The sequence below is a fragment of the Sediminihaliea albiluteola genome, from assembly GCF_014077625.1.
Lineage (GTDB): Bacteria > Pseudomonadota > Gammaproteobacteria > Pseudomonadales > Halieaceae > Sediminihaliea > Sediminihaliea albiluteola.
Window position 1 is genome coordinate 346,029 of sequence record NZ_JACFXU010000013.1, and the last position, 57,671, is coordinate 403,699.

At 53.9% G+C, this 57,671-nt stretch carries 49 protein-coding genes (2 of these 49 cut by a window edge); 36 read left to right on the forward strand and 13 right to left on the reverse strand.

Annotated features, from left to right (window positions below; translation table 11 throughout):
- Nucleotides 1-471: the 3' portion of a TIGR04283 family arsenosugar biosynthesis glycosyltransferase gene (locus H2508_RS02610; protein ID WP_220463559.1), read on the forward strand. Its footprint begins 282 nt before the window's first position; the window shows 471 of its 753 coding nt (coding positions 283-753); the start codon falls outside the window, past its left edge; its stop codon occupies nucleotides 469-471.
- 8 nt (nucleotides 472-479) lie between these two features.
- Entirely contained in the window at nucleotides 480-1,118 is a 639-nt protein-coding gene (locus tag H2508_RS02615; RefSeq protein WP_182168834.1) for a TIGR04282 family arsenosugar biosynthesis glycosyltransferase, read from the forward strand.
- Between the two features lie 32 nt (nucleotides 1,119-1,150).
- Here H2508_RS02615 and H2508_RS02620 read toward each other — a convergent pair whose 3' ends face one another.
- Entirely contained in the window at nucleotides 1,151-1,558 is a 408-nt protein-coding gene (locus H2508_RS02620; RefSeq protein ID WP_182168835.1) for a hypothetical protein, read from the reverse strand.
- Between the two features lie 303 nt (nucleotides 1,559-1,861).
- Entirely contained in the window at nucleotides 1,862-2,227 is a 366-nt protein-coding gene (locus H2508_RS02625; protein ID WP_182168836.1) for a translation initiation factor Sui1, read from the reverse strand.
- 73 nt (nucleotides 2,228-2,300) lie between these two features.
- Between H2508_RS02625 and H2508_RS02630 the strand changes: the two genes are divergently transcribed.
- From H2508_RS02630 to H2508_RS02640, 3 genes are all read left to right on the forward strand, one after another.
- The gene (locus H2508_RS02630; protein WP_182168837.1) at nucleotides 2,301-2,531 is read left to right on the forward strand and encodes a SlyX family protein; all 231 of its coding nucleotides are present in this window, start codon (nucleotides 2,301-2,303) and stop codon (nucleotides 2,529-2,531) included.
- Nucleotides 2,532-2,651: 120 nt separating this feature from the next.
- Entirely contained in the window at nucleotides 2,652-3,887 is a 1,236-nt protein-coding gene (locus tag H2508_RS02635; RefSeq protein ID WP_182168838.1) for an acyl-CoA dehydrogenase family protein, read from the forward strand.
- 24 nt (nucleotides 3,888-3,911) lie between these two features.
- On the forward strand, nucleotides 3,912-5,030 hold the full coding sequence (locus H2508_RS02640) for an acyl-CoA dehydrogenase family protein (RefSeq protein ID WP_182168839.1): 1,119 nt from the start codon (nucleotides 3,912-3,914) through the stop codon (nucleotides 5,028-5,030).
- 47 nt (nucleotides 5,031-5,077) lie between these two features.
- On the opposite strand, the gene H2508_RS02645 is transcribed toward H2508_RS02640, so the two are convergent.
- The 3 genes from H2508_RS02645 to H2508_RS02655 all read right to left on the reverse strand — a co-directional run bounded on the left by H2508_RS02645 (nucleotide 5,078) and on the right by H2508_RS02655 (nucleotide 7,446).
- Entirely contained in the window at nucleotides 5,078-5,755 is a 678-nt protein-coding gene (locus H2508_RS02645; protein ID WP_182168840.1) for a PaaI family thioesterase, read from the reverse strand.
- 30 nt (nucleotides 5,756-5,785) lie between these two features.
- A complete protein-coding gene (locus H2508_RS02650) occupies nucleotides 5,786-6,937 on the reverse strand; it encodes an epoxide hydrolase family protein (RefSeq protein ID WP_328799294.1) in 1,152 nt (383 codons plus the stop codon).
- 170 nt (nucleotides 6,938-7,107) lie between these two features.
- Nucleotides 7,108-7,446, reverse strand: a complete 339-nt coding sequence (locus H2508_RS02655; RefSeq protein ID WP_328799295.1) for a hypothetical protein — start codon at nucleotides 7,444-7,446, stop codon at nucleotides 7,108-7,110.
- 165 nt (nucleotides 7,447-7,611) lie between these two features.
- On the opposite strand from H2508_RS02655, the gene H2508_RS02660 reads away from it, so the two are divergent.
- The 4 genes from H2508_RS02660 to H2508_RS02675 all read left to right on the forward strand — a co-directional run bounded on the left by H2508_RS02660 (nucleotide 7,612) and on the right by H2508_RS02675 (nucleotide 12,987).
- Nucleotides 7,612-8,685, forward strand: a complete 1,074-nt coding sequence (locus H2508_RS02660; protein ID WP_182168842.1) for an alpha/beta hydrolase — start codon at nucleotides 7,612-7,614, stop codon at nucleotides 8,683-8,685.
- Nucleotides 8,682-9,434 carry a lysophospholipid acyltransferase family protein gene (locus tag H2508_RS02665; RefSeq protein WP_182168843.1) on the forward strand — a complete coding sequence of 251 codons (753 nt, stop codon included), beginning with the start codon at nucleotides 8,682-8,684 and terminating at the stop codon, nucleotides 9,432-9,434. The genes H2508_RS02660 and H2508_RS02665 overlap by 4 nt, the downstream gene beginning before the upstream one ends.
- A gap of 84 nt (nucleotides 9,435-9,518) precedes the next feature.
- Nucleotides 9,519-11,423, forward strand: coding sequence for an aminotransferase class I/II-fold pyridoxal phosphate-dependent enzyme (locus H2508_RS02670; protein WP_235964749.1), 1,905 nt, complete (start codon nucleotides 9,519-9,521; stop codon nucleotides 11,421-11,423).
- Between the two features lie 40 nt (nucleotides 11,424-11,463).
- Complete coding sequence (locus tag H2508_RS02675; RefSeq protein WP_182168844.1) at nucleotides 11,464-12,987, forward strand: acetyl-CoA acetyltransferase; 1,524 nt, start codon at nucleotides 11,464-11,466, stop codon at nucleotides 12,985-12,987.
- Between the two features lie 15 nt (nucleotides 12,988-13,002).
- Here the strand turns inward: H2508_RS02675 and putA are convergent, their stop codons facing one another.
- Complete coding sequence (gene putA / locus H2508_RS02680) at nucleotides 13,003-16,764, reverse strand: bifunctional proline dehydrogenase/L-glutamate gamma-semialdehyde dehydrogenase PutA (RefSeq protein WP_182168845.1); 3,762 nt, start codon at nucleotides 16,762-16,764, stop codon at nucleotides 13,003-13,005.
- A gap of 243 nt (nucleotides 16,765-17,007) precedes the next feature.
- Between putA and H2508_RS02685 the strand changes: the two genes are divergently transcribed.
- Nucleotides 17,008-18,282, forward strand: coding sequence for a DUF819 family protein (locus H2508_RS02685; RefSeq protein ID WP_182168846.1), 1,275 nt, complete (start codon nucleotides 17,008-17,010; stop codon nucleotides 18,280-18,282).
- Between the two features lie 11 nt (nucleotides 18,283-18,293).
- Here H2508_RS02685 and H2508_RS02690 read toward each other — a convergent pair whose 3' ends face one another.
- Complete coding sequence (locus tag H2508_RS02690) at nucleotides 18,294-18,779, reverse strand: asparaginase domain-containing protein (protein WP_182168847.1); 486 nt, start codon at nucleotides 18,777-18,779, stop codon at nucleotides 18,294-18,296.
- A 220-nt stretch (nucleotides 18,780-18,999) separates the two neighbouring features.
- Between H2508_RS02690 and H2508_RS02695 the strand changes: the two genes are divergently transcribed.
- Genes H2508_RS02695 through H2508_RS02705 form a run of 3 tightly spaced genes read left to right on the forward strand, consistent with a single transcriptional unit; the run spans nucleotide 19,000 to nucleotide 25,079 of the window.
- The gene (locus tag H2508_RS02695) at nucleotides 19,000-19,629 is read left to right on the forward strand and encodes a class I SAM-dependent methyltransferase (RefSeq protein WP_182168848.1); all 630 of its coding nucleotides are present in this window, start codon (nucleotides 19,000-19,002) and stop codon (nucleotides 19,627-19,629) included.
- Nucleotides 19,630-19,632: 3 nt separating this feature from the next.
- Complete coding sequence (locus H2508_RS02700; RefSeq protein ID WP_182168849.1) at nucleotides 19,633-21,393, forward strand: autotransporter assembly complex protein TamA; 1,761 nt, start codon at nucleotides 19,633-19,635, stop codon at nucleotides 21,391-21,393.
- The gene (locus tag H2508_RS02705; protein ID WP_182168850.1) at nucleotides 21,390-25,079 is read left to right on the forward strand and encodes a translocation/assembly module TamB domain-containing protein; all 3,690 of its coding nucleotides are present in this window, start codon (nucleotides 21,390-21,392) and stop codon (nucleotides 25,077-25,079) included. Before H2508_RS02700 ends, H2508_RS02705 begins: the two co-directional genes overlap by 4 nt.
- A gap of 12 nt (nucleotides 25,080-25,091) precedes the next feature.
- Here the strand turns inward: H2508_RS02705 and H2508_RS02710 are convergent, their stop codons facing one another.
- Complete coding sequence (locus tag H2508_RS02710) at nucleotides 25,092-25,739, reverse strand: OmpA family protein (protein WP_182168851.1); 648 nt, start codon at nucleotides 25,737-25,739, stop codon at nucleotides 25,092-25,094.
- A 284-nt stretch (nucleotides 25,740-26,023) separates the two neighbouring features.
- Here H2508_RS02710 and H2508_RS02715 point away from each other — a divergent pair, with 284 nt between their 5' ends.
- A complete protein-coding gene (locus tag H2508_RS02715; RefSeq protein ID WP_182168852.1) occupies nucleotides 26,024-27,130 on the forward strand; it encodes a metal-dependent hydrolase in 1,107 nt (368 codons plus the stop codon).
- Nucleotides 27,131-27,257: 127 nt separating this feature from the next.
- Here the strand turns inward: H2508_RS02715 and H2508_RS02720 are convergent, their stop codons facing one another.
- The 3 genes from H2508_RS02720 to H2508_RS02730 all read right to left on the reverse strand — a co-directional run bounded on the left by H2508_RS02720 (nucleotide 27,258) and on the right by H2508_RS02730 (nucleotide 32,164).
- The gene (locus H2508_RS02720) at nucleotides 27,258-28,442 is read right to left on the reverse strand and encodes a pyridoxal-phosphate-dependent aminotransferase family protein (protein ID WP_182168853.1); all 1,185 of its coding nucleotides are present in this window, start codon (nucleotides 28,440-28,442) and stop codon (nucleotides 27,258-27,260) included.
- A 37-nt stretch (nucleotides 28,443-28,479) separates the two neighbouring features.
- Nucleotides 28,480-31,086, reverse strand: a complete 2,607-nt coding sequence (gene ppdK / locus H2508_RS02725; protein ID WP_182168854.1) for a pyruvate, phosphate dikinase — start codon at nucleotides 31,084-31,086, stop codon at nucleotides 28,480-28,482.
- 193 nt (nucleotides 31,087-31,279) lie between these two features.
- Nucleotides 31,280-32,164, reverse strand: a complete 885-nt coding sequence (locus tag H2508_RS02730) for an LLM class flavin-dependent oxidoreductase (RefSeq protein ID WP_235964759.1) — start codon at nucleotides 32,162-32,164, stop codon at nucleotides 31,280-31,282.
- 253 nt (nucleotides 32,165-32,417) lie between these two features.
- Between H2508_RS02730 and H2508_RS02735 the strand changes: the two genes are divergently transcribed.
- The 4 genes from H2508_RS02735 to rlmKL are packed head-to-tail and all read left to right on the forward strand — an operon-like array spanning nucleotide 32,418 to nucleotide 37,312.
- Complete coding sequence (locus H2508_RS02735; RefSeq protein WP_182168855.1) at nucleotides 32,418-33,119, forward strand: hypothetical protein; 702 nt, start codon at nucleotides 32,418-32,420, stop codon at nucleotides 33,117-33,119.
- Nucleotides 33,116-34,255: a hypothetical protein gene (locus tag H2508_RS02740; RefSeq protein ID WP_182168856.1), complete on the forward strand. Its 1,140-nt coding sequence runs from the start codon at nucleotides 33,116-33,118 to the stop codon at nucleotides 34,253-34,255. Before H2508_RS02735 ends, H2508_RS02740 begins: the two co-directional genes overlap by 4 nt.
- Nucleotides 34,256-34,309: 54 nt before the next feature.
- On the forward strand, nucleotides 34,310-35,080 hold the full coding sequence (locus tag H2508_RS02745) for a helix-turn-helix domain-containing protein (RefSeq protein WP_182168857.1): 771 nt from the start codon (nucleotides 34,310-34,312) through the stop codon (nucleotides 35,078-35,080).
- Between the two features lie 30 nt (nucleotides 35,081-35,110).
- Nucleotides 35,111-37,312 carry a bifunctional 23S rRNA (guanine(2069)-N(7))-methyltransferase RlmK/23S rRNA (guanine(2445)-N(2))-methyltransferase RlmL gene (gene rlmKL, locus H2508_RS02750; RefSeq protein ID WP_182168858.1) on the forward strand — a complete coding sequence of 734 codons (2,202 nt, stop codon included), beginning with the start codon at nucleotides 35,111-35,113 and terminating at the stop codon, nucleotides 37,310-37,312.
- A 332-nt stretch (nucleotides 37,313-37,644) separates the two neighbouring features.
- Here rlmKL and H2508_RS02755 read toward each other — a convergent pair whose 3' ends face one another.
- On the reverse strand, nucleotides 37,645-38,664 hold the full coding sequence (locus H2508_RS02755; RefSeq protein ID WP_182168859.1) for an NADP-dependent oxidoreductase: 1,020 nt from the start codon (nucleotides 38,662-38,664) through the stop codon (nucleotides 37,645-37,647).
- A gap of 180 nt (nucleotides 38,665-38,844) precedes the next feature.
- On the opposite strand from H2508_RS02755, the gene H2508_RS02760 reads away from it, so the two are divergent.
- Together H2508_RS02760 and H2508_RS02765 are read left to right on the forward strand one after the other, a co-directional pair.
- Nucleotides 38,845-39,300: a flavodoxin gene (locus H2508_RS02760; protein WP_328799297.1), complete on the forward strand. Its 456-nt coding sequence runs from the start codon at nucleotides 38,845-38,847 to the stop codon at nucleotides 39,298-39,300.
- A 16-nt stretch (nucleotides 39,301-39,316) separates the two neighbouring features.
- Complete coding sequence (locus H2508_RS02765) at nucleotides 39,317-39,781, forward strand: PaaI family thioesterase (protein ID WP_182168860.1); 465 nt, start codon at nucleotides 39,317-39,319, stop codon at nucleotides 39,779-39,781.
- Here the strand turns inward: H2508_RS02765 and H2508_RS02770 are convergent, their stop codons facing one another.
- A complete protein-coding gene (locus H2508_RS02770; protein ID WP_182168861.1) occupies nucleotides 39,782-40,669 on the reverse strand; it encodes a LysR family transcriptional regulator in 888 nt (295 codons plus the stop codon).
- Nucleotides 40,670-40,781: 112 nt separating this feature from the next.
- Between H2508_RS02770 and leuC the strand changes: the two genes are divergently transcribed.
- The 16 genes from leuC to H2508_RS02850 all read left to right on the forward strand — a co-directional run.
- Entirely contained in the window at nucleotides 40,782-42,212 is a 1,431-nt protein-coding gene (gene leuC / locus H2508_RS02775) for a 3-isopropylmalate dehydratase large subunit (RefSeq protein WP_182168862.1), read from the forward strand.
- Entirely contained in the window at nucleotides 42,212-42,859 is a 648-nt protein-coding gene (leuD, locus tag H2508_RS02780; RefSeq protein WP_182168863.1) for a 3-isopropylmalate dehydratase small subunit, read from the forward strand. Before leuC ends, leuD begins: the two co-directional genes overlap by 1 nt.
- Nucleotides 42,860-42,873: 14 nt before the next feature.
- Nucleotides 42,874-43,953 carry a 3-isopropylmalate dehydrogenase gene (gene leuB, locus H2508_RS02785; protein ID WP_182168864.1) on the forward strand — a complete coding sequence of 360 codons (1,080 nt, stop codon included), beginning with the start codon at nucleotides 42,874-42,876 and terminating at the stop codon, nucleotides 43,951-43,953.
- A 56-nt stretch (nucleotides 43,954-44,009) separates the two neighbouring features.
- The gene (locus H2508_RS02790; RefSeq protein ID WP_182168865.1) at nucleotides 44,010-45,038 is read left to right on the forward strand and encodes an aspartate-semialdehyde dehydrogenase; all 1,029 of its coding nucleotides are present in this window, start codon (nucleotides 44,010-44,012) and stop codon (nucleotides 45,036-45,038) included.
- A 216-nt stretch (nucleotides 45,039-45,254) separates the two neighbouring features.
- Nucleotides 45,255-47,648: a FimV/HubP family polar landmark protein gene (locus H2508_RS02795; protein WP_182168866.1), complete on the forward strand. Its 2,394-nt coding sequence runs from the start codon at nucleotides 45,255-45,257 to the stop codon at nucleotides 47,646-47,648.
- A gap of 5 nt (nucleotides 47,649-47,653) precedes the next feature.
- Nucleotides 47,654-48,475, forward strand: a complete 822-nt coding sequence (gene truA / locus H2508_RS02800; RefSeq protein ID WP_182168867.1) for a tRNA pseudouridine(38-40) synthase TruA — start codon at nucleotides 47,654-47,656, stop codon at nucleotides 48,473-48,475.
- Between the two features lie 75 nt (nucleotides 48,476-48,550).
- Nucleotides 48,551-49,189 carry a phosphoribosylanthranilate isomerase gene (locus H2508_RS02805; RefSeq protein ID WP_182168868.1) on the forward strand — a complete coding sequence of 213 codons (639 nt, stop codon included), beginning with the start codon at nucleotides 48,551-48,553 and terminating at the stop codon, nucleotides 49,187-49,189.
- 4 nt (nucleotides 49,190-49,193) lie between these two features.
- Nucleotides 49,194-50,414, forward strand: a complete 1,221-nt coding sequence (gene trpB, locus H2508_RS02810; RefSeq protein WP_182168869.1) for a tryptophan synthase subunit beta — start codon at nucleotides 49,194-49,196, stop codon at nucleotides 50,412-50,414.
- A 10-nt stretch (nucleotides 50,415-50,424) separates the two neighbouring features.
- On the forward strand, nucleotides 50,425-51,246 hold the full coding sequence (gene trpA / locus H2508_RS02815; RefSeq protein ID WP_182168870.1) for a tryptophan synthase subunit alpha: 822 nt from the start codon (nucleotides 50,425-50,427) through the stop codon (nucleotides 51,244-51,246).
- Nucleotides 51,247-51,293: 47 nt separating this feature from the next.
- Nucleotides 51,294-52,247, forward strand: coding sequence for an acetyl-CoA carboxylase, carboxyltransferase subunit beta (gene accD, locus H2508_RS02820; protein WP_182168871.1), 954 nt, complete (start codon nucleotides 51,294-51,296; stop codon nucleotides 52,245-52,247).
- Entirely contained in the window at nucleotides 52,240-53,520 is a 1,281-nt protein-coding gene (gene folC / locus H2508_RS02825; protein WP_182168872.1) for a bifunctional tetrahydrofolate synthase/dihydrofolate synthase, read from the forward strand. The genes accD and folC overlap by 8 nt, the downstream gene beginning before the upstream one ends.
- Before the next feature lie 3 nt (nucleotides 53,521-53,523).
- Complete coding sequence (locus tag H2508_RS15215) at nucleotides 53,524-54,195, forward strand: SPOR domain-containing protein (RefSeq protein WP_182168873.1); 672 nt, start codon at nucleotides 53,524-53,526, stop codon at nucleotides 54,193-54,195.
- Nucleotides 54,196-54,286: 91 nt separating this feature from the next.
- Entirely contained in the window at nucleotides 54,287-54,814 is a 528-nt protein-coding gene (locus tag H2508_RS02835) for a CvpA family protein (protein ID WP_328799298.1), read from the forward strand.
- 40 nt (nucleotides 54,815-54,854) lie between these two features.
- Nucleotides 54,855-56,378 (forward strand): amidophosphoribosyltransferase, encoded by a 1,524-nt coding sequence (purF, locus tag H2508_RS02840; RefSeq protein ID WP_182168874.1) that lies wholly within the window; start codon nucleotides 54,855-54,857, stop codon nucleotides 56,376-56,378.
- On the forward strand, nucleotides 56,365-57,594 hold the full coding sequence (locus H2508_RS02845; protein WP_182168875.1) for an O-succinylhomoserine sulfhydrylase: 1,230 nt from the start codon (nucleotides 56,365-56,367) through the stop codon (nucleotides 57,592-57,594). The genes purF and H2508_RS02845 overlap by 14 nt, the downstream gene beginning before the upstream one ends.
- Before the next feature lie 33 nt (nucleotides 57,595-57,627).
- Nucleotides 57,628-57,671: the 5' end (the start) of an AAA family ATPase gene (locus tag H2508_RS02850; protein ID WP_182168876.1), read on the forward strand. It continues 886 nt past the right edge of the window; 44 of the gene's 930 nt are visible here — the first part of the coding sequence; its start codon is at nucleotides 57,628-57,630; its stop codon lies off the right edge, out of view.

A 57,671-nucleotide genomic window follows, 5' to 3' on the forward strand; every position in this document is an offset into this window, starting at 1 on the left:
GGTGCCCGGGCGGCTAAAGGCGGCTATCTCTTGTTTCTACATGCCGATAGCCAGTTGCTATTTGATGAGACCCTAGTGCTTAAATGGATAAAGCAGCAGCCTCTGTGGGGCTTTTGTCGAGTGCGTTTGAGCGGTGATCACTTGGCATTTCGTGTCATTGAGCGGGCCATGAACATTCGCTCCACCTGTACTCAGGTGGCCACGGGTGATCAGTTACTAGCGGTAGAGCGCGAGCGTTTTTTGACTGAGGGTGGCTTTGCAGATTTGCCCTTAATGGAAGATGTAGAGTTTTGTAAGCGTTGGCGAAAAATAAGTATTGCCAACTGCCTGCCCGCAACGGTGAAAACCTCCTCCCGGCGCTGGGAAGAGCGAGGCATCGCTCGCACGGTATTACAGATGTGGGGGCTGCGCTTAGCCTATGTCTGCGGCGTGTCACCGCAGCGTCTGTGGCAGTTTTATTATGGTCGATAGGATCGTCAGTGACTGCCAATAGTGCCCTAAAAGAAGTGTTGATACTGCAGTTTGCTCGCAGTCCACAGCCTGGCCAGGTAAAAACTCGTATGCAGCCCTATTTAAGTCCCCAGCAAGCCTGTGACTTACATGAGGCACTACTTGAATGGACCTGCCGGCGCGTCGTCGGAGCAGGTCTGGCAGAGCTGGAGCTATGGGTTAGCGGCAAGCTTGATGCGCCAGTGTTTGAGCGCTGCCTGGCTCTTGGCGCTAGCGCTCTGCGCACACAGCAAGGCAGTGATCTAGGGCAGCGGATGCAGCATGCGCTTGCTGATGCTCTAGGGCGTGCGCAAAAAGTGATTCTTATTGGCAGTGATTGCCCCGCCATTGACCGAGCGTATCTTGAGCAAGCAATTGAGCTACTCAATAGTAAGGATTGCGTGCTGGGGCCAGCATATGATGGTGGCTATGTCTTGATTGGCCTGACAGGCTTTGTGCCAAATTGTTTTACTGCGGTGCAGTGGGGCAGTGAGCAAGTGTATCGACAGACAGTCGCGCATTTGCAGGCGGGAGCGGTTAATTGGGGAGCCCTTGGCAGCTTAGCTGATATCGATCGACCAGAAGATTTGCCTTTGTGGCAAGCACTTCACTCCACCGCAGGCGGCTGAACTAAAGACCGCAATCTTATGAGCCTAAGTCATTAACGGCTGACACTGGCCTTAACTGGCTTATCGACAAACTCTGTATCAGCAATATAACTGCCACTGGCGCGCTGGTAGAGCAAGCAGGCAATAGCAGTGCAGTAGCTTAGATTAGTCGCTAACTCGCGATCGGGATCGCTCAAAAAAGCGCGCTGGCTGGCCAAGCCACGAACACGACTGGCCATGTCTGGCTGGAAGGCTAAAAAGCGATCCCAGATATCTCGATGCTGGGCCGGTGTAATATGGAATAAGCCTAAGCCGTCTTTTTTAACTGAGAACAGACCGAGTTCGGGGGCAGCGATAGCTGCATTGAATAAGAAAGATTCAGTGCTGGGGCTCCAGGCTCCCAAGTACTCAAGGGTAGGTCGGATGACCTGCTCCCTTAGTAGTTCTGCGGTAACGAACATAGCCTACTTCCTCGCAGGGATGACAAATCCGCCAGATACTGCAGTGTTAACTCTTATTAGTCGGCCAGTTGGCTAAATAATAGCGCTTGTGCAGATTAAAAAAACCTTGCACAAAACTGAGCCCTTCATAGGACCCTTTTACCATAGAGGATAAATAAGTCCAATAAAAATAAGGGCTTGGAAAGCTTATTTCACAAATATTATGGGAATATTGCCTAACTTAGTGTTAAAGCCTGGGCTTATAGCGTGCAGCGCAGTTTTGCACAGGAAAAAGAGCTAAAAATCCTTTCACCCCGGCACTCTTTATCCGCCAGCGAGCTTTACTGTGAAGCCTTGCTTCTCCAGCTCAGTTTTTAGTGCTTGCCGCTGGTCACCCTGAATTTCAATCTTGCCTTCTTTCACAGCGCCGCCAACGCCGCATTTTTGCTTTAAGGTTTTAGCCAGCGCTTTGAGCTCTTTGTTGGCCAAGGGGATGCCACTGACGATAGTCACAGCTTTGCCGCCACGCCCTTTAGTTTCGCGTTGGATTCGCACAATACCGTCACCGAGAGCAGCGGGACGGTCTTTAGCGCAGACACACTCCAATACGGGACGGGCACACTGGGGGCAGCGCCGCCCACTGTCGGTGGAATACACAAGTCTGCTATTAGATTTTGCTTCGCGGGCCATGGTTCCTCCGGGGCATTGTGGTGAGCGCGGCAGTATATTAGCCTGCGAGCTAATTTTGAATGGAGTGTGCACGATGGATGATGTCGATATCCTGAACCAACTTAGCGAACTGCAGAGCCAGCTTGCTTTTCAGGACGATACAATAGCTGCCCTTAATGATGCCCTAGCGCAGCAGCAGCGTGAGTTGCTGACTTTGCGGCGTCAACTGGAGTTGCTCAAGCAGCGCCAAGATGAACAGGCAGCAGCACTGGATCAAGGTTCTGATGAGGCTGCTCCAGCCCTTGAAAGGCCGCCACATTATTAGTTTTGCAGTGCTGTAGTTGCAGCGCTGTGGTCAATCGTACAAACTCCATAGCTTCCCGCAACATTGACTTTGCAGACCGACAGCTTGGGCTGTTAAACATTAATCTAATAAGGAGTCACAATGTCAGAGTCTTCGCGAAATGATACAGCTGAACAGGCTGAGTTTCGGCAATATTGTCGAGAGTGGTTGGCTGAGAATAAACCGAGTGATCCTCCCGTTCGCTTGCCCCAATCAGCTCTAGAAATTATGACTGAGCCGCAGCTTGAGTATCTTCAAGCTTGGCAAAAGTCAGCTTACGAGGCCGGTTTGGTTGGCTGTGATTATCCCAAAGAAGTCGGCGGAGGTGGTCGCAAGGACTGTCAGCGTGTGGCGAATGCGGAGATGATAGCTGCGCGTACCCCATTTTTACCCAACGTCATTGGTCTGGGTATGGCCGCGCCCACGGTGTTTTATCACGCCCGAGATGAATTAAAGCAGCGCTTATTGCCACGCTTGTTTTCTGGAGAGGATATCTGGTGTCAGGGCTTTAGTGAGCCCGGTGCCGGCTCGGACTTGGCCAGCGTGCAAACCTTCGCTGAGCGCAAGGGAGATAAATGGCTTATTAATGGCCATAAAGTATGGACCTCATTAGCGCACTTTGCCGAGTGGATGATTATTTTACTGCGTACGGATAAGTCCCATAAGTATGATGGCTTATCGTACTTTGTGGTGCCGATACGCTCGGCCCTAGGCAAAGGCGTCACGGTGCGCCCACTGATTAAAATCACCGGTGAAACAGGCTTTAACGAAGTAATTTTTGAAGACTTAGAGGTGGATGACAGCTACCGCTTAGATGAGTTGGGCAAAGGCTGGCAGGTGGCCATGACGACCCTGTTGCACGAGCGTGGGGCAGGGGAATTGCAGTCGCCGCGTTCAGGTGGCATGCGCAGTAAGTCGAGTCATCAGATCAGCACTTCTACTTTGATTGATTTAGCGCGCAATACCCGCCGCGGTGAGGGCGTGGCGGCAGACGATCCGTTACTGCGCGATAAAATTATGGAGCAAATGATCTACGAGAAAGGTTTTGAACAAAACCAACGACGCAACCGAGTCCAAGCCCTGACTGATCATCCGATGCGCCTTGCCCTGCAAAACAAGCTATTGGCCAGTGAGAATGCCCAGCAGATTTCAGAGTTGGCAATGGAAATTGCGGGGGCGGGTTCCTCGCTGTACTTATCCGACGAAAATGCCCCTGCAGGTGGTCAATGGCCGCTGTCGTACATGAATAGTTTCGGTATGACTATTGCTGCGGGAACCAGCGAGGTACAGCGTAATATTCTCGGTGAGCGCGTGCTAGGCATGCCGAAATCGAAATAAGCGGAAGCCATAGGAGAATAAGAAATGAAACAACCCAATGATTTCAGCTTCGGTGAAGAAGCGTCATTGCTTAAAGATTCCGCTCGAAAGTTTTTTGCAGAGCACCTGCCCGTTGAGAGTTTGCACCGTTTGGTAGCAGCAGATCACAATCCAGATCGAGCCCCAGAGGTGCTGTGGCGCGCTGATCTGTGGCAACAAATGGTTGAGCTTGGCTGGACCATGTTGGCGGTGCCTGAGCGCTCTGGCGGTTTGGGTATGCCCCTTGTGGCAGTTGCTGGATTAGTTGAAGAGCTGGGTCGCGCGGCTTTTCCCTGCCCACTGCTGGGGACGCTCAATGTGAGCTATATTTTAGCTGCTGCCGGTGAGGGTGCTGATGCTGCTCTGCAAGAGATTATTGCGGGCAAAGCGGCAGCGCTGGCTATGACTAATCGCCACGGCGACTGGGAGCTGGAACACACAGAGCTGCGCTACAAGGCCGGCAAATTAAATGGCAGCGCTTGGTTTGTACAGGATGCCGCTAAAGTCGATTACTTGCTCGCCGTAGCACAGACTGATTCCGGATACGGTCTCTACTGGGTAGCTGCTGATAGCGAAGGGGTGACCCTAACGCAGGACGCTATCGTCGACCTGACGCGCGACCAAGCCCATATTAGCTTTGACAATGTGGCGGCGCAGGAGATCAGTGGCAAAGCGCTGTCCGCACTGACTCAAGCGTTTCCGGCTATTTGGACGCTGCTTGCGGCAGATATTGTCGGGGCAGCAGAGTGGCAGCTACAGACCACTGTAGAGTATGTTAGCACCCGGCAGCAGTTCGACCGTCCGCTAGGCTTTTTCCAGGCAGTTAAACACCCCTTGGTCAATGTGATGCTTAAAACCGACCAAGCTAAATCGCTGGTTTACAACGCGGCCTGCGCCTATGACTGTGAGCCCGCTGCAGCGGCCAAGTACGCCCATATGGCACTGGCATCAGCCAGTGACTTGGCGGGCTTTGCTTCCAGTCGCTCAGTGCAGTATCACGGCGGTATTGGCTTTACTTGGGAGTGCTTTGTTCACTTGTATTTTAAGCGCCAGAAACACAGTCAGGCTCTGTGGGGTGATGCCAGCTGGCATCGGGCCCGTATGGCCGAGATTGTATTTGCTTAAGTGAACAGGCCGCTGCGAGATTTCGCAGCGGCCTGTTCTATCAAGTTTTAGTCTTTTTCGAACATCTCTTTCAAGGTGTTGGAGGGGCGAATGAACAAGCCTTCACTGCGAGCAGTGACTTCGCCGTTGGCGAGTAACTCGGCAGTGACCACGGTCTTTCGCCCATCAACTCGGTCTACGCTGCCACGCAAGTCTAGGTCAGTGTTCAGGGGGGTGGGGCGCAGGTAGCGCACATGCAGCGTGCCAGTCATGCCGGATTGACCGCCAGCGATTTGGGCCATGCCCAAAAACTGATCTAAGATGGCTGCCACATAGCCTCCATGCACGAAGCCTGGAGGTCCTTCATAGGCATAGCCGCATTTCACCTTGCCAAAGGCCAGCTTGCCCTCTAGCCACATGTTCAGCCCCGGTGACAGTGGATTGCTTAGGCCACCAATGGCGTTCAGTTCGTAATTTAACTCGCCGCGACTCCCGTGCTCTTGGGTGTTGGCAAATTCCTGTGAGCCATAATAGCGTGGTGAATTTGCTAGGGCCTTGTTAAGTTCAGAGATGGTGGCGCTGGCCTGCTTCAATAGCTCTTCACTGGGGGCTGAGGTGACGAGTGTGTTACTCAGCTCGCGCAGAGCTTGTGCTAATTCGCGCTTGGCGGCCCAGTGGCTGGAGACGGGCGGCGTAATCTCCGCTGAGGCAAAAGGGTTAAATGTACTAGGGGAATCGTCAGGCATGCTTCTATTGTCCTTGTTAGCGCTTCTTGTTCAGCGCAGGCTTTGAAAGGCTTTACGTAATTCGTTTACAAAGAGCTCGGGCTGCTCAAAGGCGGCAAAATGGCCGCCCTTGGAGAGTTCGTTCCAGTAAATAAGTTGGGTGAAACGTTGTTCAGCCCAGCGCCGGCTACAGCGCATTATTTCTTTGGGAAAAATAGAGCAGGCCACCGGCATTTCAATGGTATCCATATTCGGCGAGGCGAAACTCTCCCAGTAAAGTCGCGCAGAACTGGCCGCGCAGTTATTTAGCCAGTAGAGCATGACGTTATCGAGTAGCTCGTCGCGGCTTAGGATATGCTCAGGATGTTTCTGGCCATCGCGCTCACAATCAGTCCAGGCGTAGAACTTCTCTATAATCCAAGCCAGCTGGCCAACCGGTGAGTCTGCTAGGCCGTAGCCGAGGGTCTGGGGCCGAGTGGACTGCTGTTTTGCATAAGCAGAGTCCCAGCGTTGATAGAAGTTCATGTCCTCAAGGGACTTTTGCTCCTGCTCCGTTAACTTATCCATGCTCTCAGGGTCAGGTGCTGCGATGGGCATGTTGAGGTGAATAGCCGCGCAGTGCTTGCTTTCTGTTTGCGCGATACTTTGGGTCACCATACTGCCCCAGTCGCCGCCTTGGGCCACGTAGCGGGAATATCCTAGACGCTGCATCAGAGTGCCCCACATACGCCCAATACGTTCTACACTGGTGCCAGCGGTACGTGGCTTAGCGCTGAAGCCGTAGCCGGGCAGTGAGGGGGCAACCACATGGAAGGCCTCACTGGCCTTGCCGCCGTTCTTAGTGGGATCAATGAGGGCCTCAATGACTTTATAGAACTCCACTACCGAGCCCGGCCAGCCATGGGTAATGATGATTGGCAGAGCATCGGGGTGCGGGCTGCGGGCATGAATAAAATGGATGTCGATATCATCGATAGTGGTGATGAATTGCGGCCAGCGATTCAAGCGTTCTTCGCTGGAGCGCCAGTTATACTGGTGGCGCCAGTACTCGCTGAGCTCGCGTACATAAGCTAGGGGCGCGCCTTGACTCCAGTCGTCGACAGTTTCACTGTCGGGCCAGCGACATCGGTCGAGGCGCTGATGCAGATCATCGATTTGCTGCTGGGGAATATCAATGCGAAAAGGCTGGATTAGATCACTCACGCTAGGACTCCTGTTGGCCCGAATCGGGCTTTAGCTCACCGTAGCCAGCGCCATCGCCTATTGCAAGACGCCACAGACCATGCTCTGGCAGCTTGAGCGCCAACGGTTTAATTGCTGAGTCTGATCATGGCAGTTGTCGGTACCAGATGCTGTGCTAGAGATATTAAATTTTAGTCATCGCTCCACACCCTGCGCAGTGGCTCACCAAAGTCATCATAGAGAGTTTTGCGTCGAGGCTTGGGGGTTTTTGCCGGGGCTTTGGCCTTGCTGTTCCGTTTAAGCATTGCTTGGCGGCGGGCCTCGATTGCAGCCACCACTTCGGGTACGGGGGTGCGCTCAGTGCGCGGCTCAAGGAATAAGTTGCGACTCCTGTGGGCTGAGGGCGAGAGCGGGTCAGCGCCGCTGACACCTCGAGGGACGGTTTCGACTTCACCACCTTTATCTAAATAGCGCAGCATGGCGTCTTCTAGAGCCGCGCGTAACTCCGCTTTTGATATCGGTTTTTTCACAGTCAATGCCGCCGGATAAGCAGCTGGTCCCTATGATTAAAACCCCTGAGTATACCCCTGCTGGAGAACATTGACAGTATTAGCGCGCCGCGCGGTCTACAGTCGCTATTTTGTGTCAGGCTCCCATTCTGGTTTAATGCAGCACTTACTTAGCGGAGAAAACACATGTTCTGGCTTGTCATCACGATTGTGGCCCTAGTGGCCTTTACCCTGATCTATCTGCGCGGGGAAAACTTGTCAGAGTTCGATCAGCCCCCTCTAGCTCAATCAAAGACTAGTCCCAGTGAAGCGCACTTAGATGTCGTCGCTGCGATGGAAGACTTTGCGCGGCAGGGACAGCGGCATAGGGGCAAACAGCGATTAAAGGTAATACGGGATTACTTAGACAGTATGAGTGAGGGCCGCGACTTTGTCAGCGAGTTCCGAGCTGAGACTAAGGCTGAGGTCCGCGGTGAGTGGGTGTTGGCGCCAGGAGCTGACCCGCGTCGCCGATTGCTCTATATCCACGGCGGGGCCTGGATGGCGGGCAGCCCCAAAAGCCATAGGGCTCTGACCAATAAACTGTCCATGGATACCGGCTGTGCAGTGTTTTCTTTGGATTATCGTCTCATGCCGGAGAATCGCCGGCGCGACAGTGTGGAGGACTGTAAAGCGGCCTACCGCTGGATTCTAGAGCACGGCCCTGATGGCCAAGAAGCGCTTGATTATCTGGTAGTGGCAGGGGACTCCGCCGGTGGCAACCTCACTTTAGTGACAGTGGCCTGGGCCCGTGATGAAGGCTTGCGTAAAGCCGATGCCGCGATAGCTTTTTCACCTGCAACCGATAGTGCAATGACATCGCCAAGTCTCACCACCAACCTTGCCACGGACCCCATGCTAGGCCCCGCCTTTGGCTTTTTAACAAAAATTCCACTGGCGCTGCTATGGTGGGCTTCCTGGCTCAGTACTAGAATACGCCCCGCTGACCCCGTCGTGTCTCCTATACGTGGCAACTTGGCGGGTTTACCACCAATTCTCATTCAAGCCAGTGAGGCAGAGATGCTACTCGATGACTCACGTCGTTACGTTGCTAAGGCACAGGCAGCTGGTTCCCCGGTAGAGCTTCAGACCTGGCCACATATGGTGCACGTGTGGCAGATGTTCACCCCAGAGCTACCAGAGGCAGAGGAGGCCTATGACAAGTTGCTGGAGTTTTTACAGCGTGTGCAAAAATCAAACAAAGAAGGTCCGGTAGCATGAGGTTTATTCGATCCTTACTGGTATTTACTTGGATTGTGGCTATCGTTATTCCCTACGGTATTGCGCTGCTAATCGCATCCCTGTTTGTTTCTAAGGACAATCTCTGGTGGTGGTTTGCTGCGCCCTACTTAAAGAGCGTCATTGGGGCTGCGCGCTGGATAGGCGGGGTGCGCTATCGTGTCGAGGGTATGGAGAACCTGCCATCCACTGAGGATATGCAGCGGGTGATTCTGTGCCCCAAACACCAATCCACTTGGGAGACCTTTTTCTTTCCCAGCATAACGCCCCATCCCCTGGCCTATGTTTTTAAAAAAGAGCTTTTGAGCATCCCAATATTTGGCTGGTGTATGGGCCGCTTAGACATGGTTCACATTGATCGCAGTAAGAAATCTGCCGCTTGGGCTAAAGTCGCCAGTCAGGGCCGAGCACTGATGGATAAGGGCAAGTGGATCATTATGTTCCCCGAGGGTACGCGGACTGAGCGGGGCAAAAAGGGGCATTATAAAACCGGTGCCACTCGCCTAGCAGTGGACACTGGCGCTAGTGTGATTCCCATTGCTGTGGCATCTGCTCGCTGTTGGCCGCGTCGTTCTTTTTCCTTCATTCCGGGCGTTATCGATGTCTCAATTGGCAAGCCGATTTCTGCTGTAGGGCGCGAGCCGGGCGAGCTGATGGACGAGGTCGAGCAGTGGATAGAAACTGAAATGCGTCGCATAGACCCAGAGGCATACAACAACGAAGCTGCTTGAAGACAGCATTTATAAGTTGCTGGGGTGCCTGCAGAGATAGAGAGTGTTACCTTTGTCTCTCAGGCTAGCCACAGGAGTGCCTTCTTGCCTAAACATTCAGTAGATGTTGTTGTCGTCAGTGCCGACACAGACTTTCGACAAAGCTTAATTGCTGCGCTGATGCGCGTTGCAGCACAAGATAGCCGTGAGGACAGTACTTGTGACCTGCAGTTTCTGTCAGCAGACTCCAGCACTGCAACGCTGGATATCGCCCGTGATAACGGCAATCTGCAGGCGATTGTCATCGACGCGCCAGCCATCGCCGATACCCCGCAATTGCTCAGTGAGCTAGAGCAGATTCGCCCAGAGCTCGATCGTTTTCTAATGATCGAGGATGACAGCCAGGTGCCGGATATCGCTGTGGAGTTGTTGGATCGACAGGACAGTAAGCCCAGCCAACTGTTCCGGCAAGTGCGCAACGCGATACAAGCGCGTATCCGAACCCCATTCGCCGATACTCTGCGCGACTATGTCTACAGTGCTAAAGACGCTTGGCATACCCCCGGCCACTCCGGGGGTGACAGTTTGCGGGACAGCCCATGGGTTGCTGATTTTTATCAGCTGATGGGTGAGCATATATTCAATACCGACTTATCGGTATCGGTGCAGACACTGGACTCCTTGCTGGAGCCCCATAGTGTGATTCAAGAGGCCCAGGATTTGGCCGCGGAAACCTTTGGGGCCAAGCATACATTTTTTGTCACTAATGGCACCTCGACCGCCAACAAAGTCATTATCCAGCATCTGCTTGGTGCCGGTGGCAAAGTGATTCTCGATCAGGCTTGCCATAAATCGGTGCACCATGCGGTTATTTTATTTGGCGCTGAGCCGGTCTACCTCCAGGCCTCGGTAAAAACACAGTACGGATTTTATGGCCCTGTGCCGGCCGAGCGCGTCTTTAAGGCCATGGATACTCACCCAGAGGCCAAGCTGCTGGTTCTCACCTCCTGCACCTACGATGGCTTTCGCTACAACTTAAAGCCCATTATTAGCCGGGCCCATGAGCTGGGTATCAAAGTGTTGATTGATGAGGCTTGGTACGCTCACGGCCGCTGTCATCCGGCGTTTCGCCCCAACGCGATCGACAGTGGCGCAGACTATGTCACTCAGAGTACCCATAAAATGCTCTCTGCTTTCTCGCAGGCCAGCATGATTCATGTGGCGGACCCTGATTTTGATGAGCACCGCTTCCGTGAAAACTTAAATATGCACACCTCCACCAGCCCGCAGTACGCCATGATTGCCAGTTTGGATGTGGCGCGTAAGCAGGCCAGCTTAGAAGGTTATTCCCAGATGTCGCGCTGTTTGAGAATTGCCGCGCGTTTACGGGAAGGCATTAAGCGCAGCGGCGTGTTTAGAGTGCTGGACTTAGAAGATATTTTGCCACTAGAGCTGCGTGATGATGGCATTAGTCTGGATCCCTTAAAGCTGAGTATTGATACCTCGGCTTCGGGCATGAGTGCACGTCAAGTTCAGTTGCAGCTCTACGAAGATTTTGGCATACAAATTGAAAAGGTTACCCACAATACACTGACCGTACTGGTGACATTGGGGGCCACCCAGAGCAAAGTGTTGCGCCTGATTAATGCCTTACAAAAAATAGCCACTAGGGTAGGGCGTGGTGAAAGTGATGACACAGAACCCTTAATTGTGGAATTACCGCCCCTAAGTGATTTTGCTCTATTGCCGCGCACAGCCTATTTTAGTCCTTCAAAAGTTGTCATGTTGGCAGAGGAAGCTGGCGGTATTAATCGACAGCTAATAGGACGAGTGAGTAGCGAGCAGGTGGTGCCCTATCCGCCGGGTATCCCAGTGCTGAACCCAGGCCAGGTGATTACTGCGGAAATCGCCAGTTTTCTGTTGGCGCAATACCGCAGCAACAACGGTATCGAGTTGCACGGTTTACTAGAGCGTCGGGAAAAACCTTGCCTGAGGGTGGTAGAAGAATAAGCTTTAAGACTCATTAGATAATAAATAAATGGAAGTTAGCATGACGGATAATCGACCCGTACTCATTGGTGTGGCCCAGCAGACCTGGCGCGAAGCAGATACTTTGCGCTCACCACTTGATGTCATGGAGCAAATGGCCCGCTCCGCTGTTGCCGATTGTGGCAGTGACAAAGTGCTCGACTCCATTGATATGGTCGCCACCGTGCCGCTGTTGGCTGACCAGCTTCCGGGATTGGCTGAATTGTTGCCACGCAATATAGGCTCAGCTCTGTGTGACCGCATGGCTATCCAGGCGCAGTGTGTTAGCACCCATGTTGGCGGCAATACACCGCAGCAACTGCTGACATACTGTGCCGATGCGCTGGCTACGGGAGCGAGTAAAGCGGTGCTGCTGGCCGGTGCTGAAATGATTGCTAGTCTGACTACGGCCTTACAAAATGGCAGTGATATTTCAGCTTGGCAGGAGCAGGGCAGGGATGCGGCAGTCATGCTCAGTGAAGATCGGGCTGGGGTTAGCGATATCGAAGAAGCTCATGGGCTCTTTGAACCCATCCTGTCTTATCCACTGTTTGAAAGTGCCTTGCGTCATGCTAATGGCTGGACTGAGGCCGAGCACAAAGCCCAGCTTGGGGCACTCATTAGCCGCATGAGTGAGGTGGCAGCGAATAATCCCTACGCCTGGCGCCAGCAGCGCTGGACAGCTGATGAGGCAATCAGTACGGCCAATGGCAACCGCATGATTTATCACCCCTATACCCGGGTCATGAATGCCATCTTAAAAGTCGATATGGCTGCGGCAGTGCTAATGACAACTGCCGGTCACTGTCGTGAGCTGGGGGTCGATCCAAAGCAGATGGTTTATCTGAGAGGGGCGGCAGATGCCAGTGAAATCTGGCATCTCACTGAGCGGCCGACGCTGCATCAATCGCCGGCGATAGAGGCAGCAGCTAAGGAGGCGCTGAGACAAGCCGCTTTGGCTGTTGAGGAGCTTGATCTATTTGATATTTACAGTTGTTTCCCCTCTGCAGTGCAAGTGGCCTGTGATGCCATTGGCATTGCTATCGATGACCCGCGCGGGGTTACACTAACCGGAGGGCTGACACTTTTTGGTGGGCCAGGTAATAACTACAGCCTACACGGCATTGTTGAAATGGTGCGGCAGTTGCGGGCTGGTCGCGGCCGTCACGGCATGGTCACTGCCAACGGCTATTATCTCACTAAGCACGCTATTGGGGTCTATTCAGTGGAGCCTGGTCCTGAGCCTTGGTCCGCTGAACAACGGGTAGATCCACAGCCAGCTCTTGATCGTATAGTTCCTGTGGAAGTGGCATCGCAACCTGAGGGTGAAGCGGTGGTTGAGGCCTTCACTGCCGCTTATGATAAGGGCTTGCCAGTGCGCGGTATTGTGATTGGACGATTGCGCGATGGCCGCCGTTTTGTCGCCCACACAGCCGCGGATACTGAGTTGCTCCAGGAGATGCTCAAGCGAGAGCTGGTCGGCACGCGTGGCATCGTCACCGCCGGTAGCCCGGTGAATCACTTTCAGCCACTGAGCGCTGACTAATTAGCTCAAGCTGCGCTAATTGCTCGGCAGCGTCAGTAGTGAGGCATTGCCACCAGCGGCGGTGGTATCGATGCTGATGGTCTTTTCTAGCACGTTCTGTTGTAACAGTGTTTGCGAATCGACAGTGCAAATTAGCGCTGTGATCGCGCCAGAGCGCTGAGCCAGTCGTTGTGAGACATCATGCAAATAGTGACTGTGGGGATGAAGCAACACGCCATCGAGGGAGTCTGAGCTGAGTACCGCGGCGGCACACTTAAGCGGGGCAAGCTCGAAGAGCCCTTCGGGAAGGCCTGCAGCCTTAAGGGCATCTGCCAATTCTTGCCAGCTGTTGAGCAAGTCATCGGCAGCTAGGGCCAGCACTGAGTTACCTGCCACCAGTACAGAGATAAGGGCGATGAGGTATTCGCCCTTATGCTGCTCACTGTCTAGCAGTAGGCACAAACGGCCACGGGCCTCTAATATAAGTGTATTTGATTCACCGGTGGGGCCAGCTAAGACTGTGGGCTTAGCCAAATACTGGCCAGCGAAGCGTAATTGCTCATGGGCCGCGCTGACTACGCTTTCCAGCTGCCATGCTTTCTCGGTCTTAGCAAGAAGGGTGTAGCGGGCAATAAACTGGCGCAGTACTGATAGGCGAGTGTTTACTGGCTGCCCGGCCCAGTTCTGCTGGGGCACAGTGGAATAGTTTAGGGGGATTTTTTCTGGGTTGATTGTGGCGCTGGCTAAGCGGCGCTGAGCTGTGCTGTGCTCGACCTCCTCAGCTGTGCTCACTAGGCGACTCAGGTAATGAGGTCCCCCGGCTTTTGGACCTGTGCCCGACAAACCCCGGCCGCCGAAAGGCTGTACGCCAACAATAGCGCCAATCATATTGCGATTAACGTAGATATTACCGGCTTGAATAAGGCGCGCGGCTTCTTGGCAGCTACTGTCAATGCGGCTGTGTATGCCAAAAGTCAGGCCATATCCACTGTGATTGATTTGCTCGATGACCTGATGAAAATCTTCTGCGCGATAGCGAATCACATGAACAATCGGCCCGAACACTTCCTCTTTTAGCAAAGATAAATCAGAGATCTCGTAGAGTCTGGGAGCAAAGAACTTATGCCCCTCACCCACAGGGGCTGCGCAGGTATGAAGTAGTCGCCCAGCACTGCTCATGTATTGGACATGTTGATTTAAGCGCTCTAGCGCTCTTGCATCGATCACTGGGCCAATATCTGTTTTGAGCCAGGCGGGGTCGCCGACATGCAGTTCGTCCATAGCTCCGATAGTCATAGCAATGATTTTGTCAGCGATTTCCTCCTGTAAAAACAGCACGCGCAGTGCCGAGCAGCGCTGCCCCGCACTATGAAAGCCTGAGCTGATGATATCGTCTACGGCCTGTTCGGGCAGGGCAGTGGAGTCAACGATCATGCAGTTTAGCCCGCCGGTTTCGGCGATTAGTGGCAGCGGCGCATCTGGCCGCTGAGCAAGTGATCGGTAGAGCCAAGTAGCCGTTTTCGTCGAGCCGGTGAACATCACTGCCTTAATTCGCTTATCGGGTAGCAGTCTTTCACCGACCGGCAAACCGGGTGAAATGAGGAGCTGTAAAGCATGGGCCGGTAAGCCGCAGTCCTGTGCTAATTGCGCGCAGAGAATGGCAATTAAACTCGTTTGCTCGGCGGGCTTGGCCACTACGGTATTGCCGGTGACCAGCGCGGCACAGACCTGAGCAATAAATATGGCCAGAGGAAAGTTCCAAGGGCTGATGCAGAGCACCACCCCTCGAGGTCGTCGGCCAGGACTTGAGCACTCTTGTTGCTCTGCGAGGCTGGCGTAGTAACGGCAGAAATCCACCGCTTCGCGGACTTCGGCGACAGCATCAGCCAGCGTTTTACCTGCTTCTTTACAACACAGGGCAATTAATTCAGCGCTGTTCTGCTCCAGTGCATCAGCTAGCTTACGCAGTAGCTCTGCGCGCACTTTGAGCGGCGTTTTGGACCATGTTGGAAAGAAAGCATGGGCTCGATCTAGGGCGCTATCGATGTCCTTTTCCCCAGCGAAGCTAATCCGGCCAATGAGTTCTTTGTGCTCTGCTGGGTTGCGGACTTCGATGCTATTGTCGCCGCTGCTGTAATCCAGTGGAAGTTGATCCAAAAAGCTATTCATGGCTTTGCGGTAGGCCGTTACGATCAGTGGGTCGCCAAGGTCTATACCTTTTGCGTTGGCACGTTCACTGCCGTAGAGCGCTCCGGGTAAGGAGATGTAGGGGTTGGACTTGTGCTGCAGATTGCGCACTTGCTCCACTGGGTCTTCCAGCAAGGCTTCTATCGGAAAGTTTTGATCGACAATATTATTGACGAAGGAGCTATTGGCGCCATTCTCTAATAGACGTCGCACAAGGTAGGCGAGCAGTTCAGCATGGACGCCAACGGGTGCATATACCCTACAAGCGACTTTTGTCTCAGTGATAATTTGATCGTAAAGTGCTTCGCCCATACCGTGGAGGCGCTGGAATTCATAGCACTGACTGTCATCACACATTTCCAAAATACTGGCCACCGTGTAGGCGTTATGGGTGGCAAATTGAGGGTAGAGGCTGTCTCGGTATTCGAGCAGCTTTGCAGCACAAGCTTGATAGGACACATCACTTGAAGCTTTGCGAGTAAATACCGGAAAGTTATCGAAGCCCTGAACCTGAGCCTGTTTGATTTCGCTATCCCAATAGGCGCCTTTGACCAGTCGCACCATTATTTGCCGACCAACGCGCAGGCTTAGTTCTCGCAGCCACTCAATGACTAGGATGCTGCGTTTTTGATAAGCCTGTACGGCGATGCCAAAGCCGCTCCAGCCCGCTAGTTCAGAATCTGAAAAAACAGCCTCGATAATGTCTAGTGATAAGTCCAGGCGATCGGCTTCTTCGGCGTCAATAGTAAGGCCAATATCCACTGCCTTTGCGGCAAGGGCCAGTTGTTTAAGCCGCGGTACCAGCTCTTCCATAAGGCGTTCACGCTGAGCAAATTCATAGCGCGGGTGAATGGCGGATAACTTTAGCGAAATCCCCGGGCTAGCCACCGGTCCCCGTGCCCCAGCAGCTCGGCCAATCACTTCAATGGCCTTCATATAGTTAGCGAAATAGCGATCGGCGTCAGCCATATTGCGAGCGCCTTCGCCGAGCATGTCGTAGGAGTAGCGGTAGCCCCGTTGTTCAAAGTCTTTGGCCCGCTCCATCGCGCTGTCAATGCTGCTGCCCATGACAAATTGGCTGCCCATCTTTTGCATGGCGTAGCGAACAGCGCTGCGAATCAGCGCTTCGCCTAGGCGCCCTATGCTGCGCTGTAATAGCCCGAATGGCTCAGCTGGGTTCTGCTCATTGTAATGGAGCACTTTGCTGCTGAGCAGAAGAGCCCAGGTGGAGGCATTGACCAATAGTGAAGGGCTGTTACCCCGGTGACTGCTCCAGTTGCCGGCGCTGAGTTTATCGCGGATCAGTCGTTCTATGCTGTGCTGGTCGGGTATTCGCAACAGGGCTTCAGCTAGGCACATCAGTAGCACGCCTTCCTCGCTAGAAAGCGCGTATTCTTGAAGGAGCGCATCGACACTACTGCTGCCCGACTGTTCGGCGCGGATGTGCAGCACTAGTTTGCGCGCTCGCTGCCAAGCACGGCTGCGCGCCGCATGGCTAATCTGGGCCATTGCCAGCAGCCTGTCTAGCAGTTGATCTTCATCTTCGCGATACTGTGAGCGCAGTTGCGTGCGCAGGCTATTGTCTGCAGTCACAGAGCCAGTAAACAGCATGAGCTCAAACCCCAAAATAGAGTTGGTCCATAAAGTGTAGTCAGTTTGCGGCAGAGCGCGGTGTCAGTGGCTTATTTCTAGGCCGATGATTTAGCAGTCGCTATTTAAGCGGACTTGGCTACAGCAAGGAGGCCATCGCTGGGTGGCCTTTGGCTTGGCCAGAGCCTTTGTTAATCGCGGCTTGTTTCTGGTAATCAAAGGGTCCTGAATATATCCTGCGTGCTTTGCCACTGCGAGGGGCTTATGGCCAATCCAATAACCGACAGCGCTGCTAACTTGCCGATAATTCAGAGCGATGCCGTTACCATGGGGCTTTTGGCCTTGTGTTTGGGCTTGGTGTTCTACACTGAGCACTCTGGTAAAGCGATATTTCAACGCTTCTATCGCTACGTGCCCTCGCTATTATTGTGTTATTTGCTGCCGTCTATTCTCAATACCGCTGGCCTGATCAGTGGTGAGCATTCACAGATTTATTATGTGGCCTCGCGTTTTTTATTGCCGGCGGCTTTAGTCTTACTGACCCTGTCTATTGATCTAAAGCGCATCGTGGCTTTGGGGCCGAAAGCTATCATCATGTTTTTAACCGGCACCCTTGGTATTGTGATTGGTGGGCCGATTGCAATTTTACTGGTGGGGCTAGTGAGTCCCGAGACAGTAGGTGGTGCTTCGCCCAATGAAATTTGGCGTGGCCTGTCAACGATTGCCGGCAGTTGGATTGGTGGCGGCGCCAACCAAGCAGCTATGTATGAAATGTGGGAAGTATCAGATGAAATCTTTCCCGCGATGATTGCGGTCGATATTATCGTTGCCAACCTATGGATGGCGGTGCTGTTAATTATGGCCAGTCGGGCCGACGCCCTGGATGAAAAACGCGGTGCGGACAGTTCGGCTATCTACGAAGTGCGCATGGCTGTAGAGCACTTTCAAAAGCATCACGCGCGCAATCCCTCGCTGGCTGATTTTATGCTGATATTGGCTATCGGCTTGGGCGTAATGGGTTTTTCGCATTTACTAGCCGATAACATTGCACCTTGGATTAGCACGAATTGGCCGCAGCTCAACCGTTTTAGCTTGGGTAGCCAGTTTTTCTGGCTGGTGGTCATAGCTACCACAGTGGGCCTGGGCTTGTCTTTTACGCCGGTACGCAAGCTGGAAGCGGCGGGCGCGTCTCGGGTCGGCTCGGTATTTATTTATTTTCTGGTGGCTTCGATCGGCATGAAGATGGATATTAAAGCGATCGTGAATTATCCGGGAATTTTCATCGTGGGGCTGATCTGGATTAGTATTCACGCGGCTTTGTTATTGCTGATGGCCAAATTGATTAAAGCACCGACTTTCTTTATCGCTGTTGGAAGTCAGGCCAACGTTGGTGGGGCCGCGTCTGCACCTGTGGTCGCAGCGGCCTTCCATCCGGCTTTAGCCCCTGTGGGAGTGTTGCTGGCGGTCTTGGGTTACGCTTTGGGTACCTACGCAGCTTGGCTCTGTGCAGTGTTAATGCAGATGGCGGCGCCGGTTTAGTGCGCCGCAGCTCAGAGGGTACTTTCGAAACGGTTGGCTGCTAGGTTTTTAACGACTTTATCGGCATCGAAGACTCGCCCATTCATGGCGATATAGACCCCGGGCGCTTTACTTTGTACCGCGCCGATGGCGCAACCGATGTTGAATACGGCATCTGATTGAGCAAAGGCAGCGGGTTGCAGGGCGCCGGTCAGTACAATACGCTTATTGGGGATGCCGGCTAGTGCTGCTGCGGTGGCCACCATGCCGTCGGTGCCGTGGGTGATCAACACGTGTTCCTCTGAACAATTTTCGGTCAGGGCCCTGATTCGCGCGCGGTCCTGATCATCCATATCTAAACTATCTTTGCGCATCGCAGATTCCACGCTGAACTCAAAACTGACGCCCATGCGTTCAAGCAACTCGCCGATGACTGGATCGCCAACTTGGAAGTCGCTTTTTGCATCGAAGTAAATTTTATCGATGGTGCCGCCGGTGGTGATGATATGTAGTTTCATAAGTCAATGATTTGGCGTGAAGTGAGCCATAGTATAGCGGTGGCGGGGCCTGTGGTTCCAGCAGCTAAAAAGTGCCGTCTCCTAGGCTGGTAATAGCTTATCTGGCTGCGCTATCGCGCAGAAGTGGGCATTATGGCGTAGGCGCCTCCTTGGCATCTGGCTATACTGACCACAGTATCGAGCGCCAATCCCAGCAGCCAAATAGACGAGGGTTCATTGCGTGGGCTTTTACGATAAATATATTTTGCCACATATCATCAATTGTGGCTGTGGCACTAAGCCGATGCAGCGTCAGCGGCAAAAAATTGTGCCTCAAGCAAGTGGTGAGGTGTTGGAGATTGGTATCGGTTCGGGCTTGAACCTGCCGTTCTATGACCCGCGTCAGGTGAGCCGTGTGATTGGCCTTGACCCCTCTGAATCCTCCTGGAAGTTAGCTGCCGAGCGTGTAGCTAAGATCGAGATACCTGTTGAGTTTATCGGGCTCCCCGGTGAGCAAATTCCCCTGCCAGATGATAGTGTCGATACCGTGCTAGTAACTTACGCACTGTGTACTATAGCCGACCCTGGGCAGGCATTACTCGAAATGCGGCGAGTCTTGCGCCCCACGGGGAAACTCTTGTTCTGTGAGCATGGCAAGGCAGCTGATGTCTCCGTGCAGCGCTGGCAGAATCGTATCAACGGCATTTGGCGCCGTATTGGAGGAGGCTGTAATCTCAATCGTGATATCCCTAAGATCTTGGCCCAAGCAGGTTTTGAAGTGAATTGGCTGGAGCAGATGTACTTGCCTAAATCGCCTCGTATTGTCAGCTATAACTATTGGGGCTCGGCGCTCGGCGCTAAGCAGGCTTGATTGATGCATAAGAAGTATTATGCCCGCCTTTGCGGGTGTGCCTTATTGCTGTGCCTGTCTTTAAGTGTAGAGGCCGCTGAAACCCTCAAATACAAAGTGCAAGGTCTTAGCCGAGCTCAGCTAGAAAATGTCAGCGCCTGGCTCGGCCCCGCGCCAACGACCGAGGCTGAACGCTCCAACTTTTTGGTCTCCGCTAGAGATCGGGTAGTCAATGGCCTGCAAGCACTGGGCTACTACCACCCTGAGATCGATATCACTGTAGACAAATCAAAGCAGCCTTGGCAGATGAGCATTGAGGTGGCAGCCGGCGAGCCAGTGACTATTGCTTTATTGGACGTCTCGGTCTCAGGTGCCGCTGCTGAAGATCAAGAGTTTAATGCCCTGTTGAGCAAGCTGCCCTTGGCCGAGGGCGCGGTGCTGCACCACGGTAAATATGAGGCGATGAAAAAATCGCTCTTATCCTTGGGCCAAAAGCGGGGCTATTTCGATGCCCAGATCGCTGTCAGTCGAGTAGAGGTTGAAACGGCAACTCGTCGGGCCACCGTTCGCTTGCATTACAATAGTGGTCAGCGCTACCGCTTTGGCGAAATTCGACAGGATGAATTGACCTTATTTAGTAAGCAGGTCGAAGCTTTGCGACCCTTTGCCCAAGGTGATCCTTTCTCGCTCTTTCAGCTGCAAAACTTTCAATCGCAACTGCAGCGCACAGGCTATTTTTCTGGTGTCTTAGTCCAGCCCCATGTGGATCAAGCAGAGGATTTCCATGTGCCGCTGGACGTCGAGCTGTTTCCTGCTAAGCGTCATAGCGTTGAAGTTGGTATCGGTTATAGCACCGACACTGAGGAGCGTCTGTCCTTGGTTTGGCGAACGCCATTGATTAACCGCTATGGCCACAGTCAGGAGACACGACTGGAGTATTCAGCGATCAATCCCAGTGGTCGCTTTACTTACCATATACCGCTGTCCCATCCGCTCAATGATGTGCTGCAACTTCAAGCTCGCCTAGAGCAGAATGAATTTGGCGACATCGACAGTAAGCAACAGGAGTTAGGTGCATTGCGTGAAATTCGCTCAGGCCGCTGGGTGAGTGCTTATTCCCTGCGTCACTTAAGTGAGCGCTGGGATCTGAACGGCCAGAGCTGGGATGCCAACTATGCCTTACCTGGCTTTACGCTTTCGCATAAACAACGAGAAGGGGCACTGGTCAACCCCAGCCGCGGCTTATCTCAGTTTTACAAGATAGAACTGGGCAGTGATCAGGCGGGCTCTGATATGGATTTACTGCGCGCCTACAGCAAGTTGGTGTATGTCACCACACTGCCCAGTGAGCGGCATCGTTTGGTCGCTCGCTTGGAGCTAGGTGCTGTATTTGCCAGTGACTCAGAGCGCGATGAGCTAGCCCCCTCACTTAACTTTTTTGCCGGGGGTTCACAGAGTTTGCGTGGCTATGCCTATCAGAGTGTTGGGCGCGAACTTAAGCAGAGAGAGGCTGATGGCAGCAGCAGAAAGTTAGTAGTCGGCGGTAACAGGTTGTTGGTGGGCAGCCTTGAATATCAGTATCAGTTCAGTAGTGCTTGGCGTGGCGCTCTCTTTGTTGATGCTGGTGACGCCTTTGATCAGGAGCAATTTGACGCCAATTACGGACTTGGCTTTGGGCTTCATTACCTGACTCCAGTTGGGGCAATTAAGCTGGAATTGGCTAGCAATGTCAGTGACGAGGATCCGAGTTGGCGCATTCATATCAATATTGGGGCAGAGTTTTGAAAGGTCTGATTGCCGCTATTTCACTGCTATTGCTGATGCTATTGCTAGTAGTCCTCGCACTACCTTTTAGTGGAGCTGGCAGTCGTTTGTTGATTGAGCAGCTCTCTAGTCATAGCCCCCTAGAGTTGAGCTATCACAGTGGCCGACTAGTGGATGATTTGCGACTGGAGTCACTGGCATTAAATAGCGACGGTCTTGAGATTGAGTTGCGCGATGTTCAGTTGCGTCTCAATCCAAACTGTTTGCTACAGGCCTTTGTCTGTGTGCGTAAATTACGGGTGGCTGAGGCGCGAATTGCTGTCCTAGAAAGTGCCCAAGAGGGTGATGAGCAGCCCAGTGAACATGAAACACCAGATAACAGTCGCTTGCTGCTGCCCTTGAAGGTCTTGGCACCGCATGTGGTGCTAAAACAGTTGCAGCTAAGCTGGCCAGGTGGTGCTTGGTCTCAGCAGCGAGCAGAGCTGGCTTTGGAAGTAAATGCCACTGGCATTTACATCACTGAAGCGACAATTCAACAGCCTTTGCTAGAGCTGGATGCCAGTGCAGATGAGTCCTCAGTTCCTGGTCGCATTGAATTACCAGAGCTGTGGCTGCCCATCGAACTGGCGGTCGATAAACTGCAGCTGATCCAGCCGGGCTGGAATATCGGCGGCGAAACTATGCAAGTGGAGCAGATGAGCGTAAGTGGCCGCTGGCGAGATGATCGGCTTGAGTTGGCTCGGCTGGCCTTAAATCACTCCGATTGGGGGCTGTTTCGTCTGCGGGGGCTACTTAGTTTTACTGGCGACTGGCCATTATCCTTCGCGCTTCAGGGTAGCGCGGCCCAAAGCTTGCCCTGGCCAATGTTGGCAGGGCGACAATTGGCACTCGAGGCCAGAGGTGATTTAGCAGAGCTGGCGCTTAACTTACGCAGTGCTGGGACTTGGCCGCTGCAGCTGGATGGCCAGGTCGATGTTTTAGATCCACAGCTGCCTTTTCGGCTCGCTGGGCGTCTTGAGTCCAAGCAGCCGCTTGTGCTGTCCGAGCACATCACTGTCCCAGATACTACTCCTGCAGTGGAAATTATATTGCCACTGAGTCTCTCGGCCGAGGGCTCTCTCGATAGCCAGTCTCTACAAGCTAGTCTGGCCTTCAATGCTGCGGGCTATGAGGCTATGCAAGTAGAACTCAAGCTAAGCCATCAGGATCAGCGATTAGAGATAGAGCGCTTAAGCCTACAGGAGCCAGGTGAAGAGGGCAGTGGGCTGGCGGCCGAGGGCTCGCTGATATACGGCGAAAGCCTAGCATTGCAGCTAGGCTTGGACTCTTCCGGCTTTAGCTTGCCAGCATTCAGTGATTATTTATTTGGCCGCCTGGCAGGGCATTTAGATCTGACTTTGCAGTCGGATGCTGATGCTTGGTCGCTGAATTTATCTGCTTTGCAATTAGCAGGCTCAGTGAATGCCTTGCCAGCGAGTGCCCAAGGGCATGTTGCAGTGGATAGTGATAGCCGGCTTAGCGGCGACCTGAACTTTGATATCAATGGAGCCAAGGGCAGCTTGCGTGGGCGTCCGGAAGCGCGTGCCGCCGACATCAAGCTCCACTTATCCGACTTGGGTCGTTGGCTTAGAGGAAGTCGCGGTTCAATGGAGCTGCAGGCATCGTTAGCGAGGGATGACGCTCAGTTGCTGTTCAGCGCCGAGCTTGACGATTTAGCTTGGCAGGACTGGCAGATGGAAAGTGCTGAACTGAGCGGTCAAGCCAGCCTGCAAAACTTGGATCGCTTCGAAGCCGCCTTGACGCTGCGCAGTGTTAGCCAAGGAAGTCTGTTTTTGGATCAAGTGGACCTCTTGCTAAAGGCCGATCAACAGCAGCGCAGCCTGCGGCTGGTGAGCACTGGCGATATCGCCACTAAGCTGCAGGCTTCAGCTAGGCGTTCGGCGCAACAGTGGCAGGGCCGGCTGGAGCCCACGGTTGTCGATAGCCCGGCTGGCCAGTGGCACTTAGAACAGGCAGTTACTTTTACTATTGATCAGTCAGTAGCGACAGTGGCTGATCACTGTTGGCAATCAACAGCCAACCGCCTCTGTGTGGAGCAAACGCTGCTGGGCGCGCAGGGCGCATTGCAGGTGGTGCTAGACGGGGATCTGAGTTTGTTAGCTCCTTTAGCCATCGAGGAGGTTGATTTAAGTGGCCAGCTTAGTGCTGTAGCCAGTGTCAATTGGGGGGGGGATCAGGGCCTGCAGGGCAGTGCTGAGCTGCACTTGCGTGAAGGCTTAATCACTCAGCCTTTAGGCCAGGGTGAGTTCGCCTCTTGGCGCTGGGATGAGCTTGAGGCACAAGCGCTATATCAATCCTCTGAACTGCAAGTCCAGCTGGCACTGCAGCGAGACGCGCGGCAAATACTCAAGCTCAATGCCGTTTTGCCACCAGATCCCCAGCAAGCTTTGCGTGGCGAGCTGCGACTGGAGGGCTTAGAGCTTGCCGCGCTGAGGCCCTTTGTGCCCAGTTTGTCGCGCTTAGAAGGCAGCTTACATGGCGGCTGGACACTGCAGGGCACGGTTGACGAGCCCCGAGCCATTGGCCACTTACAATGGCGCAATGGCCTTGTCGCGCTGGCCACTAGCCCCAGCGAGCTCAGTGAGCTCACGGTGGATATCGATCTGCGCGGCAGTGATGTTTTACTCGAAGGAAGTGGCCTGCTCGGTGGTGGCCAGGTGAGCCTGAACGGACAGCTGGAAACCAGACCCGATTGGGCCCTGAACTTGAAGCTGCAGGGTCAAAATAACCGCCTGCTTTATCCGCCCAGTGTTGAGGTGGTAGTGAGTCCCGAGCTATCTATCAAGGCCCGTGAAGGCTTAGTTGATTTAAAGGGCCGGGTTCGTGTGGATAGGGGAGAAGTCCAGCAAGCCGAGCTGCCTGAGGGTAGTATCGATCTGTCTTCCGATGTGGTGCAGGTCGATTACGCTGGCAATGAGATCCAAGGTGATAAGCCCTTTGCGACGCGTATTGATGTGCGGGTGATGATTGCCGAGAGGTTCAAGATCAGTGGCGGTGGCTTGGAGGCTACCGTCGGTGGTGAGCTGCAGTTGCAACAGGAGCCAAGTCGGCCCTTGCAGCTGTATGGCAACCTGAAAGTCCTAGGTGGTGAATATCGCGCTTATGGCCAGCGCCTTGAGATCAAGCAGGGGCGTATTTCGTTTGCTGGGGATCCAGAAAACCCCGAGCTGGATTTGAGTGCCCAGCGCGAAATACCCCTAGAAAAGGTCACTGCAGGGGTTCGCGTGACAGGCACCTTGGAGCAACCGACTCTGGATGTTTATAGTGATCCTGCCAAGTCTCAGGCTGAAGCCTTGTCGTATTTAATTCGCGGCAGGGGCCTGGATGCTGGGGCTGGTACCGATGGCACCGCTTTGGCTCTGTCGCTGGGCACAGGGATTGTTAACCGCAGTAAAGTTGTCGAGGGTTTGAACAGTTTGCCGGGCTTGAGTCATGTAGAGTTTGGCGCCGAGGGTTCGGATGATGAAACGGCAGCGACGGTCAGCGGCTATATAGGCGAGCGAATCTACCTGTCTTACGGAGTGGGCCTCTATGAGCCGGTCAACGTCTTGACAGCTCGTTTGTACCTCCAGACACGCTTGTGGCTGGAGGTGGTGAGTCGTCTAGAGAGCTCAGTCGATCTCTATTACAGCTTTGATATCGACTGAGCGTGGCTGAGCTTAGATTGTTTTGGGAATGATATAGAGCTCTACACGACGGTTCTGAGCGCGTCCTTGCTCTGAGCTATTGTCGGCAATTGGCTGGTTAAAGCCCATGCCTTGAACCAGCATTCGGCTGCGCTCGACCTGGCGGGTGACTAAGTAATCAGCAACGCTGCCGGCGCGTCGCTCCGATAGGTTCTGGTTATGTTGCTGGCCGCCCGTATTGTCGGTGTGCCCGGTGACACGCAAAGTGGTGTCAGCATATTTGCTCAAGACCTGACCCACTGAGTTCAGTACTGAATAAAAATCTGGGCGTAGGTTGTAAGAGTCGGTTTGAAAGGTAATGTTGCCCGGCATGATCAGCCGTAGGTTATCGCCTTCACGCATAACTTGTACGCCGCTGCCTTGCAACTGCTCGCGTAACTTGGCTTCTTGTACATCCATATAGGCTCCTACACCTGCGCCAACAAGGCCGCAACCCAAGGCCGCGTTGCGTGCGTGCTTACTGGAGTCAATGGCGCCGACGAGACCGCAAACCGCGGCAGCGCCGCCGCCATAAGTCGCTGCCTTGCTCACCTGACGCTCGCCGGTGTAGGGGTTGGTAGTACAGGCACTTAAGGCTAATATGCCCGCTGCGGCCACTGCGGCGTTTCGAATCATTCCCATCAATCTTGCTCCCTTTGTTTGTTGTGTCACTCAGGCCTCTAGAGCTGTACTCTTGCATAGCCTGTGCCATGCTTGGACAGCATGAAAAGCGATATGTTCGCTCGCTGAGTTATCGGCTGAAGCGGCACACAGTAGCGCTTTTTCCCTAGATTTTGTAGTTTACAGCAGCCTTTATTCAGGGCGGCCTTAAACCAAGCCCAAAGGATGGAGATCACTGCCTTGTTAAAATTGATATGGCCTTGTCCCGCTAAGAACTCAGCTCAGCTAAGTGTCAGGTGCTCTTGATGGACCCTTTGAGCCAAGGGGTGTTGGGCGCCTCTCTGCCGGCATCTATGAGCAAGCCTGGCAATACAGTAGCAGCATTATTACTGGGCTTTTTGGCCGGTATGGCAGCCGATCTGGATGTGCTAATCCGCTCCGCTGAAGACCCTCTGCTTTTTCTTGAGTATCACCGGCAATTTACCCACTCACTGATATTTATTCCTATTGGCGGCCTGCTGTGTGCATTGGTGTTGCACCCTTTGATCGGGCGTCGACGGGGCCTGAGCTTTGCACGCAGCTTGCTGTTTTGCAGCTTGGGCTACGCTACCCACGCTGTGCTCGATGCCTGCACCACCTATGGCACCATGTTGCTGTGGCCCTTTAGTAGCGATCGTATTGCCTGGAATACGATATCGATTATCGATCCACTCTTTACCTTGCCGCTGCTGCTACTGATCGCTGCTGCAGCGATACGCGCACAGCCACGCTTAGCGCAGTTAGCCCTGGTCTGGGCCTTGGGCTACATGAGTCTGGGCTTGTGGCAGCGCAATAGTGCGCTGGACTTAGGGCATCAGCTCGCTGCGGCGCGAGGTCACCAGGTGCAACGACTGGAGGCCAAGCCCAGCTTTGGCAATATCCTGCTGTGGAAGGTGGTCTACCAAACAGAGGATCGCTTCTACGTGGATGCAGTGCGCAGTGGCCTGAGTCCGCGAGTTTATCCCGGTGATTCTATCGCTCGCTTAGATCTAGAGCGCGATCTGCCCTGGCTGGATGCCACTTCCCAGCAGGCGACAGATATCGCGCGCTTTACTTGGTTTAGCAATGGTTATGTGGCCTTAGACCCCGACCGCCCGCAGCGCGTTATTGATATCCGTTACTCCATGTTGCCTAACGAGCTGCAGGCCTTGTGGAGCATTGAGTTAGATCCCTCAGCAAGCAGTGATCAGCACGTCGCTTATCGCACTCACCGGCAGGCTGGCAGGGACAGTTTTGCTGACTTATGGTCTATGCTCACTGGCGCCGCGGAGTCTCTGCCACTGCAGAGTTTGGCCGAGCAAGCAGCCCAGCGCTCGGTGCCAGCGGTAGACCAACTGCGACTAGATCAGAGTAGGGCTTCAGCTAAGTATTGAGCGAAGAGTAGGCCATCATGGGGAAGGTTGATAGTAGTGGCCACTAGACTGATCTAGGTGGAGAGCAGCGCGCTGTGATCAATTACAGCGCGCGCTGGCATGTGGATGGGAATGGCTAGGAGGCCGTTTAGCCCTTAGCGTAGATCGCTTTGGCGGCTGCTTGAGCGAGGCCGGTGCGGATCTTAGCGCCCTGATCATGTAGCACAGACTCTAGTGCTGCCAGGCAGATTAGGACATGGCGCGCGCTACTGCTGTGCCCCATCAGGCCGATGCGCCAAGTTTTACCAGCCAGTGCACCTAAGCCCGCGCCGATTTCCAAATCAAACTCATTGAGTAGCGCGCTGCGTACTGCGGCATCATCTACACCCTCGGGAATGCGCACCGAGTTCAGTTGCGGCAGGCGATGAGCCGCATCAACCGCCATTTCTAAGCCCATAGCCTCAAGGCCTGCCACGAGTGCTTGATGGTTGAGTTGGTGACGCGCCCAAGCGGCTTCGAGGCCTTCTTCTTTGAGCATTAATAAGGATTCATGCAGGGCGTAAAGCGCATTGACAGGAGCGGTGTGGTGGTAGGCACGCTTTGATTCACCGCCCCAGTAGCCCATTACCAACTGCATATCGAGAAACCAGCTCTGGACTGGGTGTTTGCGCTGTTTAATACGCTCGACAGCGGCCGGGCTGAAAGTGACCGGTGATATGCCCGGTACACAGGACAGACATTTCTGGGTGCCAGAGTACAGCGCATCGGCGCCCCAGGCGTCGACACGAAGCTCCATGCCGCCCAGAGAGGTGACGGTATCGACAATGCTCAGGGCATTGTGCTGCTTGGCCAAGGCGCAGAGCGCAGCCACATCGCTGTAGACTCCAGTAGAGGTTTCAGCGTGCACGAAAGCCAGTAAGTTGGCCTCGGGGTGTCGCTCAAAGGCCGCGGCAACTTTGTCGACACTCACAGGTTTTCCCCATTCGTCCTCAACCACCACGGCGTTTGCGCCACAGCGTTTGACGTTTTCTATCATGCGTCCGCCAAATACCCCGTTGCTGCACACAATCACCGTATCGCCAGGGGACAGCAAATTGACGAAACAGGCTTCCATACCGGCGGAGCCGGGTGCTGAGACTGGCAAGGTGAGGGCGTTGTCGCTTTGAAAGGCGTACTGTAAAAGGCTCTTGATATCGTCCATCAAGGACACAAACAGCGGGTCCAGGTGGCCGATCGTCGGCCGAGAAAGTGCCGCCAGTACACGGGCTGGGACATCCGAGGGACCGGGGCCCATCAGGGTGCGCTGGGGTGGGAAAAAACTGCTGCTGGTCATGGGGCGCCTCTAAGTCGGTTAAAGCGTGGAGCTGGGCTTAGTTGCCCAGCTCGTGTTTGACCTTGGCTTGTGCCGCGGCAATGCGGGCAACAGGCACTCGGAAGGGGCTGCAGGACACGTAATCCAAGCCCAGGTCGTGACAGAACTGAATTGAACGCGGGTCACCGCCGTGTTCACCGCAGATGCCGTACTTAATACTAGGGTTGCGAGCGCGACTTTCGTCGACAGCCATTTCCATTAAGCGGCCTACAGCCCGTTGGTCGAGAGACACAAAGGGGTCAGATTCGATCAATTTTTTCTCCAGATATTGCGGGATAAACTTGCCTGCGTCATCCCGTGAGAAGCCGTAGGTCATCTGGGTCAGGTCATTGGTGCCAAAGCTCATGAATTCCACTTCGCTAGCCAAGCGGTCGGCGCCAAGTGTTGCCCGAGGCGTTTCCATCATGGTGCCAATACGGTAGGGCACAGAGACGTGCTTCTCTTTCAGTACCGCTTGAATGCCGCGGTCAATGATTTCACTGATCAAGCGAATTTCGCGAACGTTGACGACCAGTGGGATCATGATTTCAGGCAGTGGCTTGTAGCCCTCTTCGATTGCATCGACTGCTGCGCTGATAATGGCTTTGACTTGCATTTCGGTAATTTCTGGGTACACCACCGAGAGCCGGCAGCCGCGGAAACCGAGCATTGGGTTGACCTCGGCCAATCCTTCGGTGATTTCACGGATTTTGCTCGCGGGCTTTCCGATGCGCTTAGCTAGGGCTGCCATCTCATCATCATTGTGCGGCAGGAATTCGTGCAGAGGTGGGTCTAGCAGGCGCACGGTGACCGGCAGGCCATCCATCACTTTAAACAGGGCCAGCATGTCATCATGCTGGAAGGTCAGCAGTTGATTGAGGTAGCCCTGACGCTCTTCCTTAGTCTCAGACAGAATCATGGCGCGCATCACGTCAATGCGCTCGGCCTCAAAGAACATATGTTCGGTGCGGCACAAGCCAATACCCTCGGCGCCTAGCTCCAGTGCTTTGGCTGCATCCTCTGGGGTTTCGGCATTAGCGCGCACTTTTAGACGGCGGTGCTTGTCCGCCCAAGAGAGCAGAGTCTGGAAGTCGTCGCTGGAGCTGGCTTCTTTTTTCGGGATATCGCCGAGCATGACATCACCGGCTGTGCCATCGAGAGTGATGATATCGCCGCGCTTAACAACGGTACCTTCCTTGGTGGTTGCCGTGCCGGCGGCATAATCAATTTTCAGCGCACTGCAGCCGGTAATGGCGCAGACACCCATGCCGCGAGCAACGACAGCGGCGTGTGATGTCATGCCGCCCAGTTCAGTGAGAATACCGGCGGCGACCTTCATGCCGTGGATGTCTTCCGGGGTGGTTTCGCGGCGCACCAAGATGACGCTGTGTCCTTGGGCGGCAACCTCTACCGCTTCCTCGGCGGAGAACACCACTTTGCCAGTGGCACCGCCGGGGCTGGCGGGCAGGCCGGTAGCAACGATGTTGGTTTTTTCTGCAGGGTCGACCATCGGGTGTAGGAAAGCTTCAACGTGCTCGGGGGAGACACGCATCAAGGCTTCGCTCTCGGTGATCAAGCCTTCGCGGACCATTTCGACAGCGATTTTTACCGATGCACGGCCGGTGCGTTTACCACTGCGTGTTTGCAGCATGTAAAAGCGTCCTTCCTGGACTGTAAACTCCAAGTCCTGCATATCGCGGTAGTGCTTTTCCAGTAGGGCTTGGGTTTTGTACAGCTCCTCGTACACCTGTGGTTGGCGCACCTTGAGTTCCGATACCGGTAAAGGGGTGCGGATGCCTGCAACAACATCTTCGCCGGCAGCGTTGAATAGGAACTCGCCAAAAAATTGCGCTTCACCGGTAGAGGGGTTGCGGGTAAAGGCGACACCAGAACCTGAGTCTTCACCGAAGTTACCAAACACCATCGCCTGAACGGTAACAGCGGTGCCCAGGGTTTCTGGGATGTTGTTCATTTCGCGATAGACATAAGCGCGGGGGGTGTGCCAAGACATGAACACGGCTTCGATAGCCATTTTGAGCTGTACGAAGGGGTCTTCAGGGAAGTCCACGAGGGTTTTATAAATGCGGATGATTTCCTGCCAGTCCTCGGCGCTCATCTCCGTGTCGAGTGTCTTGCCGTGGGCTGCTTTGTATTTTTCAATTTCGTGTTCAAATTGCTCGCCGCCGGCCTCCATGACCACATCGGCAAACATTTGGATAAAGCGGCGGTAGCTGTCGTAAGCAAAGCGCGGATTGCCGGTTTTCTTTGCTAGGCCGGCGGCGATCTCGTCGTTTAAGCCTAAGTTCAGCACGGTGTTCATCATGCCGGGCATCGACACTGCAGCACCTGAGCGGACTGAGAACAGCAGTGGGTTTTCTGGGTCACCAAAGCGGGCGCCCATTTCCTTTTCCACCAGGTCCAGCGCCACACGATATTCCTGTTCAAGCAGCGGTGGCAGTTTGTTGCCCGATTCAAAAAACTCGCGACAGGTGGGGGTAGTGATAATAAAGCCGTAGGGCACCGGTAAACCCAAGCTGGTCATTTCACAGAGGTTGGCACCTTTACCACCGAGTAGATCGCGGTCGTCTTTACTGCCTTCGTTGAACAAGTACACTCGTTTAGCCATGGAATCTCCAAGTAGTGACACGGTCGTATTTCAATCGCCGCGAGTATATAGAGTTACGGCCTTTGGCGGGAGCACTGGCGTGATAAAAAAGGTTGTAATATCAACAACTTGTAGTATCACTACACGCTAGCCGGCGATACGGCGTGAATCTAGCCCACCGTATCGCCAAATTTGTAGAATTACTACACTTTGCTCAGCGACTTTCGAGTATCTCGCAGAGCCGGTCGATTTCAGAGAGATCGGCTGTGGCGGGTACTAGGAATAATTCTTCGCAACCTGCTGCTTCAGCATTATCCAAAGCTTCGCGCAGGGCCTCAGCATTGCTGCGCGTGACTGATTGGGCCATGGCTTTGGCAATCTCTGGCCCCGCGATGTCTAAGTAATTGTAGACGTAATCATAAAGGCGAGATTGAGCATCATCTGCTAGTGAATACCAGAAGCCGCCCATCCGGTAGGGTTTCTCGCTGCGCCCAGCTTCCTGCCATGCTCTATCGGCAGTGGCAAAGGCATTGGCCAGCTCATGCTTTTCACCATTGCCCGACCAGGCGTAGAGGCCGTCTGCCCATTTGGCACATCGGGCGATACTTTTGGGGCCCAAAGCGCCGGCCAGTATTTTCGGTCCACCTGGCTGAGTGGGCGTTGGGCCGATAGAGCCGGCGCCACTAATAACCTCTTCTCCAGCCCAGACTTGGCGCATCGTTTTGACTTGATCGTCCATGCGTTGATAGCGGCCCTTCATGCTCTGTCCCATGGCTTGGTAGTCTTGGGCGCGACCGCCGTAGCCGACGCAGATTTGCTCCATGCGGCCTCCCGATAGGATATCCATGGTTGCGACTTCTTTGGCAACGCCAACGGCACTGTGCATAGGCAGCACGTAGAGTGTCGGAGTTATCTTTACTCGGCTGGTAGCAATGGCAGCTGCCGACAGTAGGGCGCGCATATCATAAGTTGGGCCATGGACGCGCTCACCACAGGACAGGCTGTGAAAAGGGCCTTCATCGACGCGCTTAAACCACGCCAGGTAGTCCTCGCGGTTCAGGCCGGCTTTCATATACGGTAGGCAAATTCCGATCTTCATAGGCTGTAGTTCCTTAGACTTATAGTGATGGACAGCCGTTAATTATGGCCTAGCCTGAAGACTTCTGCGCCGCTAGCTGTACAGATTGGTATACCAGTTGCTGAAGCTCTGATTCACTCTGAGTATTAGCCCTGCTGAACTTGTCGCACAAGCGCCGCTCTGCTTAGCCATTCCGTTTGGCTTGGGCTCAGATCAGCTTATTGTGGCAATGGTTTTAGGGCGTGACACTGTGGCTGAGTTACACTAGCAGCTAATGAAAATAACTTATCCTAGCCAATGCCTCTTTTTACTGCTCTTGCTGTTGGCACTAGCTGTCAGTGGCTGCACTGAAACCCCCATGCGGCTCAGTGCACAGAGTCAGCAAGCTATTAATTTTAGTGGTGACTGGGAACTGAACTACGCCCAGAGTGACCAGCTGCAAGCGCGGCTTAACAGCACGTTTCGTGAGCTGCGGAAAAAGGCTGAGCGCAGTCGGCCGCCAGTCAGTGATAGGGCTGGGCCGCAAATTAACTTAGCTACATCGAGCCATGATGCTGACTCGCTGATTGCTTTGGCGCGGATGGCAGATCTGATTACCCAGTCGCCACTTCTGCATATCAAACAAGATGAGCAGGGTATTTTAGTTAAACGGGAAGCTAATTTTGCGCTTGACTGTCAGTTTGTGGGAGAACAGGCCTACCGCCTCGATTCAGCGCTAGGCCGTGAGCGCTGCGGCTGGCTGGGACATCAGTTGGCTTTTACTTTGCTGCTACCGGAGGGCTTGAGTATTCGGCATCTGCTGACCTTAAGCAGCGATCGCCAGCAATTGAATATTGCCACTACCCTTGTTTCAGACCAAGTATCGATGCCCTTTACTTTAAATAGAGTTTATCAGCGCTTTGATCCAGGCAGTCGCGGTTATCACTGTAAAATGACCCTGACTAAAGGCCGAGTTTGTAGCACGGAGTCACAATGAAGTACTTAGTGTTGCTGGTCTTGCCTTTATTGTTAATAGCCTGCGCTAGTGAGCCTGAGCCTTTAGCTCAGCAAGCGCTTGCTGACAGCGCTTGGCCCATGCCAGTGGGCGAGGTGCAATTGCACTTAAGGCAGAGTTTGGCTGAAGAGACTGCGCTGGATATCTCGCTCGTGGTTTTTGATCCCGGCTTGCCGGAGGCTGTGACTGTGCAGGGTACTCGGGGGCTGTTTCCGCTAATCCGTAAAGCTGAAGCGCGTTATTTACCCGTGCTACTTCGACAGACCCTGATGGATACCGGCGCCTGGGGGGTGATCAGAGTGCTGCCAGAGCCCGACCCCTCGGCGCAGTTGCAAATTACTGCCACTATATTGCACTCCGATGGCGAGCATCTGCTGTTGCAACTGGAAGCGGTGGACGCAAGTGGGCGGCAGTGGCTAAACCGCAGCTATTACGATCGAGCTGAAGATGCTGACTACCCGGTCGCTGAGGGCGCTGATCCTTTTGCTGATCTCTATCGCCAGATCGCCAACGATTTGCTGGCGCAACTCGAAGCACTTGAGCACAGTGCCCTAGTGGCGCTGCGGCACACGGCTATGCTGCGTTACGCCGCGACTTTGTCAGAGGAGGCTTTTGGTGGGTATCTGACTAGGACAGAGGCGGGCTACTATCAGCTTCTGCGCCTGCCCGCTGCAGATGACCCAATGTTGCTGCGGGTACAGCGTATACGCAATCATGAGCATCTGTTCATTGATACTGTCGACGAACAGTATTTGGACTTATTTGAAACGATGCGTCCTACCTACAATCTGTGGCGGCAATATGGTCGTGAGCAAGCTCAGTATATGCGGGATTACCAGCAGCGTTTGTTGGAGCGGGACAGAGCCGGTCGCAGGGGCTCTTTTGCGGCGCTGCAGCAGAGTTACAACGCTTTCAAATGGAGCAAAATCCAACAACAGGACTTGCAAGAGTTGGCTCAGGGCTTTAACAATGAAGTGACCCCCACGGTCTTAGAGGCAAGTGGTCGGGTGTTTCGACTTAATGGCAGTCTACAGTCCCAATATGATGAGTGGCGCGCAATTTTACGGCAAATTTTTTCACTGGAAACGGGGCAGAGCAGGGGCCAAGATAAGCTGTGATGATCGCGGTACTATCTCATAATATATTGCCCAAGTTGGCAGAGGCTTTTAATCATGGCAGATGATACACGCAGTGATAGTTCGGACACGCTGTTCGATTCCCTGATGCGCCTCAGTGGTCAAGTGGCAGGGGGGACTTTAGAGCTGGCGCGTAATACTGCCACTCTGACAGCGATTTTCGGTGAGACCTGGTTGCGCAACACCTTGCTCAATAGCTTGGAGCCCGAACGTTTAGAGGCTATGGCAGAAGCGGGGCATTTTCTGCGAGATGCTCGTGAAACTGCGGGTTTGTCACTCAAAGACTTGTCTGAAAGCCTCGGCTTGTCTGATAAGGAGGTGCTGGAGGAGGTCGAGTCCGGTGATAAGATTATGCCACTGGAGCTGGTGCTGCGCAGTGCTTCGCTGCTGGCCCGCCACGACCCGATACCTTTCCTGTTGAAGTTTCTGCGTACCTATAACCCGCAGTTGGAAAAAACCCTAGAAAGTTGGGGCATGATGGCGCTGCCTAAACACTATGAGCGAGAGCGGCGCTTTACCAATCTGTATCGCAAGCACGATGTCCTGCGTGATTTTAGCGACGATGAGTTCCAGCGTTTTATAGATTACATGGAGAGTTCTTCAAATTTAGTACTGGATGTGATGACTCGGGAAAAAGAAGCCAATACAGTGCAGCGGCGCAGCCCGGCAGCAGCCAAAACTAAAAGCAACACGAAGAGCAAAACCAAAGCCAAGGCCAAAGCTAAAACAAAGACTCAGCGCAGTACATCCGCTGGGAAAAAAACCAAGCAGCAGCGCAATAAAGCGCGCAGCAGTGATAAGGAATAGTATGAGATCCACAACTAGGTTTTGCAGTTTATGGCGCAGTTGAGTGCAACAGCCCAGCGCGAGTGGTTTGCTACTTGCCCTAAGGGAATAGAGGGGCTCTTAGCCCATGAGCTGCAGACACTGGGTGCCAGCAGTGTTCGTGAAACAGTGGCCGGAGTGTATTTTGATGGTCCTTTAGCCCTTGGCTATCGGGCTTGCCTGTGGTCCCGTTTGGCCAACCGTGTGCTCTTGCCAGTGGCCACTATCGAGGCTGCGACAGCTGATCAGCTCTACAGCGGTCTGCGCCAAATTAACTGGGGCGAGTGGCTGGATGTTAAGCAGACTTTTGCCATTGATTTTACTGGCGATAACCGAGAAATTCGCAACACGCAGTTTGGTGCCCAGCGCAGTAAAGATGCCATAGTCGACTGGTTTCAGGATCAGCAGGCCCAGCGGCCTTCTGTAGCGCGCAAAGATCCAGATTTGCGTTTTAATATCCGACTATCACGCGATCGCGCCATGGTAGCTTTCGATATGGCCGGCGGCAGCTTGCACCGCCGCGGTTATCGGTCCCAAGCTGGCGCCGCGCCATTGAAAGAGAACCTTGCCGCGGCTTTGCTGCTGCGCGCTGATTGGCCGGGCATGGCAGCCCGTGGCGGCGCCCTCATTGATCCTATGTGTGGCTCCGGCACTCTGTTATTAGAAGCGGCAATGATGGTCGCTGATATTGCGCCGGCACTGTCGCGCGGTCGTTTCGGTTTTGAGAATTGGCAGGGTCATAATCGCCAGCAGTGGCAGGCGATTTTGGCGGATGCTCGCAGTCGTGCCGAGCATGGCCGGGCGCGGCAATTACCCGAAATGCGCGGCTACGATGCGGATCCGCGAGTGATCCGTAGGGCACAGGAAAACAGCGCAGCCCTAGGCTTAGAAAAAGCTGTCAGAGTGAGCTGCAAACCTTTGGGTGAGTTGCAAAAACCGACACACATAGCTCTTCCCGAAGGGCTGGTGATCTGCAATCCACCCTACGGCGAGCGCCTCGGCGAAAAAGACAGTTTACGCTATCTCTACCGCGAACTGGGCGAGGTGATGAAACGCGAGTTTGATCACTGGCAGGCAGCGATATTCACCTCAGATTTAGATTTAGCTAGGGCCATAGGTCTGCGTAGCCACAAGCAGTACAAGTTGTACAACGGCGCCATCCCCTCGACTTTGTTGTTATTTGATCTGCACAATAACCGACTAAAAGACTCCCCAAGTCCTACTGCTTCGGCTTCTGCTGCGGCTAGCGGCACAGCGACGGAGCTCAGTGATGGGGCGCAGATGTTTGCCAACCGCATCCGCAAAAACCGCAAGCGCTTGTCGTCTTGGCTGCGGCGCGAACAAATAGAATGCTACCGTCTCTACGATGCGGATATGCCTGAATACGCCGTGGCAGTGGATATCTATGGCGAGCAGGTCCATGTGGCGGAATATCAAGCCCCTAAGGATGTTGACCCGGCAGCTGCTCAGCGCCGTATGGAAGAGGTAATGGCGGCTTTGCCTCAGGCCTTAGGCCTGCCTAGGGAGGCTATCGCTTACAAGCTGCGTCAGCGTCAGCGCGGCAACGAGCAATATCAGCGGCAGGCTTCTACAGGTGAAATGTTCAGTGTGCGAGAAGGGGCGGTCAAGTTGCTGGTCAACTTACAGGACTATCTCGACACCGGTTTGTTCTTAGATCATCGTCCGCTGCGACGGCGTATTGCCGCTGAGGTCAAGGCTAAGGATTTCCTCAACCTGTTCTGTTACACCGGCAGTGCCACGGTACACGCTGCTGTGGCAGGCGCTCGCTCGACGACCAGTGTCGATTTATCCAATACTTATTTAGCTTGGTTGCGCAGTAATTTGGCGCATAACGGTCAGGGCGAAAACAGCAACCACATTGTGCGAGCCAATTGCATGGAGTGGTTGTCGCACTGCGATCAGCGCTTTGATCTGATCATGCTCGACCCCCCATCTTTTTCAAATTCAAAAGCGATGGATGATAGCTTTGATGTACAGCGGGATCATGCTGACTTGCTTCGGGCTGCTATGGCCTGCTTGCGACCGGGCGGGCAATTGTATTTTTCTAATAATCGCCGGGGCTTTCACTTAGACCCGGAGCTGCAAGAGGCCTTCGACTGCGAAGATATCACTCGACAGACCATCGATCCGGACTTTCAGCGCAACCCAAAAATACATGTTTGTTATCGCTTCAGGCATCGCAGTAAAAGCTGATTGTTATTCTTTGCTTGGCTGCTTCTAGCAGCGCTGATGCTGTATTTGTGAGGCTTTGCCGGTAAGTGTCTACAAACTGCTGGACTTGGCTCTGTCCACATTATGCCTGCCTAGCGGGGAGTGCTAGGCAGGAGCACAGAAGAAGCTATGATTTTAATGTTAAGTCATTGATTATTAAGCCCTTATGGCCGCTGAAAGCACAGTGGCCAAGGCTCTTGAAGGGGAGCTGGGATGCTCATTACTGAGCATTTATCCAGACTTACCCCCAAAGTTATCCACAGCTAGTTCTAGCTGATTTGCCTCGACTAATGCTGTCAGTCTATGACTTTGCGCTAGTGGCTTGGCTCGGCTAGCTGCAGTAGCTGCTTGCCTTGGTTGCGGCCGTCATAGAGGCGCAGCAGAGTGCTTGGAATGTTTTCGAAACCCTGCTGAATGTCCTCCCGCCAAGCAATCTCTCCGGCGGCAACCCATTGTCCCAAATCGCGATAGGCCTCTTCCATGCGATCCATGAAGTCCATCATGATAAAGCCTTGCAGGCGCAGTCGCCGGGTGATGACTTTCATCATGTTGCGGGGGCCTGGGGCGGGGCTGGCGTCGTTGTAGCCCGAAATAGCGCCGCACATGACGATGCGGCCGAAGTCGGCCATGTGCTCAATGCCGGCCTCTAGCGTATCGCCGCCGACGTTATCGAAAAACACATTGATGCCGTCGGCACAGCGGCGCGCGAGCTCGTCCTTAAGGTTTTGCTTTTGGTAGTCGATGACCTCGGGGATCTTGCAGTCTTGCTGCAGCCACTGGCATTTTTCTTCACCGCCCGCAATACCGATGACGCGACAGCCCTTAAGCCGAGCGATTTGCGCTACGACAGAGCCGGTCGCTCCAGCAGCACCTGATACTAATACGGTTTCGCCAGCGACCGGTTGGCCGATCTCTAGCAAGCCGAAGTAGGCTGTCAGGCTTGTTCCACCGAGTACACTCAGTGCCATTGAGGGGGTAACTTGAGCTGGTAGAGGGCGCGGCATCCAGCCTGAACTTGGATCGGCCAGGCTATATTCCTGCCAGTTAAGCATGCCCTGCACTAAGCTGCCCACTGGCAGCTCGGGGTTGTTGGAGCGTATTACTTGGCCCACGCCACTGGCGCGCATTGGCTCGCCGATGGCCACCGGTGGAAGGTAGGAGGGTTCATCCTCGACCCAACCTCGCATCGCCGGGTCGAAGCTGAGCATGAGAGTTTTAATCAGCGCTTGTCCGGCTGCGGGCTCTGGGATAGCACTTGTCACCAATTCAAAATGTTCGGTGCCGATCATACCTTCTGGCCGGGCTTTGAGGAGCCACTGTCGATTGTTGTTCATTATTGTCCTTATCAAATATTGCTTGTTATGGAGTTGCTCGGGATATTACATCATTTAACTTGGGCTTGATGCTAGGGGCCCGCTTATGGCATGACTTGCGCTCTGGCCTGTGTTCAAATCCCTTAGCGCCCAATATCCCTTGGGCGATATTCAGTGGGCAGTGCAATGGAGTCTACAACAGTGAAGCAATTGCTGATTGTCTATCACACACAAAGTGGTGCTAGCGCTAAGCTTGCCGAGTCGCTGTGGCGCGGGGCGCTCGACGAGGGTTCGGTGAGCGTTAAAGTACAGCGCGCTTGGGATTGTGGCACTGAGGATTTGTGTGAGGCTGATGCTTTGGCATTGGTAGCAGCAGAGAACTCCGCTGCCTTGGCTGGCAGTATGAAAGATTTTCTAGACCGTTGTTTTTATCCTGCCATTGAGCGGCAGCTAGTTTTGCCCTATGCGCTGGTGTTAAGTGCGGGCAACGATGGTCGCAATGCTGAGCGCCAAGCACAGAGGGTTTTGTCAGGCATCCCTTTTACTGAAGCGACACCGCCACTGATTTGTCGCGGTGAGGTTGACTCCCGGCATCGGCAACAGTGCCGCGAATTGGGGCAAGGTCTCGCCGCGGGTTTGGCAATGGGGATATTTTAAATAAACAAGGAAAACTATGTCTCAGTCAGTAAATCCTCCGGAAGGTTTTGAGCCAGTTCCAGCTGGTTTAGGCTATACCGATTCTTTACAGCCGCTGTATCGCCGTATTGACGACGATCTGGTGAGTTTTGGTTTGTCCGTGGCCGAGCAGCACCTGAATGTCATGGGGCTCTGTCACGGGGGTGTGTTAATGACACTTGCCGACGTTGCCGCGGCCTCTGGGGTCAATCACGCGATGGGCACGAAAGGTGGCACACCAACGATAAACTTGAGTTTTGATTTTGTTAATGGGGCCAAAGCGGGTCAGTGGCTGCAAGCCGATGTGACTAGCGTGACGATGAAACGTCGTTTTGGCTTCGCCAGCGGCGTAATTACTCACGGGGAGCTCATTATCGCTCGTTTCAACGGCACCTTTTATGTTCCCGACCACGACGGTATCTGGAAAAGGGGTAAAGCAGCTGGTGCACTGGCGAGGAAGTGATTAGCCCGGCTTTTCTGTTTGTACATCTGGCAATAAGATATCAATAAAGGCTTGCGCTGCCCGCGACAGGCTGCGGTTGCGGTGGTACACCAAGCCGAGTGTGCGCTCAATGCTGATGCCCTCTACGCTTAGCGGGCGCAGAGTGTCATCGCACATGCTGCGGGGTAATACCGTCCAGCCTAGACCTACTGCAGCGAGCATGCGAATGGTTTCCAGATAGTTGGTGGCCATTGAGATTTGCAGCTTTAGGTTGTGCTGGTCGAAGAGTTTTTTGACGATCTGTCCTGTGTAAGTATTGAGTCCTGGCAAAATGGCGGCGTGTTCGCTGAGTTTTTCCAAAGGGCAGGGGGCTAGGCTGGCTAGGGGGTGGTCCGGAGCCACCATAACGTCCAGCGGGTCGGTCCAAACTGGCAGGGTCACTGTGCTGCTGTCGCTAGCAGGCGCCAAGGTGACAATGGCTAATTCCGCCTGTCCCTGCATGATTAAATCGTAGGCCTGCTCCGAATCCATAAAATCGATATCGATATGAACCGCAGGAAAGCGCTTGCTGAATTCATGGAGTATCGGTGGCAGGCGATGAAGGCCAATGTGATGACTGGTGGCCAGACGCAATTGGCCCGCCACCTCGCCTGATAAATCGCGCACCGCCTGCTGCGCATCGAGCAGCTGCTGCATAATGCTATTGGCATGGGGCAGCAGGGCTTGCCCGGCCTCTGTCAGACTGACATGGCGACCGATGCGGTCGAACAAGCTGCACTGCAGTTGCTGCTCTAGTAGGGCGATGCGCTTGCTCACAGCCGGCTGGGTTAAGTGCAAGGTTTCGGCGGCCAGTGAAAAGGACTTGTGCTTGGCGACTTCGAGGAAGGCGCGGAGGTTTTGGCTGTACATTGGTATTCCCAAAAGGAATGAAACAAATAAAAATAATAAATTTGTTTTATTGAATGGGCAAGCTTAAAATCGCCTTATTCCCTAGGTCGCAAGACACCGAGCGAGGTAGAACATGGCCGGACAAACTCTGTACGACAAATTGTGGCAGCAGCACTTAGTCGAGTCTCATCCTGATGGGACCTCACTGCTTTATATAGATCGTCATTTGCTGCACGAAGTGACCTCACCGCAAGCCTTTGAAGGGCTGCGTTTAGCCGGTCGCAAGCCTTGGCGCTTGGATGCCAACCTGGCGGTGTCTGATCACAACGTACCCACCACAACAGCAGAGCGGGCCGGTGGGGTCGAGGGCATTATCGATCCAATTTCGCGCCTGCAAGTGCAGACTCTGGGCGATAACTGTAGCGATTTTGACATCGTTGAGATCCCGATTAACGATCGTCGCCAAGGCATTGTGCACGTGGTGGGCCCAGAGCAGGGCGCGACCTTGCCCGGCATGACGGTGGTCTGCGGTGACTCGCACACTTCTACTCACGGTGCACTGGGTGCGCTGGCACACGGCATCGGCACCTCTGAAGTGGAGCACGTGCTAGCTAGCCAGTGTCTGAGCACCAAGAAAATGAAGAACATGCTGGTCCGTGTCGACGGTCAGCTGCAAAAGGGTGTGACAGCAAAGGATCTTGCACTGGCGATCATCGGTAAAATAGGCACCGCCGGCGGTACCGGCTACGCCATTGAGTTTGGCGGCGAAGCGGTGCGCTCACTGAGCATGGAGGGTCGTATGACGCTCTGTAATATGTCGATCGAAGCGGGCGCCCGGGCCGGTATGGTGGCGGTTGATGACACCACTATTGAATACGTTAAAGGCCGCACTTACGCCCCCAAGGGGGAGCAGTGGGAGCAGGCTGTAGCGGCTTGGTCGGAACTGCACAGCGATGACGATGCGGTATTTGATGCGGTCGTGGAAATGCGCGCTGAAGATATTCAGCCCCAGGTCACTTGGGGCACTTCGCCGGAAATGGTGCTGCCGATTGATGGCCTACTACCGGACCCAGATTCATTCGATAGTGAAACAGCGCGTGAGTCGGTGCGCCGCGCTTTGGAGTACATGGGCTTGAAGGCGGGTATGCCGATTACTGATATCAAGCCTGATCGAATCTTTATTGGCTCCTGTACTAACTCCCGTATTGAAGACCTGCGCGAGGCAGCAGCGGTGGTGCGCGGTAAGCAAGTTGCCGCCAGTGTTAAGCAAGCACTGGTGGTGCCAGGTTCTGGTGAAGTCAAGGCCCAGGCTGAAGCCGAAGGTCTGGATAAGATCTTTGTTGAGGCGGGCATGGAGTGGCGCGAGCCAGGTTGTTCCATGTGCCTGGCTATGAACGCCGATAAACTGGGTGATGGCGAGCACTGCGCTTCCACCTCTAACCGAAACTTCGAAGGGCGCCAAGGCTTTGGTGGTCGCACGCATTTAGTCAGCCCAGCAATGGCTGCTGCAGCGGCAGTGGCTGGTCATTTTGTCGATGTGCGCAACTGGCAGGAGGGAGCGTAATGAGAAGCTTTACCGTACACGAGGGCATTGTGGCTCCGATGGATCGCGCCAATGTCGACACTGACTTGATTATTCCCAAGCAGTTTCTCAAGTCGATTAAGCGCAGCGGTTTTGGCCCTAACTTGTTTGATGCCTTGCGCTATTTGGATGAAGGGCAGCCTGGACAGGACAACAGTAAGCGGCCATTGAACCCGGACTTCCCGCTCAACCAGCCACGCTATGCCGGCGCCTCTATATTGCTGACTAGGAAGAACTTTGGCTGCGGCTCTAGTCGTGAGCACGCCCCTTGGGCTTTGGAAGATTTTGGCTTTCGCTGCGTTATTGCCCCTAGCTATGCCGATATCTTCTTTAACAACTGCTTTAAGAACGGTGTGCTACCTATTGTTTTACCAGAAGAAACTGTCTCAGATCTTTTCGAAAAGATGTATGCCGAAGAAGGCTTCAGCCTGACCATTGATTTGCCGGCCCAGGAAATTCGCAGTGCTTCTGGTGAAGTGATTCCCTTTGAGGTTGAAGAGTTTCGCAAGCACTGCCTAGTCAACGGTTTGGACGATATTGGTCTGACCTTGCAAAGCGCCGAGGCCATTCGCGCCTTTGAAAAACAACACCAGCAGCGCAATCCCTGGCTGTTTGGCAGCCTTAAATAACACGGAGTAAGCCAGTGTCACGCAAAATACTCATCCTGCCCGGTGATCATATCGGGCCAGAAATCATGACCGAAGCGGTGAAAGTACTGGACTTGGTCAACGAGCGCTTCAAGCTGGACTTGAGCTTGGATCACGCGCTTCTGGGCGGCGCAGCAATTGATGCCTGCGGCGTACCGCTGCCCGAGGAAACCCTGACTAAGGCCCGTGCCAGTGATGCAATTTTGCTCGGCGCTGTCGGTGGCCCCGAGTGGGACAAGCTTGAGCGTCATCTGCGCCCTGAGCGCGGCTTGCTAGGCTTGCGCTCCGAGCTGCAACTCTTTGGTAACCTGCGGCCAGCACTGCTGTACCCGCAGTTGGCAGAGGCTTCCAGTCTCAAAGCGGAGTTGGTAGCTGGTTTGGATATTCTGATTGTCCGTGAGCTTACCGGCGGCATTTACTTTGGTGAGCCCCGCGGTATTCGCACCCTCGATAACGGTGAGCGTCAGGGCTATAACACTTATGTTTATAGCGAGTCTGAGATTCGCCGCATTGGTCACTTGGCATTTTCACTGGCACGCCAGCGCGACAAACGGGTGTGCTCAGTCGACAAGTCCAACGTACTGGAAGTGACAGTGCTGTGGCGCGAGGTCATGGAAGAGGTGGCCCGTGACTATCCAGACGTGGAGCTGACACATATGTACGTGGACAACGCGGCGATGCAGTTAGTGCGGGCTCCGAAGCAGTTCGATGTATTGGTTACGGGCAATATGTTTGGCGACATTCTGTCAGACGCCGCTGCCATGCTTACCGGCTCGATTGGCATGCTGCCCTCGGCCTCACTTGATCAGCAGGGACGTGGTATGTACGAGCCCTGCCACGGTTCAGCGCCGGATATCGCTGGCAAGGGTATAGCTAACCCCTTGGCCACTATTTTGTCGGTGGCAATGATGCTGCGCTACACTCTCAATGAAGTCCCCGCAGCAGAGGCTATCGAACAAGCAGTTAGTGCGGTGCTAGACCAAGGTTTGCGCACTGCAGATATACACTCTGGAGATTACCAACGGGTGTCTACCTCTGAGATGGGCGAAGCGGTCATACGCGCACTCCAAGCTTGAGGCACTGTACGATTCACCTACTCCAACATTCACCCCAAGCATAGGACATAAACTCCATGGCAGATTCATACGATGTAGCAGTCGTCGGCGCCACCGGTGCTGTCGGCGAAACCATTATCGAAATCCTTGAGCAGCGCGACTTTCCAGTGCGCAACTTGTACGCCCTAGCCTCGAGTCGCTCAGCAGGTAAGGTGATCAAGTTTAAAGGCAAGTCAGTGACAGTTTCTAATTTGGCAGACTTCGATTTCAGCCAAGTTCAGATCGGCCTGTTTTCCGCAGGTGGCAGCCTATCGAAAGAGTATGCGCCTAAAGCGGCAGCGGCGGGCTGTGTGGTCATTGATAACACTTCTGAATTCCGTCGCGATGAAGACATTCCGCTGATTGTTCCAGAGGTCAATATCGAGGCCTTGGGCGATTACAAGAAGCGCAACATTATCGCCAACCCCAACTGCTCAACCATTCAGATGCTAGTTGCACTGAAGCCAATTTATGACGCGGTGGGTATTAAGCGTATTAACGTTTCGACCTATCAAGCGGTCTCTGGCACTGGCAAAGAAGCGATCGAAGAACTGGCCAGCCAAACGGCGCGTCTGCTGAATGGTCAGGAGCCCGAGTGTGAGGTCTATCCTAAGCAGATCGCCTTTAACGCACTGCCCCATATCGACACTTTCCAAGAGAATGGCTACACCCGGGAAGAAATGAAGATGGTTTGGGAAACTCAGAAAATCTTCGCTGATGCTGATATCCAGGTGAACCCGACCTGTGTGCGCATTCCGGTGTTTTTCGGTCACTCCGAAGCGCTGCATATCGAAACCGCGGAAAAGATCACTGCCGAACAGGCGCGTGAGTTGTTAAGCAAGGCACCCGGGGTCACGGTCATGGATGAGCGAGCCGATGGTGGTTACCCGACGGCTGTATCAGAGGCTGCAGGTAAAGATCCAGTCTATGTCGGACGTATCCGCGAAGACATCTCACACCCAAACGGTTTAAACCTCTGGGTTGTCGCCGATAACGTGCGCAAAGGTGCAGCACTTAACAGTGTCCAAATTGCTGAGAGTTTGATTGAGCAGGGCTATCTTGATTAATAAAGTCCATGCCGACATACTTGGCGACATCTGGGGCGCTCTAAGGGGCCGCTAGGGCTTGCTAGAGCGCCTCACATGATCTCTGCAATAGCTTTCAGCTGCTTTGTAGTTGTCGACTGAATTAAGTTTTGGGTTCTTCACCTGCCCCAAATAAGCAATTGAACGAGGGGATGTCAGTGCCGTCTAGGGGCTGCTATAAAATAATAAGGCTAGGGTATGGCGCAAAAGCGTAAATTAGCGGCGGTGATGTTCTCCTTGGGCTGCCTTCAGGCCAGCTCGGTTTGGGCGCTAGGCCTAGGGGAGTTGAGCTTAGAATCCTTTCTCAATGAGCCCTTAAAAGCAAAAGTTGACCTGCTTAACACTGCTGATCTGCAAGCGGATCAAATTAAAGTACGACTTGCCACCGCCGAGGACTTTAATCGCCTCGGCGTAGATCGTGCGTATTTCCTCACCGGTATTAAGTTTGAAATTCAACTCGACGAGCAAGGTCGCGGCTATATTCTACTGAGTTCCGACGATCCGGTGCTCGAGCCCTACCTAGACTTTATCCTTGAGACTCGTTGGCCTTCAGGTCGTTTACTACGTGAATATACGGTACTGGTTGACCCGCCAGCCTTCGATCAAAGTACCAAGGTTGTTTCAGCTACTGAGCGGGTCGCCGAACTTGAAGGCAGTCCCGCTCCGGCAAAAAAAAAGACTGAAACACAGCAGTCTGGGACTCACCTTGAGCTACAGAAACAGTCTGATTTAGCTTCAGGGGCTATGCCCCAGCGTGACTATAGTGCGGGTACGGCGGCTGTGCCTGAGCCCGGCGCTCGCTACATGATTCGCCGCGATGAAAATTTATGGAGCATCGCTCGAGTAGCAGCGCCCGAAGGTGTTTCTGTTCATCAAACGATGCTGGATATTCAGCGTCTCAACCCCGATGCCTTCATTGATGGCAATATCAACCAGATCAAAGCCGGCTATATTATTTACTTGCCCTCAGCAGAAGAGATTAGTTCCGCTGATCTGGCTCAAGCACTGTCTGAAATTAAACAGCAGAACGAAGATTGGCGTGCTGGTCGTTCATCGGCCTCAGCTAAGGCTGTTGAAAAACCAGCACTGAGAGTTTCTGCTGAGCCTCAGGAGGCACAGGCTGAGCCTGAAGCTCTTGAGTCTGAACAGCTTAACTCCTCTGCCAATGCTGCGGCGCTCTCTGGTGCTATGGAAGCATTGCAACGCTTTGAGCAGCAAAGTAAGGCCTTACAGAGCCGTTTAGACTCGCTCAGTGAGCAAGTGCAGAGCCTGCAGAGTATTGTCTCGGTTAAGGACGATCAAATACGCGCACTGCAGGAAGCCCTGCGCGCCCAAAGCCCCTCGGGAGAATTGCCCCCAGGCCTCGGTCTTAACACAGAGGATGTGACTAGTGCGGCTGAGCGGAGCGAAGCGGCGCAAGGCTTCGAAGCCGAAGATAGCTTGCCTGCTGATTCAGATGCTTTGCTCAGTGCCCAGCAACAAAGCCTCGGGGCAGCAAGTGATCAGTCTATAGCAGCAGGACAGCAAGATGCGCAAGTTCAGGCTGAGCCAGGCGCCGCGAAGGAGCTCTCCGCGCCAAATAAAGCCAGTGACAGTGGGTCCGCAGCAGCTAAACCTGCTTCGGACTCATTGCCCCTTGCCGGCAGTTCTTGGTTTTCTACTTGGCTCTATCCGGCTGTTGCACTGTTATTGGCGGCTTTGGCGGGACTGTGGTTCTGGCGCCGGCGCCAGCAGCAAAGCGACGAAGATGACAGTGCAAGCAATGATATCTTTGCCGGTATAGCAGCCGTAAGCAAAAACCCATCCGCCGATGATAATGAAGCGAGCAATTTTGCTGCTCAATCGGACTCGGCGGTGTTAGCTGCCGATGCTGCTCAGCCTGTCTCAGCAGCTGCAGAGCATCAGCATGGCCACCTCACTGATAGTCATAGTGACGATGCACTGGCAGAGGTGGATATTTTTATTGCCTACAGGCGCTACCCGCAGGCGATAGACTTGCTTAAAACAGCTATTGCTTCAGAGCCGAACAATCCCCTTTATCGTCTGCGGCTGTTAGAGCTTTACCATCAGCTTGGGCAGCCTGCTAATGCAGAAGAGCAGCTTGCAGCATTGCGCGGCATCGGCGATCAGCAAGTGCTGGCTCGGGCTGAGCAAGTGCTCGCGTCAGGGGCTCAGGGCATCGCTAGCAGCGATCAATTTAACAGGCCTACAGCCGGTCAGCCCGAAGGTGCTTCAGAATTTGGACTGGGCTCGCGCAATAGCGATATAAGCACGGGATTTGCTGAGTCCGATTTGGCTAGCGCAGAGGGCTTTGATGAGCTCGAAATTGAAGATGACTTCGGTATTGAGCCAGGTGAAGAGCTCGATTTGAGCGCTGATTTTGCTAGCTTTGATGAGGCTGATCTAGCTGATGATGACGAAGATCTGATGTTTGCCTCCGAGGATAGCCGCATTTCGACTAAGTTGGATTTGGCCCGCGCATATATGGATATGGGCGATGAAGATGGCGCTCGGCAAATTCTTGATGAGGTCGTGCTCGAGGGTAGCCAGCAACAGCAGCAGGAGGCGCAGGCTCTGCTCGACCGACTTTGAGAGACTTGTGTTCACCCGATCCGCTGCCTGCTGGTACACGAATTGCCTGTCGTATTGAGTATGACGGCAGTCGCTATAATGGCTGGCAGTCACAGCCTCAAGCTCACTCCACCACGGTACAAGATACCCTAGAGCTAGCTTTGTCTCGCGTTGCCGCGCAGCCGCTGCGAGTGCAGTGTGCGGGGCGTACCGATAGTGGGGTACACGGCTTTGCCCAGACCATTCATTTTGATTCGCCGGTTGAGCGCAGCCCTAAAGCTTGGGTGCTCGGTACAAATGCCAATTTGCCAAGCGATATTCGCGTGCACTGGGCGCAAGCTGTGCCGAAAGACTTTCACGCACGTTTTTCAGCTATTTCTCGGCGTTACTGCTACATCATTGCCAATACTACAATCCGTCCAGCACATTTAAATCAACAGGTCACTTGGTATCGCCATGCTCTAGATGCCCAGTTGATGCATCGCGAGGCGCAGTGCTTACTTGGCGAGCAAGATTTTAGTGCCTTTCGAGCAGCGGCCTGTCAATCCAATAGCCCTTATCGCAATGTCCAAAGCCTTGCAGTCACTCGCCGAGGCTCACTGGTGGTGATAGATATCCAAGCAAATGCTTTCCTACATCATATGGTGCGCAATATTGCGGGGAGCTTGATGTTGCTCGGTAGTGGACGGCAGGCAGTGGGCTGGTTGGCCAAGGTCTTGGCGGGGCGCGATCGCAAGTTGGCCGCCGATACTGCTGCAGCAGATGGTTTGTACTTGATGGAAGTACTCTATCCAGAGCGTTTCACACTGCCAGCAGTGCCCGAAGGGCCGCTGATACTGGGCGGCTAAAGCCAGTCCTGTAAAGACAGTAGCGCTTGCAGTCTGGTATGATTCTGCCCCCTGTTTCGAGTGACTGATTAAAGCGTGAGCCAAACTCGTATCAAGATCTGCGGTATTACCAATCCGCTTGATGCCATCTCTGCCGTCGATGCTGGTGCCGACGCTTTGGGCTTGGTGTTTTACGCCCCTAGTCCGCGGGCGGTGAGCCTAGAACAGGCCCAGGAAATAGTCGCGACTGTGCCGCCATTTGTACAGATCGTAGCGCTATTTGTGAATGAGAGGGCAGAACAAGTGCAGCATATCCTCGATAAGCTGCCGCTGCATACGCTGCAGTTTCACGGTGATGAAGACGCCCAGTATTGCGAGCAATTTAAGCGTCCTTATCTCAAGGCTATACGAGTTCGCTCGGGTATGGATCTTAGGGCGGCTTGTGAACCCTATCGCAAGGCAAACGGCATCTTGCTCGATAGCTGGCAGGAAGGTGTGCCAGGAGGCACCGGTCAGGTCTTTGATTGGTCCCAGGCGCGACAAGAGTTTTCTCGACCAGTCGTTTTAGCTGGTGGCCTGAATGCAGACAATGTCGCTCAGGGGATGGCTTTGCTGCGTCCTGCTGCGGTAGATATCAGCGGCGGCGTTGAACAGTCGCCTGGGCGAAAAGATGCAAACAAAATGGAACAGTTTATAGCGGCGGTGCGTGCCGCCGACCAACACTTGAAGGTGTGATGTAATGAGCAGTGAAATAGATCAAAACATATTTGGAACAGTGCCCGACGCCTATGGACGCTTTGGCGAGTACGGCGGCAAATATGTTGCTGAGACGCTGATGTCGGCTCTGTCTGAACTTGAAACCCTCTACAACAAGCTCTCCCTAGACCCTGATTTTCAGCGTGAGCTAGACCAAGACTTAGCACATTACGTAGGTCGACCATCGCCGCTATACGAGGCTCGTCGCTGGTCAGAGCAAATCGGTGGGGCGCGTATCTTTTTGAAGCGAGAAGACCTCAACCACACCGGTGCCCACAAGGTGAACAACACTGTGGGTCAGGCCTTGCTGGCCAAGCACATGGGGAAAAAGCGCGTGATTGCTGAAACTGGCGCTGGGCAGCACGGCGTTGCTACGGCGACTATCGCTGCCCGTCTCGGCCTTGAGTGCCAGATTTTTATGGGTGAGGAAGACGTGCGCCGGCAAGCCCTTAATGTCTATCGAATGAAATTGCTCGGTGCCGAAGTGATTCCGGTTAGCTCTGGCTCTAAAACCCTTAAAGACGCCATGAACGAAGCGATGCGCGACTGGGTCACCAATGTCGATGACACCTTTTACATTATTGGTACGGTCGCTGGCCCTCATCCTTACCCTGCGATGGTGCGTGATTTTCAGTGTGTTATCGGTCGCGAAGCCCGCGAGCAGTCTTTGGCGCAAGTGGGTAAGTTGCCAGATGCACTGGTAGCCTGCATCGGCGGTGGCTCTAATGCCATCGGTCTGTTCCACCCCTTCTTAAATGACCAAAGCGTTGCCATGTATGGCGTTGAAGCAGGTGGACGAGGCATGAGCAGTGGTGAGCACGCCGCACCACTCAATGCGGGTTCGCCAGGGATATTACATGGCAACCGAACTTATTTAATGCAGGATGAAGACGGTCAGATTTTGCACACCCATTCGATCTCAGCTGGCTTAGATTACCCCGGCGTGGGCCCAGAACATGCGTGGCTAAAAGATATCGGCAGGGTGAGCTATGTTGTGGCTAATGACGACGAAGCACTGGCCGCATTCCATACCCTGACTCGTGTCGAGGGCATCATGCCAGCCCTTGAGAGCAGTCATGCTCTGGCTTACGCCGCCAAACTGGCTGCGGATATGCGCCCAGACCAACACATTGTGGTTAACTTGTCTGGCCGCGGTGACAAAGACATTCATACCGTCGCTGAGCTCGACGGTATACAGTTTTGAGGAAAGACTTGTGAGTCGAATAAAGGGACGTTTTGAACAATTAGCGCAGCAGGGGCGCAAGGCGCTTATTCCCTACATAGTCGCTGGTGATCCGAGTAAAGACATCACAGTTCCCCTGATGCATGCCTTGGTCGAAGCCGGCGCCGATATTTTGGAATTGGGCGTGCCATTTTCCGACCCAATGGCCGAGGGGCCAACCATCCAACTGGCTCATGAGCGAGCTTTGGATGAGGGTACTAGGCTGCGTGACGTATTAGAGATGGTGGCGCAGTTCCGTGAGCGGGATAAGGAAACTCCGGTCTTGCTGATGGGCTACGCCAACCCAGTGGCGCGTATGGGCTATGCGCAATTTGCCGATGCGGCGCATGCCGCGGGTATTGATGCCGCGCTAACTGTCGACATACCACCAGAAGAAGTGGCCCTGTTGAACACTGAGTTGCGCCGTGTGGCCATGGATAATATCTTTTTGATTGCGCCGACCACGCCAGATGAGCGGATGCAGCTAATTGCTGATCAAGCCAGTGGCTTCATTTATTACGTGGCACTTAAAGGTGTGACCGGGGCGGGCCACCTTGATACAGATCAAGTGGCGACTCAATTGGCTAGAATTCGCCAACATACCGAGCTGCCCTTAGCGGTAGGTTTTGGTATCAAAGACGCGACTTCTGCTAGTGCTATTGCTGGGGTTGCCGATGGCGTGGTTGTAGGCAGTGCGCTGGTACAATGTTTGAGTGATGGTCTGGCGGCTAATGAGCAGCCAGAGTCATTAATTGCTAGAGTCGCCGGTCTATTAGCTGAAATACGCCGGGGCATGGATAACACGGGTTCCTAGTTAACGGCGCAGCCGTTTATAATCCCCTCAACAAAGCGGGAGAGATCATGAGCTGGATTGACAAGATACTGCCATCTGGTGTGCGTAGAGAAGAAGGGCAACGCCGTTCCAACGTACCCGAAGGGCTGTGGAAAAAATGCCTTAAGTGCGAGGCGGTATTGTATCGCCCTGACGTCGAGCGCAACGAAGATGTGTGTCCTAAGTGTGACCACCACATGCGAATTGGTGCGCGACGTCGCCTTGATATCTTCCTTGACAAAGAGGGTCGGGAAGAAATCTTTAGTGAAATTGAGCCCCTAGATCGGCTGAAATTCAGAGATAAAAAGCGCTATCGGGACCGCCTGTCAGCGGCGCAGAAATCAACCGGTGAGAAAGATGCACTGATTGCTATGCGCGGCACCTTACAAGGCTTGCCGGTAGTGGTAGTGGCTTTTGAGTTTGCCTTCCATGGCGGCTCCATGGGCTATGCGGTGGGTGAGAAATTCACCCGGGCGGCGCAGCTGGCTTTAGAGGAGGGCATACCCATGGTGTGCTTCTCGGCCTCCGGTGGTGCTCGCATGCAGGAAGCGCTAATTTCCTTGATGCAAATGGCTAAAACTAGCGCTGTGATCGAGCGCTTGAAGCTGGCTGGTGTCCCCTATGTATCGGTGATGACAGACCCCATCTACGGTGGCGTGTCGGCGTCTCTGGCTTTATTGGGTGATATTAATGTTGCTGAACCGGATGCTCGAGCCGGTTTTGCCGGCCCCAATATCATCGAACAAACGATTCGACAGAAGCTCCCTAAAGGCTTCCAGCGCAGTGAGTTTTTACTTGAGCACGGCGCCATCGACATGATCGTTCACCGCAATGACATGCGTGATACGCTCGCGCGTTTATTGGCTAAGTTGACCAATAGCGAGCTCAGCCAGAAAGCTGAAGCTGAAGAGGATGAGCTAGAACAAGATGAGGCAGCGCTTGAGCAGGAAGTAGAGGCGGAATCTAAGCCAGAAGATGAGTGACAATGATCTTGGGCTTTGGTTGCAGCGGCTTGAGCAGCGCCACCCTAATGAAATAGATCTCGGCCTTGAGCGGGTAGGCGAGGTCGCAGAGCGACTCGGATTGCTGCCCCTCACTGTGCCGGTCTTGACGATTGCCGGCACTAACGGCAAAGGCTCCACTGCAGCGGCTCTTGAGTCGCTGCTCTTGCAGTTGGGGCGCAGACCTGGGGTTTTCTCTTCGCCGCATCTATTGCGCTTTAATGAGCGAATTCGGGTGGCGGGCTTTGAGGCAAGTGACGAGGACATCGTCGCTGCTTTTGCTCGTATAGAAGAGGCTCGTGGCGATATCTCGCTGAGCTATTTTGAGTTTGCCACCTTGGCAGCGCTGTTAGTGTTTCGCAGTGATGCTGCTGATGTTGTGGTCTTAGAAGTGGGGCTCGGTGGGCGCTTGGACGCGGTCAATATCGTCGATGCCTCAGTGGCAGTGATTACCAGTATCGCTCTGGATCACCAGCAGTGGTTAGGTGATGACATTGACGCCATTGGTCGAGAGAAGGCCGGTGTATTACGTGCTCAGCGTCCGGCTGTGATCGCTGAGCCGGCACCGAGCGAAGGCTTGCTACAGGCGATTGCTGAGAGTGCTGCAGAGCCTTATTTTATCGGTCGTGACTTTTTTTGCGATGAGCAAGCTGGCACTTGGCAGGCTCGAGTGCGCAGTGCTGATGGTAGCTTGATTGAGCTCGAGCCTCAGCCGCAGAGCCCGATAATCGCCACTAACCTCTGTGCCGCGCTGCAGGCCTTGAGTTTGCTGGGGGAGGATGTGACTCATTTAGAGCTTTCTCAGGCCCTTGCTGACTTTGCTCCAGTGGGGCGTCGGCAGTCAGTAGCCATCGCTGGCCGCGATTATATTTTAGATGTTGCGCACAACCCTCATTCGGTTGAGAAATTACTTGAATACTTGCAGCTAAATCCGTGTGAGGGAAAGACAATTGCTCTTTTTTCAGCAATGGAAGACAAGGCAGTTCGCGATATAATTCGCCTATCTGCTGCGAGTTTTACAGCATGGTTTCTGGCTGATCAGCCTAGCAACCCGCGGGCCGCCAAGGCGGCTGATATCGCTGCCATGCTGCGCGATGAAAATCAGTATATGATCAGTGTTAGTAAAAACTTACGTCAGGCATTTCGTCGTGCCCAGAGCCTGATAACAGAACAAGATCGTTTGGTTGTGTTTGGTTCATTTTCTACCGTGGCAGAGCTATTACCGCTGCTGGAAAAAGATCGCAACAGGAAATAATAGGTGAACGACGTCCTTAAACAGCGCCTTGTAGGCGCTTTGATTCTGGTCGCGCTGGGTGTTGTGTTCTGGCCGATTATCTTTGTCGAGCCTGATGCCGCGCCGAGCGCTAGCGAAGTGCGTCTGCCACCGCGGCCTAATATTGATACAAGGCCTTTGCCTTCGCCGGACAGGGTAGGCCTGCGTGCCTCCAAACCACTCGAGCTTCAAGATAGCGAGCTGGACTTTGTGGAGCCACAGGAGCACTTAGTGCCCGAAGAGTCCCCAGGCGAAGTTGTGCAGCAAGACTCAAAGTCGCCAGAAGCCGCTCAAGTTCCAGTTGAGCCGGCTCAGCCTGTCACTCCGCCCCCGGCAGCAGCTGAGAAGGATTTAAGCGTCGCTAGCAAGACCCGCAGTGAGCCCCCGGTCCAGCCAGAAATTGATGCTCAGGGCGTACCGGTGGCTTGGATGCTGCAAGTGGTTAGCGTCAGCCGTAAAGAAAGCGCTGAAAATACCCGTCAGCGGCTCCAAAATATGGGCCATAAGGCCTATATCAAAACGGCTCAGGCTGGAGACAAGACAGTCTACCGGGTCTATGTGGGACCTAAATTTGAGCGCGCTAAACTCGATGCCATCAAGGCCGATGTGGACCGGCAGTTTGGAGTCAAATCGATGATTCGGCGCTACCTACCTTGATGCCAATAGCTGGAAAATTACAGACTAATCTTCATTTCTGTGCCCTAGGCTGCTCTGTTAGAATGCGCAGTCAATGTGTCGGTGAGTGTTTGTGAACTGGGATCTTATGACCTGGCTCGACTGGGCCATTATTGGCATTGTGGGCTTATCTACGCTGCTTAGTTTATGGCGCGGTTTTACGCGGGAGGCGCTCTCGCTAGTGGGCTGGGTAGCAGCCTTTGTTATCGCAAACTTATACGCCAGTCAACTGGCCTCTAGTTTAACTGAGTTCATTAGCAATATTACGGCGCGCTATATGGCTGCTTGGCTGCTACTGTTTGTGGTGGTGCTGGTCTTGGCTGGTTTGGCCGGTATGGTGATGTCACAGTTGGTCAGAGCAACTGGTATGGGCCCAACGGACCGCCTGTTGGGTACTATTTTCGGATTCACTCGCGGTGTGGTGATTGTGCTCGTGTTGGTGTTTCTCATCAGAGAACTGCTGCCACCTCGCGACCACATGTGGTTGCATCAAGCGCAGCTGATGCCGCAGGTGGATGCATTGATGAATTGGGCTCAGGGTATTCTGGGCCGCTTTGATACAGGCGACTTATCGGCCATCGTGCCGGAGCGCTCGGTTTAAGAACAAGCTGCAGTGCACCCATCGCTGTGAGGAGAATTCCATGTGTGGTTTAGTTGGAATGGTCGGTAAGAGCAACGTCGCCGCCGATATTTACGATGCGCTGACGGTGCTACAGCATCGCGGGCAAGATGCCGCAGGTATTATGACCTGCAGTAATGGCAGGTTTAACCAACGCAAGCGCGAAGGCCTGGTGCGCGATGTGTTTCAACAGCACCATATGGAGCGCTTGCAAGGCCCGATTGGTATTGGCCATGTTCGCTATCCCACCGCGGGCAGTTTTGGCACCGCACTGGCACAGCCCTTTTACGTTAACTCCCCCTACGGTATTGCGCTAGCCCACAACGGCAACCTGACCAACTCTGAGCAATTAGCTAAAGAGCTGTTTCAGGATGATTTGCGGCATCTCAATACTGATTCAGATTCCGAAGTACTGCTCAATATTTTCGCCCATGAAATGCAGACTCTCGGCAAGCTCAGCCCCGTTGCAGATGATATTTTTAAGGCCGTTGAGGCGGTGCATCGTCGCTGTCGCGGTGGTTACGCTGCGGTCGCCATGGTAGTTGATTACGGGGTGGTTGGGTTCCGAGATCCCAACGGTATTCGTCCCTTGGTAGTGGGTAAGCGTGATTCTGAGCAGGGTGAAGAGTACATGTTGGCCTCGGAAAGCGTCGCTCTTGATGTACTCGGCTTTGAAATGATTGATGATGTGGCACCGGGTGAGGCGGTATTTATCGATCGCCAGGGTCAACTTCATCGACGTCAATGTGCAGCAAAGACTCGCCTGAGTCCTTGTATCTTCGAGCATGTCTACTTCGCTCGCCCCGACTCATTAATGGATGGCGTGTCGGTCTACAAAACTCGCATGCGCCAGGGCGAGTATATGGCACGTAAAATTCTGCGCGAGCGCCCCAACCACGATATCGATGTGGTCATTCCAATTCCCGACACCAGCCGGATCGCCGCCCAGTCTTTAGCGACAGCCTTGGATATTAAATTCCGTGAAGGCTTTATGAAGAACCGCTATATCGGTCGTACTTTCATTATGCCGGGACAGAGCCAGCGTAAAAAATCCGTACGGCAGAAGCTTAATCCGGTGCCTCTGGAGTTTGACGGTAAGAATGTCATGTTGGTGGATGATTCCATTGTCCGCGGCACTACCTGTAGGCAGATTATCCAAATGGCTCGCGACGCCGGCGCAGCTAAAGTCTATTTCGCCTCTGCGGCACCGCCGGTGCGCTATCCCAATGTCTATGGGATCGATATGCCGACCGCGTCAGAATTAATTGCCCACAATCGCAGTGTCGAAGAGGTCTGCGAATTAATCGGCGCTGACTGGCTGGTGTTCCAAGACCTAGAGGATCTGGTCGCTTGTTCCCATGAAGGTAATATTCATGCCGATGGTTTTGATTGCTCGGTGTTTGATGGCAATTACATCACCGGTGATATTGACCAAGCCTATTTAGACCAGCTGGCAGCCCAACGCAGTGACGAAGCGCGTAAACAAAGCAAGGCAGGCCTACAGGAAGAGGGGGCCATAGTGGGGCTGTATAATGACGCTTCCTGATGCTATGCATACCCGAGTCGATCAGCAACTAGAGGATGCCCTAGCAGCAGCCCACCCTGACACCTTGGCGATTCGCGCAGGCATTCAGCGCAGCCAAGAGGGTGAGCATTCTGAGCCTATTTATGCCACTTCTAGCTATGTCTTTGCATCTGCCGCAGAGGCCGCAGCGCGTTTTTCTGGGGACAGTCCGGGCAATGTGTATTCGCGTTATACCAACCCGACAGTGCGCAGTTTTGAACAGCGTATAGCGGCCCTTGAAGGTGGCGAGCAGGCGGTGGGCACAGCTTCCGGTATGGCGGCTATTCTCAGCACTTGCATGGCGCTGCTGAAAGCGGGGGACCATGTGATCTGCTCGCGCGATGTCTTTGGCACCACAAGCAATCTTTTTGGCAAGTACTTAGCCCGCTTTGGTGTGGAAGTGACCACGGTGCCATTATTGGCAATCGATCAATGGCGGGAAGCGCTGCGCCCAGAAACCGCTATGTTATTTCTTGAAACCCCCTCTAACCCCTTGTGTGAGGTGGCAGATCTAGCGGCTTTTGCACAACTGGCGCGAGACAGTGGTGCTTTACTGGTGGTCGATAATTGTTTCTGTACACCTGCACTGCAACAGCCCCTGTCCTTAGGCGCCGATATAGTGGTGCATTCAGCCACCAAATTTCTCGATGGTCAGGGTCGCTGTGTAGGTGGCGCAGTCGTCGGGCGTGAAGAGCTGATTAGCGAAGTACTCGGCTTTCTGCGCACTTGTGGGCCAACTATGAGCCCTTTTAATGCCTGGGTTTTTGTCAAAGGTTTGGAAACCCTTAGCTTGCGTATGGCAGCTCACAGCCAAAACGCATTAGAGCTAGCTCGCTGGCTTGAACAGCAGGATGTGGTTGAGCGGGTATATTACGCCGGTCTTGAAAGTCACCCAGGGCACGAACTCGCCGCTCGGCAGCAGTCGGCTTTTGGCGGCGTACTGTCGTTTAAGATCCGCGGCGGACAGGAGGAAGCCTGGCGCTGCATCGATGGCACGCGCATACTGTCCTTAACTGCCAACTTAGGTGATACTAAATCGACTATTGTGCACCCCGCATCGACCACTCATAGTCGTTTGAGTGCCCAGCAGCGCAGTGCAACTGGCATCAGCGATAATTTGATTCGAGTGGCGGTGGGGCTAGAGCACGTGGACGATCTTAAAGCAGATCTGCAGCGGGGGTTTGCCGCTCTTAAGTAAGCCTATACAAAGCTCAATTGGGATAGTGAGTTGATGCAGTTACAAAGTGTGATTGACAGGACCGTATCTGAAATAGG

Coding starts and splice junctions, on each gene's coding strand:
- H2508_RS02625 (WP_182168836.1), bottom strand. CDS start 2,227: ATGGCCCGCGAAGCAAAATCTAATAGCAGACTTGTGTATTCCACCGAC.
- H2508_RS02715 (WP_182168852.1), top strand. CDS start 26,024: ATGGACCCTTTGAGCCAAGGGGTGTTGGGCGCCTCTCTGCCGGCATCT.
- putA (WP_182168845.1), bottom strand. CDS start 16,764: ATGCTGTTTACTGGCTCTGTGACTGCAGACAATAGCCTGCGCACGCAA.
- trpB (WP_182168869.1), top strand. CDS start 49,194: ATGAGCAGTGAAATAGATCAAAACATATTTGGAACAGTGCCCGACGCC.
- H2508_RS02630 (WP_182168837.1), top strand. CDS start 2,301: ATGGATGATGTCGATATCCTGAACCAACTTAGCGAACTGCAGAGCCAG.
- H2508_RS02635 (WP_182168838.1), top strand. CDS start 2,652: ATGTCAGAGTCTTCGCGAAATGATACAGCTGAACAGGCTGAGTTTCGG.
- accD (WP_182168871.1), top strand. CDS start 51,294: ATGAGCTGGATTGACAAGATACTGCCATCTGGTGTGCGTAGAGAAGAA.
- H2508_RS02770 (WP_182168861.1), bottom strand. CDS start 40,669: ATGTACAGCCAAAACCTCCGCGCCTTCCTCGAAGTCGCCAAGCACAAG.
- H2508_RS02640 (WP_182168839.1), top strand. CDS start 3,912: ATGAAACAACCCAATGATTTCAGCTTCGGTGAAGAAGCGTCATTGCTT.
- H2508_RS02790 (WP_182168865.1), top strand. CDS start 44,010: ATGGCAGATTCATACGATGTAGCAGTCGTCGGCGCCACCGGTGCTGTC.
- H2508_RS02620 (WP_182168835.1), bottom strand. CDS start 1,558: ATGTTCGTTACCGCAGAACTACTAAGGGAGCAGGTCATCCGACCTACC.
- leuD (WP_182168863.1), top strand. CDS start 42,212: ATGAGAAGCTTTACCGTACACGAGGGCATTGTGGCTCCGATGGATCGC.
- H2508_RS02730 (WP_235964759.1), bottom strand. CDS start 32,164: ATGAAGATCGGAATTTGCCTACCGTATATGAAAGCCGGCCTGAACCGC.
- H2508_RS02660 (WP_182168842.1), top strand. CDS start 7,612: ATGTTCTGGCTTGTCATCACGATTGTGGCCCTAGTGGCCTTTACCCTG.
- H2508_RS02675 (WP_182168844.1), top strand. CDS start 11,464: ATGACGGATAATCGACCCGTACTCATTGGTGTGGCCCAGCAGACCTGG.
- H2508_RS02710 (WP_182168851.1), bottom strand. CDS start 25,739: ATGGGAATGATTCGAAACGCCGCAGTGGCCGCAGCGGGCATATTAGCC.
- H2508_RS02740 (WP_182168856.1), top strand. CDS start 33,116: ATGAAGTACTTAGTGTTGCTGGTCTTGCCTTTATTGTTAATAGCCTGC.
- H2508_RS02665 (WP_182168843.1), top strand. CDS start 8,682: ATGAGGTTTATTCGATCCTTACTGGTATTTACTTGGATTGTGGCTATC.
- H2508_RS02720 (WP_182168853.1), bottom strand. CDS start 28,442: ATGACCAGCAGCAGTTTTTTCCCACCCCAGCGCACCCTGATGGGCCCC.
- H2508_RS02745 (WP_182168857.1), top strand. CDS start 34,310: ATGGCAGATGATACACGCAGTGATAGTTCGGACACGCTGTTCGATTCC.
- leuC (WP_182168862.1), top strand. CDS start 40,782: ATGGCCGGACAAACTCTGTACGACAAATTGTGGCAGCAGCACTTAGTC.
- H2508_RS02685 (WP_182168846.1), top strand. CDS start 17,008: ATGGCCAATCCAATAACCGACAGCGCTGCTAACTTGCCGATAATTCAG.
- H2508_RS02765 (WP_182168860.1), top strand. CDS start 39,317: ATGTCTCAGTCAGTAAATCCTCCGGAAGGTTTTGAGCCAGTTCCAGCT.
- H2508_RS02755 (WP_182168859.1), bottom strand. CDS start 38,664: ATGAACAACAATCGACAGTGGCTCCTCAAAGCCCGGCCAGAAGGTATG.
- H2508_RS02700 (WP_182168849.1), top strand. CDS start 19,633: ATGCATAAGAAGTATTATGCCCGCCTTTGCGGGTGTGCCTTATTGCTG.
- H2508_RS02845 (WP_182168875.1), top strand. CDS start 56,365: ATGACGCTTCCTGATGCTATGCATACCCGAGTCGATCAGCAACTAGAG.
- H2508_RS02690 (WP_182168847.1), bottom strand. CDS start 18,779: ATGAAACTACATATCATCACCACCGGCGGCACCATCGATAAAATTTAC.
- folC (WP_182168872.1), top strand. CDS start 52,240: ATGAGTGACAATGATCTTGGGCTTTGGTTGCAGCGGCTTGAGCAGCGC.
- purF (WP_182168874.1), top strand. CDS start 54,855: ATGTGTGGTTTAGTTGGAATGGTCGGTAAGAGCAACGTCGCCGCCGAT.
- H2508_RS02645 (WP_182168840.1), bottom strand. CDS start 5,755: ATGCCTGACGATTCCCCTAGTACATTTAACCCTTTTGCCTCAGCGGAG.
- rlmKL (WP_182168858.1), top strand. CDS start 35,111: ATGGCGCAGTTGAGTGCAACAGCCCAGCGCGAGTGGTTTGCTACTTGC.
- ppdK (WP_182168854.1), bottom strand. CDS start 31,086: ATGGCTAAACGAGTGTACTTGTTCAACGAAGGCAGTAAAGACGACCGC.
- H2508_RS02795 (WP_182168866.1), top strand. CDS start 45,255: ATGGCGCAAAAGCGTAAATTAGCGGCGGTGATGTTCTCCTTGGGCTGC.
- H2508_RS02735 (WP_182168855.1), top strand. CDS start 32,418: ATGAAAATAACTTATCCTAGCCAATGCCTCTTTTTACTGCTCTTGCTG.